Annotated in this window: 50 protein-coding genes (1 of these 50 running past the window's edge); 27 read left to right on the top strand and 23 right to left on the bottom strand. The window is 55.2% G+C overall.

What is annotated here, in order from left to right; genetic code table 11:
* Nucleotides 1-129: 129 nt before the first annotated feature.
* Complete coding sequence (locus tag GJJ30_RS00005; protein WP_154171851.1) at nt 130-1,188, bottom strand: sugar phosphate isomerase/epimerase family protein; 1,059 nt, start codon at nt 1,186-1,188, stop codon at nt 130-132.
* Between the two features lie 46 nt (nt 1,189-1,234).
* A complete protein-coding gene (locus tag GJJ30_RS00010) occupies nt 1,235-3,784 on the bottom strand; it encodes a DUF7133 domain-containing protein (RefSeq protein ID WP_154171853.1) in 2,550 nt (849 codons plus the stop codon).
* Between the two features lie 298 nt (nt 3,785-4,082).
* Here GJJ30_RS00010 and GJJ30_RS00015 point away from each other — a divergent pair, with 298 nt between their 5' ends.
* Entirely contained in the window at nt 4,083-5,000 is a 918-nt protein-coding gene (locus GJJ30_RS00015) for a class I SAM-dependent methyltransferase (RefSeq protein WP_310588181.1), read from the top strand.
* Between the two features lie 99 nt (nt 5,001-5,099).
* Here GJJ30_RS00015 and GJJ30_RS00020 read toward each other — a convergent pair whose 3' ends face one another.
* From GJJ30_RS00020 to ccoS, 9 genes are all read right to left on the bottom strand, one after another.
* Complete coding sequence (locus tag GJJ30_RS00020) at nt 5,100-6,260, bottom strand: lycopene cyclase family protein (protein WP_154171857.1); 1,161 nt, start codon at nt 6,258-6,260, stop codon at nt 5,100-5,102.
* A gap of 111 nt (nt 6,261-6,371) precedes the next feature.
* A complete protein-coding gene (gene lipA / locus GJJ30_RS00025) occupies nt 6,372-7,250 on the bottom strand; it encodes a lipoyl synthase (RefSeq protein WP_154171859.1) in 879 nt (292 codons plus the stop codon).
* Between the two features lie 176 nt (nt 7,251-7,426).
* On the bottom strand, nt 7,427-8,131 hold the full coding sequence (locus GJJ30_RS00030; RefSeq protein ID WP_154171861.1) for a sulfite exporter TauE/SafE family protein: 705 nt from the start codon (nt 8,129-8,131) through the stop codon (nt 7,427-7,429).
* Nucleotides 8,132-8,134: 3 nt separating this feature from the next.
* Nucleotides 8,135-8,557: a FixH family protein gene (locus tag GJJ30_RS00035; RefSeq protein WP_154171863.1), complete on the bottom strand. Its 423-nt coding sequence runs from the start codon at nt 8,555-8,557 to the stop codon at nt 8,135-8,137.
* A gap of 2 nt (nt 8,558-8,559) precedes the next feature.
* The gene (ccoG, locus tag GJJ30_RS00040) at nt 8,560-9,975 is read right to left on the bottom strand and encodes a cytochrome c oxidase accessory protein CcoG (protein WP_154171865.1); all 1,416 of its coding nucleotides are present in this window, start codon (nt 9,973-9,975) and stop codon (nt 8,560-8,562) included.
* 17 nt (nt 9,976-9,992) lie between these two features.
* The gene (locus tag GJJ30_RS00045; RefSeq protein ID WP_154171867.1) at nt 9,993-10,829 is read right to left on the bottom strand and encodes a cbb3-type cytochrome c oxidase N-terminal domain-containing protein; all 837 of its coding nucleotides are present in this window, start codon (nt 10,827-10,829) and stop codon (nt 9,993-9,995) included.
* Nucleotides 10,830-10,843: 14 nt separating this feature from the next.
* Entirely contained in the window at nt 10,844-11,014 is a 171-nt protein-coding gene (locus GJJ30_RS31995) for a hypothetical protein (protein WP_170299076.1), read from the bottom strand.
* Nucleotides 11,015-11,091: 77 nt separating this feature from the next.
* Nucleotides 11,092-13,302: a cytochrome-c oxidase, cbb3-type subunit I gene (ccoN, locus tag GJJ30_RS00050; RefSeq protein ID WP_154171869.1), complete on the bottom strand. Its 2,211-nt coding sequence runs from the start codon at nt 13,300-13,302 to the stop codon at nt 11,092-11,094.
* Nucleotides 13,299-13,523, bottom strand: coding sequence for a cbb3-type cytochrome oxidase assembly protein CcoS (ccoS, locus tag GJJ30_RS32245; protein ID WP_229312876.1), 225 nt, complete (start codon nt 13,521-13,523; stop codon nt 13,299-13,301). The genes ccoN and ccoS overlap by 4 nt, the downstream gene beginning before the upstream one ends.
* A gap of 230 nt (nt 13,524-13,753) precedes the next feature.
* On the opposite strand from ccoS, the gene GJJ30_RS00060 reads away from it, so the two are divergent.
* From GJJ30_RS00060 to GJJ30_RS00070, 3 genes are all read left to right on the top strand, one after another.
* On the top strand, nt 13,754-14,503 hold the full coding sequence (locus GJJ30_RS00060; RefSeq protein WP_154171871.1) for an acyl-CoA desaturase: 750 nt from the start codon (nt 13,754-13,756) through the stop codon (nt 14,501-14,503).
* Between the two features lie 177 nt (nt 14,504-14,680).
* Nucleotides 14,681-15,205 carry a DinB family protein gene (locus tag GJJ30_RS00065; RefSeq protein ID WP_154171873.1) on the top strand — a complete coding sequence of 175 codons (525 nt, stop codon included), beginning with the start codon at nt 14,681-14,683 and terminating at the stop codon, nt 15,203-15,205.
* 375 nt (nt 15,206-15,580) lie between these two features.
* Nucleotides 15,581-16,606 carry a ligand-binding sensor domain-containing protein gene (locus GJJ30_RS00070; protein WP_154171875.1) on the top strand — a complete coding sequence of 342 codons (1,026 nt, stop codon included), beginning with the start codon at nt 15,581-15,583 and terminating at the stop codon, nt 16,604-16,606.
* A 1-nt stretch (nt 16,607) separates the two neighbouring features.
* On the opposite strand, the gene GJJ30_RS00075 is transcribed toward GJJ30_RS00070, so the two are convergent.
* Nucleotides 16,608-19,025: a heavy metal translocating P-type ATPase gene (locus tag GJJ30_RS00075; RefSeq protein WP_154171877.1), complete on the bottom strand. Its 2,418-nt coding sequence runs from the start codon at nt 19,023-19,025 to the stop codon at nt 16,608-16,610.
* A 152-nt stretch (nt 19,026-19,177) separates the two neighbouring features.
* Between GJJ30_RS00075 and hemN the strand changes: the two genes are divergently transcribed.
* Nucleotides 19,178-20,542, top strand: coding sequence for an oxygen-independent coproporphyrinogen III oxidase (hemN, locus tag GJJ30_RS00080; RefSeq protein ID WP_154173429.1), 1,365 nt, complete (start codon nt 19,178-19,180; stop codon nt 20,540-20,542).
* A gap of 198 nt (nt 20,543-20,740) precedes the next feature.
* Nucleotides 20,741-21,379, top strand: a complete 639-nt coding sequence (locus GJJ30_RS00085; RefSeq protein ID WP_154171880.1) for an NAD-dependent epimerase/dehydratase family protein — start codon at nt 20,741-20,743, stop codon at nt 21,377-21,379.
* Between the two features lie 32 nt (nt 21,380-21,411).
* On the opposite strand, the gene GJJ30_RS00090 is transcribed toward GJJ30_RS00085, so the two are convergent.
* Nucleotides 21,412-21,669 carry a hypothetical protein gene (locus GJJ30_RS00090; RefSeq protein WP_229312877.1) on the bottom strand — a complete coding sequence of 86 codons (258 nt, stop codon included), beginning with the start codon at nt 21,667-21,669 and terminating at the stop codon, nt 21,412-21,414.
* Between the two features lie 229 nt (nt 21,670-21,898).
* Here GJJ30_RS00090 and GJJ30_RS00095 point away from each other — a divergent pair, with 229 nt between their 5' ends.
* Nucleotides 21,899-22,807 (top strand): LEA/WHy family protein, encoded by a 909-nt coding sequence (locus GJJ30_RS00095; protein ID WP_154171882.1) that lies wholly within the window; start codon nt 21,899-21,901, stop codon nt 22,805-22,807.
* Between the two features lie 96 nt (nt 22,808-22,903).
* Here the strand turns inward: GJJ30_RS00095 and GJJ30_RS00100 are convergent, their stop codons facing one another.
* A complete protein-coding gene (locus GJJ30_RS00100) occupies nt 22,904-23,371 on the bottom strand; it encodes a hypothetical protein (RefSeq protein WP_154171884.1) in 468 nt (155 codons plus the stop codon).
* Between the two features lie 305 nt (nt 23,372-23,676).
* On the opposite strand from GJJ30_RS00100, the gene GJJ30_RS00105 reads away from it, so the two are divergent.
* From GJJ30_RS00105 to GJJ30_RS00115, 3 genes are all read left to right on the top strand, one after another.
* Nucleotides 23,677-24,471 carry a hypothetical protein gene (locus GJJ30_RS00105; protein WP_154171886.1) on the top strand — a complete coding sequence of 265 codons (795 nt, stop codon included), beginning with the start codon at nt 23,677-23,679 and terminating at the stop codon, nt 24,469-24,471.
* Between the two features lie 80 nt (nt 24,472-24,551).
* The gene (locus GJJ30_RS00110) at nt 24,552-25,040 is read left to right on the top strand and encodes a ferritin-like domain-containing protein (protein ID WP_154171888.1); all 489 of its coding nucleotides are present in this window, start codon (nt 24,552-24,554) and stop codon (nt 25,038-25,040) included.
* Nucleotides 25,041-25,181: 141 nt separating this feature from the next.
* Nucleotides 25,182-27,005 (top strand): glycoside hydrolase family 2 protein, encoded by a 1,824-nt coding sequence (locus GJJ30_RS00115; RefSeq protein WP_154171890.1) that lies wholly within the window; start codon nt 25,182-25,184, stop codon nt 27,003-27,005.
* A gap of 43 nt (nt 27,006-27,048) precedes the next feature.
* Here the strand turns inward: GJJ30_RS00115 and GJJ30_RS00120 are convergent, their stop codons facing one another.
* The 6 genes from GJJ30_RS00120 to GJJ30_RS00145 all read right to left on the bottom strand — a co-directional run bounded on the left by GJJ30_RS00120 (nt 27,049) and on the right by GJJ30_RS00145 (nt 36,752).
* The gene (locus GJJ30_RS00120; RefSeq protein ID WP_154171893.1) at nt 27,049-27,771 is read right to left on the bottom strand and encodes a DUF72 domain-containing protein; all 723 of its coding nucleotides are present in this window, start codon (nt 27,769-27,771) and stop codon (nt 27,049-27,051) included.
* Between the two features lie 309 nt (nt 27,772-28,080).
* Nucleotides 28,081-28,599, bottom strand: coding sequence for a hypothetical protein (locus GJJ30_RS00125; RefSeq protein ID WP_154171895.1), 519 nt, complete (start codon nt 28,597-28,599; stop codon nt 28,081-28,083).
* A 6-nt stretch (nt 28,600-28,605) separates the two neighbouring features.
* Nucleotides 28,606-29,760 carry a zinc-dependent alcohol dehydrogenase gene (locus tag GJJ30_RS00130; RefSeq protein WP_154171897.1) on the bottom strand — a complete coding sequence of 385 codons (1,155 nt, stop codon included), beginning with the start codon at nt 29,758-29,760 and terminating at the stop codon, nt 28,606-28,608.
* A gap of 164 nt (nt 29,761-29,924) precedes the next feature.
* A complete protein-coding gene (locus GJJ30_RS00135) occupies nt 29,925-30,347 on the bottom strand; it encodes a response regulator (protein WP_154171899.1) in 423 nt (140 codons plus the stop codon).
* A gap of 86 nt (nt 30,348-30,433) precedes the next feature.
* Nucleotides 30,434-35,647: a PAS domain S-box protein gene (locus tag GJJ30_RS00140; protein ID WP_154171901.1), complete on the bottom strand. Its 5,214-nt coding sequence runs from the start codon at nt 35,645-35,647 to the stop codon at nt 30,434-30,436.
* Between the two features lie 46 nt (nt 35,648-35,693).
* A complete protein-coding gene (locus GJJ30_RS00145; protein WP_154171903.1) occupies nt 35,694-36,752 on the bottom strand; it encodes a chemotaxis protein CheB in 1,059 nt (352 codons plus the stop codon).
* Nucleotides 36,753-37,179: 427 nt separating this feature from the next.
* Here GJJ30_RS00145 and GJJ30_RS00150 point away from each other — a divergent pair, with 427 nt between their 5' ends.
* The 9 genes from GJJ30_RS00150 to GJJ30_RS00190 all read left to right on the top strand — a co-directional run bounded on the left by GJJ30_RS00150 (nt 37,180) and on the right by GJJ30_RS00190 (nt 45,946).
* On the top strand, nt 37,180-37,587 hold the full coding sequence (locus GJJ30_RS00150) for a response regulator (protein ID WP_170299077.1): 408 nt from the start codon (nt 37,180-37,182) through the stop codon (nt 37,585-37,587).
* Between the two features lie 233 nt (nt 37,588-37,820).
* Nucleotides 37,821-38,426, top strand: a complete 606-nt coding sequence (locus tag GJJ30_RS00155) for a cysteine hydrolase family protein (protein WP_229312878.1) — start codon at nt 37,821-37,823, stop codon at nt 38,424-38,426.
* Nucleotides 38,427-38,460: 34 nt separating this feature from the next.
* A complete protein-coding gene (locus GJJ30_RS00160; RefSeq protein WP_154171910.1) occupies nt 38,461-39,120 on the top strand; it encodes a DUF6766 family protein in 660 nt (219 codons plus the stop codon).
* A 22-nt stretch (nt 39,121-39,142) separates the two neighbouring features.
* The gene (locus GJJ30_RS00165) at nt 39,143-39,856 is read left to right on the top strand and encodes a hypothetical protein (protein ID WP_154171912.1); all 714 of its coding nucleotides are present in this window, start codon (nt 39,143-39,145) and stop codon (nt 39,854-39,856) included.
* A 103-nt stretch (nt 39,857-39,959) separates the two neighbouring features.
* Nucleotides 39,960-42,248 (top strand): glycoside hydrolase family protein, encoded by a 2,289-nt coding sequence (locus GJJ30_RS00170; RefSeq protein WP_154171913.1) that lies wholly within the window; start codon nt 39,960-39,962, stop codon nt 42,246-42,248.
* A gap of 34 nt (nt 42,249-42,282) precedes the next feature.
* Nucleotides 42,283-43,038 carry an SDR family oxidoreductase gene (locus tag GJJ30_RS00175; protein WP_154171915.1) on the top strand — a complete coding sequence of 252 codons (756 nt, stop codon included), beginning with the start codon at nt 42,283-42,285 and terminating at the stop codon, nt 43,036-43,038.
* Between the two features lie 8 nt (nt 43,039-43,046).
* The gene (locus tag GJJ30_RS00180) at nt 43,047-44,195 is read left to right on the top strand and encodes a glycoside hydrolase family 130 protein (protein WP_154171918.1); all 1,149 of its coding nucleotides are present in this window, start codon (nt 43,047-43,049) and stop codon (nt 44,193-44,195) included.
* A gap of 171 nt (nt 44,196-44,366) precedes the next feature.
* A complete protein-coding gene (locus tag GJJ30_RS00185; RefSeq protein ID WP_154171920.1) occupies nt 44,367-45,128 on the top strand; it encodes a ferritin-like domain-containing protein in 762 nt (253 codons plus the stop codon).
* Between the two features lie 11 nt (nt 45,129-45,139).
* Nucleotides 45,140-45,946 carry a ferritin-like domain-containing protein gene (locus GJJ30_RS00190; RefSeq protein WP_154171922.1) on the top strand — a complete coding sequence of 269 codons (807 nt, stop codon included), beginning with the start codon at nt 45,140-45,142 and terminating at the stop codon, nt 45,944-45,946.
* Nucleotides 45,947-46,072: 126 nt separating this feature from the next.
* On the opposite strand, the gene GJJ30_RS00195 is transcribed toward GJJ30_RS00190, so the two are convergent.
* Both GJJ30_RS00195 and GJJ30_RS00200 read right to left on the bottom strand, forming a co-directional pair.
* Complete coding sequence (locus GJJ30_RS00195; RefSeq protein ID WP_154171924.1) at nt 46,073-46,837, bottom strand: OBAP family protein; 765 nt, start codon at nt 46,835-46,837, stop codon at nt 46,073-46,075.
* The gene (locus tag GJJ30_RS00200; protein ID WP_154171926.1) at nt 46,830-47,582 is read right to left on the bottom strand and encodes a succinate dehydrogenase/fumarate reductase iron-sulfur subunit; all 753 of its coding nucleotides are present in this window, start codon (nt 47,580-47,582) and stop codon (nt 46,830-46,832) included. The genes GJJ30_RS00195 and GJJ30_RS00200 overlap by 8 nt, the downstream gene beginning before the upstream one ends.
* A gap of 270 nt (nt 47,583-47,852) precedes the next feature.
* On the opposite strand from GJJ30_RS00200, the gene GJJ30_RS00205 reads away from it, so the two are divergent.
* From GJJ30_RS00205 to GJJ30_RS00240, 8 genes are all read left to right on the top strand, one after another.
* On the top strand, nt 47,853-49,424 hold the full coding sequence (locus GJJ30_RS00205; protein ID WP_154171928.1) for an FAD-dependent oxidoreductase: 1,572 nt from the start codon (nt 47,853-47,855) through the stop codon (nt 49,422-49,424).
* Nucleotides 49,425-49,449: 25 nt separating this feature from the next.
* Complete coding sequence (locus GJJ30_RS00210) at nt 49,450-49,734, top strand: hypothetical protein (protein WP_154171930.1); 285 nt, start codon at nt 49,450-49,452, stop codon at nt 49,732-49,734.
* A gap of 100 nt (nt 49,735-49,834) precedes the next feature.
* Nucleotides 49,835-51,142 (top strand): glycosyltransferase family 4 protein, encoded by a 1,308-nt coding sequence (locus tag GJJ30_RS00215; RefSeq protein ID WP_154171932.1) that lies wholly within the window; start codon nt 49,835-49,837, stop codon nt 51,140-51,142.
* 3 nt (nt 51,143-51,145) lie between these two features.
* Nucleotides 51,146-51,739 (top strand): D-glycero-alpha-D-manno-heptose-1,7-bisphosphate 7-phosphatase, encoded by a 594-nt coding sequence (locus GJJ30_RS00220; RefSeq protein ID WP_154171934.1) that lies wholly within the window; start codon nt 51,146-51,148, stop codon nt 51,737-51,739.
* A gap of 12 nt (nt 51,740-51,751) precedes the next feature.
* Entirely contained in the window at nt 51,752-52,900 is a 1,149-nt protein-coding gene (locus GJJ30_RS00225; protein WP_229312880.1) for a glycosyltransferase family 9 protein, read from the top strand.
* A gap of 21 nt (nt 52,901-52,921) precedes the next feature.
* Entirely contained in the window at nt 52,922-54,721 is a 1,800-nt protein-coding gene (locus GJJ30_RS00230; protein ID WP_154171936.1) for a carbamoyltransferase family protein, read from the top strand.
* Nucleotides 54,718-55,692 carry a glycosyltransferase family 2 protein gene (locus tag GJJ30_RS00235; RefSeq protein ID WP_154171938.1) on the top strand — a complete coding sequence of 325 codons (975 nt, stop codon included), beginning with the start codon at nt 54,718-54,720 and terminating at the stop codon, nt 55,690-55,692. The genes GJJ30_RS00230 and GJJ30_RS00235 overlap by 4 nt, the downstream gene beginning before the upstream one ends.
* A 56-nt stretch (nt 55,693-55,748) precedes the next feature.
* The gene (locus GJJ30_RS00240; RefSeq protein WP_154171940.1) at nt 55,749-56,756 is read left to right on the top strand and encodes a glycosyltransferase family 9 protein; all 1,008 of its coding nucleotides are present in this window, start codon (nt 55,749-55,751) and stop codon (nt 56,754-56,756) included.
* Here GJJ30_RS00240 and GJJ30_RS00245 read toward each other — a convergent pair.
* Nucleotides 56,725-57,671 carry the 3' portion of a glycosyltransferase gene (locus tag GJJ30_RS00245; RefSeq protein WP_154171942.1) on the bottom strand. The gene runs 25 nt beyond the window's last position, so the window shows 947 of its 972 coding nt (coding positions 26-972); its start codon lies off the right edge, out of view; it ends in the stop codon at nt 56,725-56,727. The two genes, GJJ30_RS00240 and GJJ30_RS00245, sit on opposite strands and share 32 nt — an antisense overlap.

Here is a 57,671-nt window from a genome sequence, read left to right on the forward strand (position 1 = left end):
CTTTACTCATAAGTGATTAGTATACGGTTTTCAGTATTCGGTTTACGGTAGCTGACGCGTTCATTAAATGTCAAATAACGAACGCGTCAGCCACCGTAAACCGAATACTGAAAACCGTAAATCTTTAGTTTATTTAATCCCCAACTTCTTGTCACTGTACGAAAGGCAGTCGACAATGTTTTTCTCCTCAATGGCCAGCTTTTCGTCGCCCGATAACTGGGAAACCCGGGGCAGCCCGGCCTTGTACGTCTGGGCCTTGACCATGCGCAGCGTGCGGTCCATGTCCGACTTCGGAATATCACCGAATGTCTCCCAATATTCTTTTTTCTGACACGGTATTTCCAGCGGATCGCGGGTGATCATTTCCAGGTTGAAGGTCACTGCCGGATTGTATTTTTTACAGAGGGCAATCATCTTCGGCAGGTCCAGAATCCCCTTCCCAAGCGGCACTTCCGACAGCAGAAAACCGTCGGCGTATTCGGCCACGCCCATGTCTTTGACGTGCGTCGTAAAAACGTACGGCGACAAGGTTTCCACCACCGTCATCGGCTCTTCGAGCAGAGCGATGCTGTTGCCAAAATCCAGCGTGACGCCAATCCACTCGCTACTCAATTGTTTCAGCACGGCCACCAGTTCCGTGGCCCGCCAGTCTTTGTGGTTTTCGACCGCCAGTTTGACCTTGTGTTTCCGCAGAATGGGCTCCGCTAATTGCAGCGACACCAGCGCGTTTTTCTTCACATTCTGCCATTCTTCGTTGGAATGGTAGGTTTCGTAGCGTCGCCCGCTCGAGCAAACCGTCCGCAGAATGGTCGCTCCGGCTTCTTTGGCGTTGATGACTTCCTGTTCAAAAGCCGCCACCTGTTCCGGTTTTTTGGGCAATCCAATGGACCCTTCCAGGTACAATCCCACTTTTTCGCGCTCGTTGCGGAGCTTTTTGGCAAAATCCGCCGACCAGTCTTTCACGACGGTTTGCACCCCGCCCGCGCCAATTTCCTTGCAATGATCCACCAGTTCGATGGCATTCGTAAAACCGGGGTACTTGCTGCTGTCGATCTTTGAATTCCATCGAAAACCGTAGGAGTGCACCACCACGCCCATCGGCACGTCTTTCAGGAACGCGGGTAATTTAGGCAGCGAGAGCGCAAACGCTCCGGCGGCCGCTTTCTGGATAAATTCACGTCTGTACATGACAACTGCGGGTTTAGGAATAGTCTGATATTCAGTCCGGCCGGTATTATTTCCCGACCGGAGTTTTGGCGTCCAGCATGTAAGTATTCAGTTCTTTAGCCGTCCAGGGCACCACCCGCCCCTGCGAAGTGACGCGCGTCATGGCCACCGTCTGGCGGCCAATCGGACCGGCGTTGTTTCCCCATTCGTTGCGGATGTACATCAAAATAGACGTAATCGACGCGTCGTCCATCGTCGAATGCGAGGGCATCACCGGCAGGATATCCGGCGCATTATATACTTTCTTGGCTACTTCCACCGGTCCTTCCATGCCGTGGAGCAGAATCAACGCCAGGCGTTTTTCATCACCCAGCACCCAGTCGGAGCCCACGAGCGGAGGGCCAAACCGGTTCAGACCGGCACCATCCGTCCCGTGGCAGCCCGAGCAGGTACTCAGGTAAAGCTGTCGTCCGGACGCAAACAACTTCTGCTCGTCGTCACTTAACAGGCTCTTTTTGGTCGCATTCGCTTTGACCGCAGTATGGCCCGGCCATTCGAATAAAGCCGCCAGATTTTCCAAGCGTGAGGGTTCGATTCCGGAACCAGCACGCGCCAGCAGTTTGGGAGCAGCGTCCAGTTTGATCGGTTTTTTCGTCGTACTCCCCTGAATGGCCAGGCTGGTCAAAACCGCCTTTTCCTGCCAGCCCATTGGTTCTTTTTCCAGCAGCGTAAGCAGTGCCGACAGTTCCGCCGGATTCCGTTTCCGCACAATGGAGGTGGTCAGCATTTCCAGGAAAATTTCCTTCGCGGGCTCGTGGGTTTGCCATTGCGGGGCTTTCAACAGCGTTTGCAAAAACGCAAATTCCTGATTCTGAAGGCTGCTCAGGGCCGCATCGCGGATCAACGCGGTGGAGCCGTATGTATTCACAATCCCGGCCAGCAGTTGGTGCGACACCTTTGGATTCAGCAGTTCCGCCGTGAACGACATCTGAAGAATCTGCTCAATGGGCGCTTTTTCCCAACTACTCAGGAGTTGCTGTTCCAGCTTGGCCCGGACGGTTTTATCGGTCTTGGCAATCGGTTCCAGCAGCCGCAGGGCCGTCGTTTTAATCAGCGCATTCTCGTCGGTCAACAAACCCAAAAGCAGTTGAGAGTCGCTCAGTTTCAGGCCGTCGAGCGTCCACAGGGCGTGAAACCGCCCCAGCGGATTTTCGCCTTTCCGGGCCAGTTCCATCAACGGCTGCCGGACGGTTTTGTCGTTTCGCTCGACCAGTAACCGCTGCGCCATGTCCCGGTACCAGCCGTCCGGATTCGACAATTCCCGCACCAGGTCCGCCGACGTCGCTTTCGACAGTTTTACCGGTTTGGCCGGTTTCCAGTTTTCGGGTACAATCCGCCAGATGCGGCCTTTGTTGACCGGCAAAACCAGGTGCCGGTTCAGCGTTTGCTCCCGCAAATACGGCGTGACGTACGCTTTGTGCTGAATCAGCCCGCGATACATGTCGGCGACATACAACGCGCCATCCGGGCCGGTGGCCTGAAAAACCGGTCGAAACCGCTCGTCGGTCGATGCCAGAAATTCGCGACCCGGATGCGGATCTTTCGCGCTGATCAGGATTCCGTTTTCCTCCACCACATTGCGTTTGATCAAATTGCCGGAGGGTTCGCAGACGAATACATTGCCGTAATACTCTCTGGGTAAGGCGGTTCCGCGGTAAAACAGGGGTGAACAGGCCGCCGTAAATTCCAGCAAACGTCCTTCCTTGTCCAGCGTTCCGGGAATATAGCCCCGGTTGACCGCCGGATTGGGCCGGATCGGATACACCCGCCGGTCGATCGTCAGACCGTGGTCGATACCGGTAGTGGGCGTGTGGTTTTTATTCCGCGACAGGTAGTTGGGCGGCACCAGATCGGCGTGGAGCTGCGACCAGTTGTAGTTGTAATAAAGCCGTCCTTCGTCGTCATGACTGATGCCCCATTGCCCCCGGAATTCGGTGCTGTCGCGCTCCCACTTTCCATTGTTCAGCCGGTAACGAAGCCGGGATTTAGCGTTGTAGTACCAGTTGTCCATGCCGCGCCAGAGGCCGTTGCCGGAGTGTTCGGGCAAACCGCTTCCGGCGTACGAGGGATCGATCAGCGTTTTCGAATCCGCTTTCAGATCGCCGTTGGTGTCTTTCGTCAGCCATAACTGGCTGTTTTCGGCCACCAGAGCCCCGCCCGGAATCAACGCGATGGAACGCGGCAGAATCAGGCTGTCCATGTAAACCGTACTGGCGTCCATCTGCCCGTCGCCGTTTGTATCTTCCAGCACCGAAATCCGCCCGACCGGTTTGTCTTCGCCGGTACCGTCGATGTTGGGCATAAAACCGCGCATTTCCACTACCCACAAGCGTCCATCTTCGTCAAAAGTCAGCACGACCGGGTCTTCCACCATGGGTTCGGCAGCCACCAGCTGCACATTCAAACCCGGCTCAATCCGGAACGTTGCCAGTTCTTCGGCGGGCGTTTTGGCCGGTGAAGGGCCCTCATCCCAGGTCGATACGAAGCTGGTTTTAAAACTCAGCAGACCCAGAAGGCCGATTCCGATGAAATAGCTATAGGAAATGCGCTGGCGCATAAGACGCTTTTTGTCATTATTACATAATAAAGATTTTTTAGAAAAATACTACTCATGAACCGCCAACAAATGTGGGGCGGTTCTGTTGGGTCAATCGTGAAACTCCGTGTCAAAACCGGTATCTGTGGCCAATGGCCGAATTCCTGAATACGAAGTAAATACCGCGTAAAAAAGCACGACCGCTCTTCAACGGATTTGAGAAGAAATAGAAATCTGTCGGCGGTCGAAAATTGATTGAAATCTCGTAACTTACTGCTGAAAATCACGGAATTCAGTGACAAGGAAATCACCGAATTCGGTGATTATTCGGGCCGGAACAACGCCTACCTTTGTACCGGATTTACAGCACAGGAAACTTTTTGTAACCAAACCAATCATTCACGCTACTTTTAAGCAACAAATAATGAATCCAAACAAAGCATTGTGGGAAAAAGGCGACTTCACCCGCCTGTCCGAAAACATGCGGGAAAGCGGTGCCGCCCTGATCGACAAAATCGGTGTTACCAAGGGCATGAACGTGCTGGACCTGGGATGCGGAGATGGCACGACGGCGATCCCTTCCGCCAAACTGGGAGCGAATGTTCTCGGCGTTGATATCGCCCGCAACCTGGTCGCAGCCGGTAACAAGCGCGCCCAGAGCGAAGGATTGACCAACTGCACCTTCCAGGAAGGCGATGCCACGAATCTGAGTGAGTTGAAAGATCAGTCTTTTGATCTGGTTGTCAGCATCTTCGGTGCCATGTTTGCCCCTAAACCGTTCGACGTTGCCAAAGAAATGGTGCGGGTGACCAAGCCGGGCGGCCGCATCGTGATGGGTAACTGGATTCCGGGAGATCCCACGCTGGTAGCCCAGATCCTGCGGATCAGCTCCGCCTACACGCCACCGCCACCGGAAGGCTTCATCAGTCCCATGCTGTGGGGCGTTGAGCGTCAGGTGCTGGAACGCTTCGGGCAGGCCGGTATTCCGGAATCGAATATTTCCTTTGAGAAGGATAGCTATACCTTCAAGGCGCCCATTCCACCGGCCGACTTCCTGGCCCTGTTCCGAAACTATTACGGCCCGACCATGAACGCCTTTGAAGCTGCGGAAAAAGAAGGAAAAGCCGAAGATCTGCAACGTGAACTGGAAGCGCTGTTTGCCAGCCAGAATACGAGCACGGACCCGAATTCTACCGCTATTTCGGCTACTTTCTTACGGGTAACCGTGGTCCGTTAAGGGAATTAGATCGCTATTTTGCCAAAAACCAGCCTGATCAGGCTGGTTTTTGGCTTTTCAAGCAATGAGCTTTTGAGCGCAAACAATTCTTCAACAGTCTCAAATCCGGAAAATTCGCTTCCGCATCACGTCCAGCGCTGCGATGGTAAAAGCCCCTAACGGAACCGTCGTCATAATTTTAAGGTCTTCGGCAAAGGTGGTGTCTTCGTCCAGAAACCGGAAAATCTGGGTGGGCGGGTTCCGTTGGTACAGCCGAGTAAACACATCATCGGCGGGGTGACGGCGTTTCTGCAACACGTTCAGCAGAACACTGTCCAGAAACTGCTTGAAAAAGCGTCGCAAGGGCGGTTTGTGACGTTTCGGTTTGCCGCTAGCCACCATGTTCTGGACGATTTCGTGCAAATACCGCTGGGTTCGCTGAAAGGTGTAGCCGGTGGAAGGTTTGGTGTAACCGCCCGCCGTGCCGATCCGAACGACGTGCTTGCCCGGTCGTTCGCTGGTGGGCTCGTCCGACATGGGGATGATGCCGAATTCCGTTTCCTGAATCGCGTATCCTCCCGTATCCAGAAACCGGTCGATGTAGCTCAGCAAGGCGGTTTCGTATTGTTCGTCCGACAGCAACTGGTCGTTGAAAATGGTGTATTCGACCAGAGCCGTCCGCTCATCGAAGGGCAGAATGTACAAAAACCGGCAGTCGCCCTGCTGATCGACCCGGAAATCCATCATTCGCGGTTTCCCGACGTCGAAACACGGCTTTTCGGTCGTAATGGTCCAGCCTTTGAAGTGCTGCCAGAGGTTGTGGTTTTCGGGTTTGTTCAGTTTCAGGGCGTGGGTGCTGTCGAAAACGAAGTCGGCGATGTACGGTTCGTCGTCGGCAATGACAAAACCGCCCTGCGGAGTATCCTTCACGCGATTAACGGTTACCTGTCGAAACTCGATGGACGGAAACCGGGCCAGGTGCGTTTTCATGAATTCGTAGAAATCGATGCCCCGGAGCATTTTGTATTGGTAATCCCCGATGTCGAGCGCCCCGCTGAAGGTGGTTCCGATGAACTCGACGGTGTTCCATTTCCGGAATAAAATCGACTCAAAAGGCCCTTCCTGTTTCTCCCAGAAACACCAGGTCCGGTCGTTGCGCGACTTGGTTTCTTTGTCCAGAATCAGAATGGAGCGGTCGCGCAGGGGCGAAAGACTCAGGTAATACGCCAGACTCAATCCGGCCATTCCTCCCCCCGCGATGATGAAGTCGTATTTTTTCATTCCTAACCAATAAACAGAAAAAGTAGGAAACGAAAAAGGGCGGAGCAGAAAAAGGCTTAAAAACCTATTTCCACTCCGCCCGCTTCTCAAGTACGGCGGTTTTATGCCTTCTCAGACATTCACATGGCGCTCGGCGTGGTACGAAGACCGCACCAAAGGGCCCGATTCGACGTATTTTAACCCGCGCTTCAGGCCTTCTTCGCGGTACATGGCAAATTTTTCGGGGTGAATCCACTCGATCACTTCGTGGTGCATCTTGGTGGGTTGGAGGTATTGACCCAACGTCAGAATGTCCAGTCCGTTTTCGACCAGGTCATCTATGGCTTTCAGCACCTCGTCGGTAGTTTCGCCCAAGCCCAGCATGATGCCCGATTTGGTCCGCTGGCCGTATTCCTTGGTCCGGCGGATCTGTTCCAGACTGCGTTCGTACCGAGCCTGCGGGCGAACCCGGCGGTACAGCCGCTCCACGGTTTCCATGTTGTGCGAAACCACTTCCTGACCGGCTTCAATCATCCGGGTCAGGGCGTCCCAGTTTCCTTTCGTATCCGGAATCAGCGTTTCGATGGTCGTCGTTGGCGACACTTCTTTCACCGCCCGGACGGTCTGGTACCAGATTTCGGCTCCGCGGTCTTTCAGTTCGTCCCGGTTGACGGAGGTAATCACGGCGTGTTTGACTTTCATCAGCAGAATGGCCTCGGCCACCCGGCGGGGTTCGTCGGTATCGTATTCGTTCGGACGGCCGGTTGCCACGGCGCAGAACGTACAACTCCGCGTGCAGACGTTGCCCAGAATCATGAACGTAGCCGTGCCAGCGCCCCAGCATTCGCCCATGTTCGGACAGTTTCCGCTTTCGCAGATGGTATGTAATTGATAGGTATCGACTAACTTACGGACTTTGGCGTATTCCGGGCCAATGGGCAGTTTTACCCGCAGCCAATCAGGGCGTTTCTTACGCTGTTGTTCGGAGGGTATTACGGGAAGTTCAATCATAGCAAACCTCAATCCAGTTTTTTACACAATGGATTTTCGGGAAGTAAAGTTCGGGAAAAAGGGGAAAGAACAAAAACGAAACGACGACCCGGCGATTTCGGGATTTCCGAATCCGCGTTAGGCAACACTTTATCGAAGTAAAGATCAATTTCCGGTCGATAAGCGCTCCTTTGGACTTATTTTCCGGCCGCCGATACGCCGTGGCAAAGCGGAATCGCCGGTTCGGAAGAACTCGTTAGGGGAGTCATGTAAATACCCCGAATCACGAGCACAATTCCCAGGCCGACGGCAAGCAGGGGCATCATTTTCACAAACCGCTGCCGTAAGCGCATGGAAAAAAAAGCCGGAACCAACCGAATTGCCAGCAGGGCGGGCACGGTTCCGATCCCGAAAAGCAGCATGTAAACCGCACTACCCAGGGCATTTCCCATAACCACCGCTCCGGCCAACGCGATATAAACCGAACCACAGGGCAACAAACCGTTCAGAAATCCCATCACCGCAAAAGCGCCCGGTGAAGGCGTTTTCAAAACCGCTGCCAGGGGTCCAACCAGCCAGTGCATGGCTTTCGGAGCGGCCAATCCCCCAAACCGCCCCCGAATTACGACGGTCCACCCGATCAGGAATAAGCCCGCAGCAATCGACAGCGGCCGTTGCATCCCGATAAAAAGCAAGCCCTGACCCAGACTGCCCAGCGCCATCCCCAAACCCGCATACGCCAGAATCCGGCCCAGGTGGTACAATCCCACACCGAGCCAGCGCTGCGCCACGGGCAATCGCCCGACCGGAAGCGCCATCGCCAGCGGTCCGCACATGCCCACGCAGTGCAAACTTCCGACGAGCCCCAGCATCAGGGCGGAAAAGGTCCAGGCGGTGGCCATGACTTATGGTATCTGTAAAGTTTGTTCGTGGTAAAACGTTTGCCCATCCGCCGTCCAGCTCAGCTGCAACCGCCAGAGTCCTTTGGACAAAGCTGCCGTTGAAACGGTTTGCCGACCGGTTTTGAGCCGAATCGTTTGGTCCCGTTGCCGATCGGCGGGGCAGTAGAACGTCAGTTGGCCCTGTTCCCAGCCCGCCGGAAGCTGCAAATAGAGTTCCTGCCGAACCTCATCAAAATGCAGCGGATTCGGCTGATTTAGCCGGGCGGTGCGGGCCCGGCGGTCAATGTGTTGCTGGTAGGCGATTTCGTCCTGGTAGTAATCGTCCCGCACCAGATCAACGTGCTGGCGAGTCATCAGCACGACCATCGTACCGATAAAACCGGCAAACAGAACAAAAACAAGTACAATCGATTTTCCCCAGTTCATGATTATTCGGGATTTACCGGCCCCAGAAAAGTCGTTTCGATCTGATCCACCACGGCATCGCCGACCCGGACGTCAATCGTCAGCGTAGTTTTATTTCCGCGAATGGCTTTTTCGGGCAGTGAGATAAAAAATAAAGTTTTGGTCAGTTCGCCGGGCTGAACCCGGTTCAGGGGTTGGACAAAACGCAAAACCGCATCGGCCTGCTGAGGCACGAACCGGACGGGCAAAGCGCCGTACGTTTTGTTGATTACCTCGACCGAATACAGGTTCGAAATCCGGTTATTGGCTTCCCGCTGAAACAACTGGCCGGGAGCGCGTAATACGGTCACGTCCAGCGCAGGGCGGCCGACCAGCAAAAAAACCAAAAGGCCCACCAAAGACGCCAAAACCGCCGTATAGGCCAGAATCCGGCCCGTTATCCGGAAGGGTTGCCGGGTTTCGATGCCCTGCTGCGAGTCCATCCGGATCAGCCCCAGCGGCCGATTGATTTTGGTCATTATGTCATCGCACGCATCGATACAGGCGGTGCAGTTGATGCATTCCATCTGCGTTCCATTTCGGATGTCGATGCCGGTCGGGCAGACCTGAACACACAGTTTGCAGTCAATGCAATCGCCTTTCCGATCAACGCTATCCTTTTTCAGCTTGCCACGGGGTTCGCCCCGCACGTAATCGTAGGCAACCAGGAGTGAATTTTTATCCAGCAATACGCTTTGCAAACGGCCGTACGGGCAAATGGTCGTGCAGACGATCTCGCGCAGGTAAGCAAAAACCGCATAGAAAACGCCCGTGAACAGCAGGATAGCCGCCAAACTGCCCAGGTGTTTGCCCGGTCCGTCCGTGATCAGCGCCAGCCACTCCTGACGGCCAATGAGATAGGCCAGAAACGTATTGCTTATCAGGAACGAAATCAGGAAAAATACGCTGTATTTGGTCCCTTTTTTAATGATTTTCTCGGTGGTCCAGGGTCCGGCATCCAGCCGTTTTCGGGCGGTATAATCGCCCTCAATCCAGCTTTCAATTTTCCGAAAAACCATCTCCATAAAGATGGTTTGCGGGCAGATCCAGCCACAAAACACCCGCCCGAAAACGACGGTAAAGAGCGCAATAAATACGATAAACGTGATCAACCCGATGGCGACGAGGTAAAAATCCTGCGGCCAGAAGGTGACGCCGAAAAAGATAAACCGGCGCTCCAGCACGTTGAACAGAAACAGCGGATGCCCATTGACCCAGACAAAGGGCCCCGCAAACAGCGCCGTCAGCAACCCGATGGCGACCACCGTCCGCCAGCGCGTAAACCGTCCGGACGTTGCCCTGGGATACAGCCACTGGCGGTTTCCGCCGGTGGTCTGGTTGGGCAGGTGTGATCGGAAATAGTCGTCGACCGGTGTAGACAGGTTGTGGTCGGAGTCCATCGTTTTGTTTACCAATTTTACTGTTTAGTTACCTCTTCCGCGGAAAGACTAGCGGTTTCCCGGACGCCCTGCGGTTCTTTGGCACCATCGGGTTTCGACCCTTGCAGGGACAGAATGTAACTGGCTACCTGCTGAATCTGCAGGGGGTTGAGCTGTTTTTTCCACGCCATCATTCCTTTTTCGGGAACGCCTTCCGTAATGGTGTGAAACACAGCTTTGACCGAGCCTCCGTGCAGCCAGAACTCGTCCGTCAGGTTTGGCCCCACGCCCCCCTGCCCCTGCGGACCGTGACAGGCCACGCAGTTTTGCAGGAATACGGTTTTTCCCGTTTCAAGCATTTTGGCGTCTTTGACGAGGGCGACGGTATTTTCGTTGATCGATCCGGCTACTTTCTGGATGTACATTTCACGCTGCTTTTCGGCAATCGCCACTTCCTGCGTGTATTCGGCGGTTTGCAAATCGCCGACGTTCAGGACGTGAAACAAAAGCAGGTAAACGATCCCAAACGCAATCGTGCCGTAAAATAGCCCCATGAACCAGGGCGGGGTGGGGTTGTCGAGTTCCTGAATCCCGTCGTAGCCGTGCTCCATCATCAGGTCCTTTTCCTGATTAAGGGCGTGCAGCCCGGCCATGCGCTGCCAGAACGAGCGGGAATCGACGGGTTTGCTGATCGAAGCAGGGGCAGGCGCTACCACTTTTCGCAGAATAACGACTAGGTAAAGGGCTACCACACCGATAAAAATCATGACGATCAATAACAGGATGGCCAGCATCAGAATTACAGAGTCCTGGCCCGGATCAGCCGTCCAGAACGTTGACGGATTGCCCGACAGAAGAATAAAAAGCAGATTCATAGGAAGCAGTGGCGTTAATCGGTGGATGAATCCTCAAACGGGAGACGACTCATCTGCCCCATGTGGTTTTTATCGGCCAGCCACAAATACAGGCCAACCAGCACGAAAAAGGCAAAAAAGGTCAGGAACGAACCCACCATATAGAAGTCGGCCCCGGGGATTTTAGAGATGAATTGCTTGAACATGGCTTTTTTAGTTAAGAGTGAAGAGTTAGGAATTAAGAGTTGGCTGACGCACGCTTTTTTAACTCATAACTCTTCACTCATTTAGTAGCGGTTTCCATTTTCTTGATATCGGTACCTAGGCGTTGCAGGTAGGCGATGAGGGCGACGATTTCGCGGTCGGCGTTTACCTTGATGCCGTCTTTGGCGAGCTGGCCGCTCACCTCAGCCGACTGGTTTTTCAGGTCTTCGCCGGCATTCTGAATCGTTGCCTCGTCGTAGGGGACACCCAGCTTTTTCAGGGCGTTCAGCTTATCGGCGGTTTTCGACACGTCGAGTTGTTGCTCAATTAACCAGGGGTACGGCGGCATGATGGAGCCCGGCGACATGGACGTCGGATCGAGCATGTGGTGGTAGTGCCAGGCGTGGGGGTATTTGCCGCCCTCGCGGTGCAGGTCCGGGCCCGTGCGCTTGCTGCCCCAGAGAAACGGATGGTCGTAGACGAACTCGCCCGCTTTGGAATATTCGCCGTAGCGCTCGGTTTCGGAGCGGAATGGCCGCACCATCTGGCTATGGCAGCTGACGCAACCTTCCCGGACGTAAATGTCACGTCCTTCTACTTCGAGGGGCGTATAGGGCTGAACGGCCACAATGGTCGGCACGTTGCTTTGCACCATAAACGTGGGCACCAGTTCGATGAGCGAGCCAATCAGAATGACCACCAGAGAGCCCACCAGCAGCGGTACCGGTTTGCGTTCGAACCAGCGGTGCCAGTACCGGTCGCTTCCGGTAGGAACGTACGCTTTCGTCAGGGCCGGTGCTTCGGCGGGTTCGTTGGCCTGCAAGCTTCCGCTGGCCATCGTTTTAAACAGGTTGTAGGCCATCAGGATTGCTCCGATCAGGTAGAACGTTCCACCAACCGCCCGCATCCGGTGCATCGGCAGCAGTTGCAGCGTGGTTTCCAGAAAATTACCGTATCGCAACGTACTTTCGGGCGTAAATTCCTTCCACATCATGCCCTGTGTAAATCCGGAAATGTACATCGGAACGGCGTAGAACAGGATTCCCAGAGTTCCCAGCCAGAAATGCACATTGAGCAGCCGGTTTGAGTACAGGGGCGTTTTGTACAGGCGCGGAATCAGCCAGTACAGGATTGCGAAGGTCAGAAAACCGTTCCAGCCCAGCGCCCCGACGTGTACGTGGGCCACAATCCAGTCGGTAAAGTGGGCGATGGCGTTGACGTTTTTCAGGGAAAGCATGGGACCTTCGAACGTCGCCATACCGTAAGAAGTTAAGCCCACCACCATAAATTTAAGAATGGCATCTTCCCGGACTTTATCCCAGGCCCCGCGCAGGGTCAGCAGCCCGTTGATCATCCCACCCCAGGAGGGCGCAATAAGCATGATGGAAAAAACCACCCCCAGCGACTGCGCCCAGTCGGGCAGCGAACTGTAGAGCAAATGGTGGGGTCCGGCCCAGATGTAGATAAAAATCAGCGCCCAGAAGTGCAGAATGGAAAGCTTGTAGGAATAAACCGGCCGGTTGGCCATTTTCGGCAGAAAGTAATACATCATCCCCAGGTAGGGCGTCGTCAGGAAAAACGCGACGGCGTTGTGACCATACCACCACTGCACCAGCGCGTCCTGAACCCCGGCGTACAGGGAATAGCTCTTCAGGAAGCTGACGGGAATGGCCATCGAATTCATGATGTGCAAAACCGCTATCGTTACGAAAGTCGCGATGTAAAACCAGATGGCCACATACAGGTGACGCTCCCGTCGTTTGATGATCGTACCGAACATATTAATGCCAAAAACGACCCAGATCAGCGTAATGGCGATGTCGATGGGCCATTCGAGTTCCGCGTATTCCTTGGAGGAGGTCAGCCCCAGCGGCAGGGTGGCAACGGCGGACAGGATAATCAGCTGCCAGCCCCAGAAGTGGATTTTACTCAACAGGTCCGAAAACATCCGGGCTTTGCAAAGCCGTTGCAGGGAGTAGTAGACGCCCATAAAAATGGCGTTCCCCACAAAGGCAAAGATCACCGCATTGGTGTGCAGGGGTCGGATGCGTCCAAAGGTCGTATACTGATTGCCCAGGTTGGCCGCCGGAGCAAACAACTGGCTGGCGGCAATCACCCCGACCAGCATGCCAATGATTCCCCAGATAATGGTCGCGATACCAAAATTGCGGACAATGGTGTTGTCATACGCAAACCGTTCGGCAACGGTTTGCTCGCCAGGCGGCAGGTGTCCCATGGCCGTTTTTGCTGGCGGATTCAGTACGGATGGGGGATTGGTGGTCACGTTCATACGGCAGTAGAAGATGTTTTGGTGGAGGCTGGGACGGTCGGTTTGGGATGGGCGACAAAACCGGACCCGGATTCGTCGGGGGTCGTATCATCGAGTAACATGCGCAGCGATGGCGTGTACAGGTCGTCTTGCTGGCCGGTGCGCATCGACCAGATGAAAGCACCGAGAAATCCCAGGGCCATCAGCAGACTAATTCCGATCATAAAAAAGAGAATGGACATACGCTTTACCATTTGATTCCCAAAATTGGGGGTAAACCGTAGGGTAACGAATGAGGGAAATCAGTCACATAGCTGATAGAATTCAGCTTTGGCAGGGCGATGAGAAAACTCATGTTTTTGGCTGATACGAGTCAGGATGAGGGATTCCGGTGGCGCATAGTTTTAGCCCCAAATGCCGCTGTTATTTTCCCTTTTTCGTTGTCACCATCCGCATTGGTGATTGATCCGTAATGATTATTCTGCTGTTTTTTCTAACCCATTGGTACCTGTCTGTACTGATGCAGACGCTTTTTCTCCACCGGTATGCCGCCCACCAGATGTTTACGATGAGCAAAGGCTGGGAGAAAGTTTTTTACATCCTGACGTTCATCGGGCAGGGTTCTTCGTTTCTCAGTCCGCGGGCGTATGGCATCATGCACCGCCTGCACCACGCACACGCCGATACCGACCAGGACCCGCATTCGCCGGACTTTTCCCGGAACCTGGTCGACATGATGTGGAAGACCCGGACCTATTATAACGACATTCTGAACAACCGGGATTCGATTCCGGCGAAGTACAAAAAAGGCGTGCCCAACTGGGAGTTTATGGAATGGCTGGGCGACCGCTGGCCGGTTCGCATCGCCTGGGGGACGGCTTATACGCTGTTTTACATTCAGTTTGCGACCTCACCCTGGCTGTTTCTGCTCCTGCCGTTTCATTTTTTCATGGGACCGGTTCACGGAGCCATTATCAACTGGTACGCCCACCGCTACGGTTATACGAACTTCAAGGTAAACGATACCGCCAAAAATCTGCTTCCGTTTGATTTCCTGATGATGGGCGAATCGTACCACAACAATCACCACAAGTTCGGAGGTCGGGCGAACTTTGGCGGTTTTCGCTGGCACGAATTTGATCCGGCCTATCCCCTTCTGCGTCTGCTCAACAGACTGAGAATTATCAAGCTCCGGTTCGGCCGCGACGAAGCGTATATGTAAGTTTTATTGACCTGGTTTCCGGCTTGACGGGGAGGTGGTCTGGTGAGAGCGTGTTTCCGGTACCAATTCAAAAATCTGATTTCAAAACGGGAACACGCTTTCTTTTTGGGTTAGTTACAATAACTTAGCCGCCAAGTAGGTAACTGCTTTTCATCCAGCCAAACCCGTCTACTCCCCATGACTGAAACAGAGATATTAATCAATCAAACCGCTAATGCATATCAATGGATTCATAAGCTGGTTGAGCCAGTGCCGCTTGCCAAGTGGAATATCATCCCTGAGACCGTAGAATCAAGTATTGATTGGCAGCTTGGGCACTTGATTATCAGTCACTATTTCCATTCCATTATGGTCATCCGGGGACACCAGATGGATATACTCCAGCAGTTACCAATCCGGGAATATAGTGAGTTATTCACGGCGTCAGTTCCGTCTCAGTCAGTAGGTAAAGTAGATTCAGCCAAGTTATTGGCGGATTTACAATTCATGCAGCAAAAATCGCTGGCTATCCTGGCGACGCTGAAAGCATCGGAACTGGATCATCCGCTGGAGCCTACCTCTACTCCTCACCCCATCGCCACCACAAAACGGGAGGCCATTGATTGGAATATCAAGCACACGATGTACCATTGTGGTCAGCTTGGCCTCATTAAGCGCGTGGTGGATAAACGCCATGATTTCGGTCTGAAATTAGCGCGGTAACCAGAACATCAGCCTAACGATGTAAGCAGCCGACACTTAAGGTTCCTTCGTCCCAAGCGGGAGCGTTTTTATGAGAAAGTTATGTCGGTAACTTTCTCATAAAAAATGGCCGACTCGGGAAGCGGTCTGACCTCTTTTCAAGTTCGGGACGAACGATGGCCTTGTAGACACGTTTCAGAATCATGCGCCCAGAGTTCTCCTACCTGTCTACAAAGACTCCGTCCCATCGGGACGGATTTGGCTAATTCAACTACGTGCTTAGAAAAAAACCGGCCGCCAGCAAAAGCAACGTTAACGTTTCATTAACAAGCTATTAACCAAACCGCAGCACAAAAACCGGTAGGTTTGTTAAAATCCCGGAAAGCAAAAAGAAAAATGGTGAAACGCGCAAACGTATATGCTTTGCTGTTGATGGTTATTTCCTGCACGTTGTGTCAGGGGCAAAACAAAACGGACCAGCTAACAGCCACGATCAAGTCTGAAACCAACGACGAAGTCACGCCCTACGGACCAAACCGGATCACGCGTACGATCAGGCAGGATCGAAAGGGCAACATCTGGATCGCAACCTTTGGGGGGGTATTTCGGTACGACGGAAAATCGTTTACCAATGTCACCGGCAAAGTGAGTTCGGCCCGTTTTTTTTCGGTTTTGGAGGATCGAAAAGGAAATTTCTGGTTCAGTTCGGTGGGTTCAGGGGTTTATTATTACGATGGAAAATCCTTTCAGCATTTCACAACCAAAGACGGTCTGGCCAATGACCAGGTTATTGATATTTACGAAGACAAAACCGGTGCGATCTGGTTCGGCACGCTGAGCGGAGCAAGCCGTTACGATGGAAAATCCTTTCAAAATTACCGGATGAATGAAGAAGCTTTCTCCCCGGATTTTTCATTGAAAGAAGGCTATCCCTCCAAAGATCATAATGATGTCAATTCAATTATTGAAGACAAAACCGGGAAATTCTGGATTGGCACCCGGGGCAATGCCTGCCTGTATGATGGCAAAACCTTTACCGTTTTAACCCACGAGGGTAAGCCCTTTACGAATGTTCGGACGATCATTGAGGATAAAAAAGGCCATGTCTGGCTCGCCGGATCGGATGGTCTTTGGCGCTATGACGGCCGGATATTTACCAATTTTACCCGGAATTTTGTGGGGTATGTTCTCGAAGATCGAAAAGGCAACATCTGGACTACGTCAGAAGGGCCCCAGGGCTGGATACTTTCCCGGTATGACGGGCAGACCCTGTCCGATAAAAAGCCCACGGTAACCGAGATAAATCCAAACGAAGGCAAGATGCTTTTTGGGATCCTGGAAGCGAAGGAGGGGAGTATCTGGTTCGGTGCCGATGGCGTGTATCGGTATGACGGCAAGACCGTTACCAGCTTTAAAAAGTAAATCATTGAACTGCGCCCGGAACCGGTTTAAAAAAACTGCTCCCGGTTCCGGCCTTCATTCGCATGCCGACGGTTGCGATCAGCACCATAGTGGCCGAACTCAGCGGCATCAGAATGGCCGCAACAACCGGCGAAAGATGGCCCGTGGCGGCAAAACAAAGCCCGACCAGATTGTACAGCAACGAGACGCCGAAACTGAAGCGGATCAGCCGCAGGGCAAACCGGCTGTAGCGGAGAAAAGAAGGCAGCGCTTTCAGGGAGCGGTTTTCCAGAATCGCATCGCTGGCGGGCGTAAACCGGAGCGAATCGTTGGTAACCGCAATCCCGACATCCGCCTGCTTTAAGGCCCCGGCATCGTTCAGCCCGTCGCCGACCATCAACACCCGTTTCCCGCTGGTCTGGAGCTGCCGGATGAGCTGAAGTTTATCTTCCGGGCTACACCCAAACCTCATGGCGTCGTCGGCAAAGAAAGGACGCAGGTGCTCCCGGGCGGCCGCCGAATCCCCCGAAAACAAAAAAAGCTGCTTTCCCTGACCGGAAATTTCCTGCAACATACTGGCCAGACCGGGTCGGAGCTGGCTTTCGAACTGAAAGGTAGCCCGAAAAGTGCCGTCGATGCTGACGTGAACCGCCGTTTTTTCCGTCTCTTCCCCCCCGCCAATAAAAGCCGCACTGCCAATTTTTACGATATGATCGTCCACGACCCCGACAATTCCCTGACCGGGCAACTCCACAAAACTTTCGACATTCAGCAGGGGCGAATCGGCCAGGTGCTGGCTCAGCCGATGGCTGAGGGGATGGCTTGACTGACTGACCACCGCCCGAATCAGGGAGCGTTCGAAAAGCGTCAAAAACCGCTCGTTCAGCTCGGTAACGGATTCCGATGCGGGGATCGTCAGGGTACCGGTTTTGTCGAAAACAACGGTGTCGATTTGCGAAAGCTGCTCGATCACCTCCGCATTTTTGAGGTAAAAACCCCACTTGTTCATCAGGCGCAAACCGTGCCCCAGCGCCACCGGATACGACAGCGACAGCACACACGGACAGGCTACAATCAGCAAGGCCGTAAACGCATTCACCGCCGTAGCTGGTTGGTGGGCCATAAAATACCAGTACGCCCCGATTAACGTAGCCAGGCTTAAAACCGTCAGTGTAAAATAGATTCCGACGGCATCGGCGAAGGTTCGGGCTCGGTTGGGCTTCTCTTTCCGGAAAGCGTCATTATTCCAGAGTTGGGTCAGGTAACTCTGCGAAACTTCCCGCGCAATTTCGAGCTCAATCCGGCCGCCCATTTGTCGCCCGCCCGCGTAAAGCAACGCCCCGGGAAGCTTGCGTTCCGGCTCCGATTCGCCCGTTACGAACGAATAATCGATCAATCCTTCCCCGCGATACAACATTCCGTCGGCCGGAATCAGATCGCCGTGCTGCACCCGAATCCGGTCGCCTTTGCGCAGGTCGGCCACGGGCGTCGGCACTTCCCGGTCATCCACAAGTCGCTGGACGGCCAGGGGAAAGTAGGATTTGTAATCACGCTCAAACGACAGAAAGTCGTACGTACGTTGCTGGAACCACTTTCCGCACAGCAAAAAGAAAATCAGGCCGGTTAATGAATCGTAATAACCCGCTCCGCCCTGCGCGAAAACTTCGTAGGTTCCCCGGAAATAGGCGACCAGAATGCCCAGCAGAATGGGAAAATCGATGTTGATCATGCCCCTCCGCAGGCTTTTCCAGACCGACTGAAAATAACCCGAGCCAGAATAAAACACCACGGGCGTTGCCAGCACCAGGTTTATGAGCCCGAACCAGTGTTTAAAAACCGCATCGTCCAGGCCCAGGTATTCGGGAAAACTGAGGAGCATGATGTTTCCCGCGCAAAAACCGGCCACCGCCAGCCGGTAAAGCAGCGGCCGATACGTCGGTTTCTGGTGCTCTTTCATCACGTCGTTGAGACTGATGAGCGGCTCGTAGCCCAGCGACGTCAGCAATTCAGTCACCTGCCGCAACGACGACTGGGCCGGATTAAAAACCACATGCACCTGCTTTTTGAGAAAATCAACCCGCGACTGGGTTATGGCCGGATCGATGCGGTACAGGTGTTCGAGCAGCCACAAACACGACGAGCAGTGAATGGCGGGAACGTAAAACGTCACGTGCGCGCAGGTTTCATTTTGAAAATCAATAAGTTGACTGACAATTTCGGGATGATCCAGAAAAGCAAACCGCTCCACTTTCGGAGTTTGCCCCGGCGTTGCGTTCAGGTCGTAATACTGGCAAAGCTGGTGATCGTTCAAGACCTGATAAACCGTCTGACAGCCCGAACAACAAAACGGTTTATTGTCAAAAAACAAGGGATTGGTATGGGTGGAGCAGTCGCTTCCGCAGTGGAAGCAGACGGTTTTCGGCGTCGTTTCGGTCAACATACAAGCGGGTATTTCCCCAAAGGTGGCCGTTTCCCGGTTGCGAAAAACTGATATAAATCAGGCCGATACCTGATTTTGGTGCGGGTTTCAGACGAAAGGAAGCAGGAATTTTGGCAAACCTGACCGGCGCTGAACCCGGTGAGAGTATCCGGATGACTGATTCGCTCATTACCAAATACAATGTGGCCGGGCCGCGCTACACCAGTTACCCAACGGTTCCGTTCTGGGACACGGCCACTTTCAACCCGCCGGAATGGCGCCAACGCCTGACGAACGCCTTTGGCCGGAACAATGACGCCAACGGCATTAGCCTGTACATTCACCTGCCCTATTGCGAAAGCCTGTGTACGTTTTGCGGCTGCAACAAACGGATTACCCGAAACCACGCCGTCGAAAAACCGTATATCGATACGCTCCTGGCCGAGTGGGCGCTGTATTGCGACCAGTTTCCGCAGCGGCCCCGCATCGCCGAACTTCACCTCGGCGGAGGAACGCCCAGTTTTTTTTCACCTCAGCAGCTTCGGCGGCTCTTAACCGGCATTTTTCGGTGGGCCGATCCAACGGACGAACCGGATTACGGCTGGGAAGGACACCCCGGTAACACCACTCGTGAGCACCTGCAAACCCTGTATGAGTTTGGTTTTCGGCGGATTAGCTTCGGCGTCCAGGATTACGATCCGCAGGTCCAGCTAGCCATCCACCGGTTTCAACCGGCCGCCCAGGTCCGGCTGGTGACCGAGCTGGCCCGAACCGTTGGCTATACGTCCATCAGCCACGACCTGGTTTTTGGGCTGCCTTTTCAGTGCCCCGAAACGATTCGGGAGACGGTTTTGAAAACATTGACCATGCGGCCCGACCGGATTTCGTTTTATTCCTACGCCCACGTACCCTGGATCAAAGGCAACGGACAACGCGGATTTCGGGACGAAGACCTGCCCTCGGGTGACTCCAAACGAAAACTGTACGAGATCGGCTGTGATCTGTTGCAGACCGGAGGCTACCGGGAAATTGGGATGGACCATTTCTCGCTCCCGCACGATCCTCTGTATAAAGCACAGGAAACCGGGCAGTTACACCGGAATTTCATGGGGTATACGCTTACCCAAACCAGCCTGTTGATTGGCCTCGGCGTTTCGGCCATTGGCGACGCAGGCACCGCTTTTATGCAGAACGAAAAGGACCTTGAGTCGTACCGGCAACGGGTTCTCGCGGGCGAATTTCCGGTTTTGCGCGGGCATTTGCTGACCCGGAAAGACGCCCAAATCCGCCGGATGATTCTGGAAATCATGTGCCGCTCCCAAACCGCCTGGGAACGAGCCGACTGGACGAATGAAGAATGGGGCCGGATCCGCCCGCAACTGGCGGATTTTCAGGCAGACGGTTTGATCCGTTTTGATGATACTTCCCTGCGGGTGCTTCCGGCGGGGCGTCCCTTTCTGCGCAACATCTGCATGGTGTTTGACCACTACCTGACGCAAAACCGGCAAACCGGGCCGCTGTTTTCCCAAACTGTGTGAAGGAGCTGCTCTAAGCGCTCCTTTCAAAAATTTTTACCGCACGAAGTCTCCGACCTGCTACTTCAAATCGGACGGACGAATCCGGTCGTGCCGTGAGGAAATAATGTAAAACTGGCCAATTGGATCGAAATTGGCCGGTTTTTAATTAGGTGGTTATCAAAGCTTTTCTCATTTTGTGCCGTCAATCAAATCGAAAATATGAAGGCACTAATCATTGGCGCAACCGGGGCGACGGGGAAGGATCTGGTGAACGTCCTGCTGCGGGACCCGGACTATTCGGAAGTGGTAACGTTTGTGCGCCGAGCCAGCGGCACGGTTCATCCCAAATTGCGCGAGATTGTAACTGATTTTGATAAGCTGGAAGCAGTGTCGGAATTTATCAAAGGCGATGTCTTTTTCAACTGCCTGGGAACCACCCTGAAAGCGGCAGGCTCCCAGGAGAAACAATGGCAGATCGACTACGAAATTCCAGCAAGATTTGCCGAAATCGCCCGAAAAAATGGGGTTCGCAAAGCCGTGTCCGTTTCCGCGTACGACGCTTCTTCCAAAAGTAAACTGTTTTACTCCCGAATGAAGGGGCAGCTCGAAGACCAAATTGCCAGCCTTGCCTTCGAGCAGGATATCGTTTTCAAACCCGGCATGCTGCTCCGGAAAGACACCGACCGACCGGCCGAGCGGATCATCGCGGGCACCTTGAAATTCCTGAACAGCCTGGGATTAATTCGAAAATTCCGGCCACTGTCGACCGAACTCCTGGCCGAAAAAATGGCCAAGGCACCCAAAACGCTATCGGCTGGCCGACACGTTATCGAGCTGGATAAAATCTTTGGGTTTTAGAAAGCAGGACGTAGCTGCACCGGGAAAACGGGTCACACTTTCCCTTTGTGATCCCAGTGGTCTTTGATGATAGCGCCGGTTGCGTCCCGGACCAGGCGTCGCGTGAACTGATCACCCCGGATAATGCCCCGATCGTTGGCTTTGCCGATGTACATCAAAACCGGGTTTCCGTCTTCATCGGTTTTTAAGGCCACGTCGTAGCGGCTGAATTTAAAGGTAATCAGCTGCGAGGGAGCGTATTTCTTGTTGAGCTCTTTCATCAAGCTCTCCCCAATTTTCATCGGTCGCATTGGTTTTATACCCGTTAATTACCGGAGTTTATTCCGCCGGAACTCCTGCTACATAAGGCGAGCCGGGTATGAATGTTTTTTCAGCAGTTGCCGAAATGAGCGAGCGGCCAGCCGACCAGGCTCTACAGAAGATTTAAAAGGCGCAAAACCGGGCCGGAAACGTATTGTTAAAGCCCGGCTAAAACAACTGCATCGCACGGCGGTTCATTCTCTTTACAAACATAAGGTTATGAAAAAAGGATGGATCATTGCGCTTTCGATTCTGCTGATCGGAGCCATCGGCGCGTTTATCTGGTACAGTCGGCTCAAAAACCGGGCGGAGAACGAAGGGGGCGCTTTCAATGACACGCTTAAACCCCGGCTGGAAATGAGCACGCTCGAAATTACCAGCATCGACGACGACCGGATCAAGATGAATGTCAAAATGCTGATTGACAACCCCTTGCCCGTCGGCTTTAAGGCCAATCGACTTCGCTACACCATTTTGATCGCGAATACGCCCGTCATTGAAGATTCGTACGAAAAACCGATCGAGGTCAAGTCCGGCGACAGCACACTCGTGACCCTGCCGATGGAAGTAATGAGTAAAAAGCTCCTGACGGTATTGAAAACGCTGGATCGGAAAGACATCGACAGCACGACGTACACGGTTCGCAGCACGTTTGATCTGGACGTACCGGTCTTGGGCGATCGCACTTTCCACCAGACCATCACCCGCCGGTTGCCCACAATTTACCTGCCCGAAATCAAGATAGAAGACCTGGATTTTGGGAAACTGGGATTGAAACGAACGGACGTAAACGCCAAAGTAGCCATTACGAACAAAAACCGCTTTCCGTTTCAATTTACCGATACCCATTATAAGGTTACAATTGACGGCAAAGAAATTGCCGAAGGCCACCAGCCCGAACCGATTCTGATCAAAAAACAGGCGACCACGCCGGTGGTGTATCCACTGACGATGCGGCCCGGAAATACCCTGGAGCTCCTGCCGAAGATGTTGTTCGATAAAAAAGACACCCCGTTTCTGGTGACGATCCAGTGCAAAATGATTGACAAAGACAACAATTCGATGTTTCAACACAGTCAAATGAATACGATCATCCGGGGCACGCTGGCCGATTTCAAGAAAGATTAACGAGCGGGTAAAAGAATGACCGCAACTACCAGGAGTCGCGGTCATTGCCATCACCAATCAATACACCTCAAATTATTGTTAAAAATCCGTCTACAACTATTGTCCCGAACGGGGGTCGGCGGAGCTGCGGCTCTGTTTCTGCGCTGGTTTCGTCTTTTTGTCATTGCGTGATCCCGTTTCCGAACCCGTATTCAGCTCAGAAGACGACGGTTTTCCGGAGCGCCGGTTTCGGCTCTGCGGCCCGGTTGTCGAGGACGTTCCTGCGCCGGACGGGTCGTTCGTGCTGGCGGCTCCTGTTGTACCTTTCGTACCCAGGCGGGTGCCTTCGCCGGTTCGTCCGCTTGATCCCGTGGTTTGGCCGTTGGCTCCGGGAACCTGCTTGTCGGAGTGGTTGGTTTGCGGTTTGGTACCAGGGTTTAATCCGGTCGACCCACTTGTTTGTCCGCTTCCGCTGGAGCCGGTTCGTTGCTGGCTGGGCGAACTATTGGCGGACGTTGACTGCGCTTGCGTCTGAATTGTAGTCAGTACAACCAGCATCGCTGCTACCATTATTCCCTTTTTCATCGCTGTGTTTTGACTACTACGTTTTCAGTTAATTACCCTAACAACTGGTATTCGTCGAAAGAACGTACCCGAAAAAGCAAAAGAATGAGGATTCGGTCTGTGCTTGTCAGCAAGCCGTGATACGGGCGTTCGTCCAGTAGCTGACAATAAGCCGCCAGCCTTTAGTTGCCGGGCCAAAACCTCATTTTAACAAAAGAATTTCGTCAATCTCTTCCCGACGCAGTTCCACTAAAGCCGGGGCGGCACCGAATGCCCTGGGAAATCCCGGCGATGGTGGAAGGATTTTTTACGTAAACAAAGGATCAATGAAAGGGTATTGGATGTCCATTTTCGTGCTGGGGCTGCTGGCCTGCGAAGGAGGTAGTTCCGGAACAAAAGATATCGATAGTGGTGGCGGAGCGCGCCATACTGGGCATGCATTGGGTCGTCAGGTAAGTGGCTCCCGGTTGTTGAGCGAATATTACAAGTACAACATGCCGTGCTATTACGTTACCGAATCGACCGTTAAAACCCTGTTCAATTTGGATGAAGGCGCTCCCTTTACCATGACAGAAAGCGAGCACACCTGCGAAGTCGTCCTGAACAATAAAAAGCTGGTGGTTCTTTCCACCACCGCCGACCGGCCGTTTGAGTCGGTTTTTCATGCCGAATATTATTTCGACCGACTTTATCAGCCCGAGGCATTGAAAAACCGGGGCCGGAAACGCCCCTATACGGGTCCGGAACCCGAAGGAACCGGCGCGGAAAGTCCGACCGAAGGAGTTGGCAAAACCGCTTCGACGGGAAACGGGGCCGTAACGGGCGTTCCGAACGACTCGATTCAGGCTCACGCGGCACCCGGCAAGCTCTCCACGGCGCAGTTGAAGGACAGCGACGAACAGAAAGCAGGCCCGCAGCCGGTTCCGGGTGTTTGGGAAAAAGCCGTCTGGGATGCGAAAAGCCGAACGCTGCACATTCTGAATCTGCAACACGTCTTCCACATCACGGTCAGCCACGGCCCGACGGCGGCAATGGACAGCCTGAATGCGGCAAAACTGGGCGCATTGCTGACCAAGCAGGTGGACGACGAAACAAACCAGGGGGAAAACACCATCTATTGACCCCATCACTCGTCCGGCCCCGGGCGGTCTTTTACCTGAGAATAACTTACCAACATAATCAATTAACCGATTCCATTTCAATGAAAACCATGCAGGAATTTATGGAGCACACGATCCAGGATCTGTACTCCGCCGAAACGCAGGCGCTGGAAGCCATGCCCCAATTGATGCAACTGGCCCAGAGCGACCAGCTCCGCCAGGCGATTGAGGTTCACCAGCGCGAAACCGAGCAGCACGTAAAACGGCTGGAGGTGATTGCCCAGCAAATGGGAATTGAGCCGGAGGGCGAAACGTGCCTGGCCATGCAGGGGCTGATTGAGGAAGCTCAGGATTTGCTGAGTCAGTTCGAAGACGCTGAACTGGCCGATGCCGCCATTATCGGAGCAGCCCAGAAAATGGAGCACTACGAAATTGCTTCCTACGGAACGGCCCGAACCCTGGCGCAGCAGGCTGGCCAGGACCGAATTGCGGATTTGTTGCAAACGACCCTCAAAGAAGAAAAAGCAACCAATGAAAAACTGACCTACATAGCTACCAGTAACGTCAATCAGAAGGCGGTCCAGTCGTAACAAAGCGTCCGGGGTAGACGTATTTAGCTGCTTTTGGTGAGCGGTTAAGGTCGGTCCCGGACTCATAACCCGCCCCCCTATGTCACGCAGTAAAACCGTCGCTGCCAGCGCCGGGGCGGTTTTTACCGTTTCTCATTTTATATGGAGTTAAAGAATCCGAATACCGGTTTTTCGGCCAGCCGGTCCGAAAGCGCCGAACCGGTTAATCAACTGCCCCGGGCGGTTTTACGACCCAACGATTATGTCTTACTGGACGGCGAATGGCGGTTTTCACTCGATCCGGACGATCGGGGAATGGAAGAACGGTGGTTTTTAGGCCATTCGTTTGAAGGCACGGCCCATTGGCCCGGTTCCATTGAAGCGCATCTGGCGCAGGCCAAAGGTCAATCGGAAGCCTCCGCCTGGAAGGACAAGGTGATGGCCTGGTATGAACGGGAATTTACCGTGCCCACCCGCAGCGAATCAACCGCGCGCTCAATGCTGCAACTCACCTTCGGGGCCTGCGGCTACGAAACCCGGATCTGGCTCAACGGCCACCCGCTCCGAACCATTGAAGGCGAAGAGGTGCATTTTGGGGAATATACCTCGTTCTCCTACGAGCTGCCTGAAGAATACCTGCGGCCGGTCAACCGGCTCACGGTCCGCATTGCCGATACGATGGATGCCGAGATTCCGCGGGGCAAACAGGAATCCCACGTTTACAAGCGCGGGGGAATCTGGTACCAGACCTACACCGGGGCGGTTCGGAGTGTGTGGCTGGAAACCGTGGAACGAAACCGGCTCCGGACCCGCGTCGGGGTGGTCAGTATTGTCGAAGACCGGCTCGTCCGATTCAGCGTGACGACCCGCATTCACGATCCGGACCACTATGTATTGCGGCTGCAGGCTTTTGCGCCCGGAGCCACCGAGCCCATCGCTTCCTCCGATTATCCCTTACGGCTTGACGCCGGCCAGAAACAGCAGCGGGTCGTGCTGGACCTGGGCGATGCGCAACTCTGGTCGCCCGAAACCCCCATTCGGTATAAATTAGTCGCTCAATTGATTGATTCCGAAGGCTATGCGGCCCAGATCGAGACGCATTTCGGCCTGCGGAAAATTGAAGCCCGCGGGCGTTCGGTTTACCTCAACAACGAACCCATTTACCTGGACGGCATTCTGTATCAGCCCGGAACCGCTACGTACGAGGAAATGCAGCTCCACATGCGGGCAATGAAGGAATTGGGTTGTAACCTGGTGCGGGTACATATCGCCGGGGTCGATCCGCGCATCTATAACCTGGCGGACGAACTCGGTTTGCTGTTGTGGGTGGAAGTGCCCAGCCCCCACGTTTCCACCCCGATCAGCCGCCAAAACCACCAGGCCGAACTGCTGCGCATGGTGGCCCTGATCGGTACGCATCCGTCGGTGGTTATCTGGAGTCTGTACAACGAAGACTGGGGCGCTCAGGACATTGCCACCAACCCGGAAACCCGGAAATACATTACGGATATGTACCATTACATGCAACTGGCTTATCCCCAGTTTCTGGTGGTGGACAACGACGGTTGGCAGCATATTTCTTTTGAAGGCCGGCTGAAGTCGGATCTGCTCACCGCCCATTTGTATACGCCGGATCTGACCCGCTGGCAGACGTTGCTGGATCGATTGACCTCGGGCGATCTCGAAGGCGTGGCCGCGTTCTCCCTCGTGGTGGGCGATCCGTTTTTTTACCGCAAACAGGTGCCGCTGGTCATCAGCGAATGGGGCGGTTTTGGCTTTGCCGATTACGGCGGTCCCAACGAAGCCAGCGAGCGAGCGGAACGCATTCGTCTGTTTAAGCACGAGTTACGGCAACGGGCCATTGCCGGAGATATTTACACCCAGGCGACCAATATCGAAGACGAACGCAACGGGTTGATTGATCCGAAAACCGGTGAACTGAGTGTGCCCGCCGGATTGCTCAATTCGCGGAATTCATCTCCGTAGGTACTGATGATGCGGTTTTCGGAAACCGCCCGGATGAGGTAAACTACCGGTTTTCAAGCAGTTTTTTGAAGAGCAGGGCATCCTCCAGCATGTGGATATTGTTGAAAAAAACGTACGATGGGCGGTTTTCGGGCAACAGTTCCAGCAAGTCGGAGAGTTCCTGCTCTTCGTATTGGTACCGCCAGCCCTGGCGGCCATGAAGCCGGAAGTAACAGTGGTCCGGCGTAACGGTCTGGGTTGTAAACGGATCGACCGCGTGCCAGAGTTGAAGGTTTTCGCAGAGGTCTTTCACCAGCTCAGGCTCCCACGCGCCCCGGGGTTCCCAGGCCAGGTTTAGGCCCTGGCGGTCGATGCCGGAAAAGAAGCGGTCGAGATTGGCGACATTTTCGCGGGTCGGTTTGAAACTGGCTGGGCATTGAAACAGGACGGTTTTTGCCGCCAGCGCCTTGGCACAGGCCAGCGTATATTCCCAGGCTTGCTGAACCACTTCCGTGGGTTTAAACGAACCTGCCTGCGACCGTTCTTCCTCCGAAAGCGGTTTTTTCAACCGTTTGAAAGTCGGACTCCGGGCTTCGTGCGTGATCAGTTGCCAGGCTTTCAGGGTAAATTCAAATTCGGGCGGTAGTTGGCGACGCCAGTTTTCCAGGGTCGGCAGGCGGGGTGGCTGGTAAAACGTCTGCTGCACTTCCACGCACGACAGCCAGTTGGCGTACTCGGTTTTGGGCCGGGGAAAACCGCAGGTACCAACCATAACCCTGTTTGCCATTGCACATTGAAAAAACAAATGGACGGTTTTCTAAAAGCCGGGAAAAGGTAATTTAAGTTAAACCTGGTTTAGAGTTTATAGTTTTCAAGTCAACACATTGATCTAGAAACCGTTGGGCTAAACAGTGAAGCTGTCTAATAATGAAATTACAACTGTTCTCAGATCGCCCCCAACCCCCTAAAGGCCGAATCAAAATTTTAGACAGTCTCAGTAAACGAATGATATACTGATTAAAAAAGCCGATAAGAACCCGGTCGTTTCTGCCGGTATTCTTATCGACCCTTTGGTTAGTAAAGGGAACCGGACTTCCTACTTCTTTCGGCGGAGCAGCATAAAAACCGCAGCGGTAACCGCGGCTCCGATGAGTACTTTTTTCGTTAGTCCCTGCGGATCATGTTTCCATTCCGCTTTCCAGCCTCTTTCGGCAAAAATATTGGGAACATACCCCCGTTTGAAATCGTCGATGATGCCTTCCACCATATTGACCCGGTCGGCCAGCAGCAGCGGGAGCCAGTGACCGTATTCGGATTCGCTGTATTTGAAGGCAAACCGGCGGATGGCCCCGCTCCATCCGGAAGGTGGAGTCGATGTGCCAAAAACCGCACTGACCGTCGGGCGTTCGATGGAACGCAGCACTTCCACGTCGACCGGTTGCTGCGTGGGGCGCTCCCAGGTATAGCCCCGTTGTTCATCCTGCCCGTCGAAGCCGTCGGGCCGGTTTCGAATGGGGTAGGTCGGATCGTTTTTCGGATCGGCATCGATGCCCCAGCCGTTGATGTGGGAATAATCCCGGGCGAGCGTCGCTAAATCGTTGGTTGTATTTTCCATAGGATTTTAGAATCTGGCGGATGGTGGAATGAGAACGGGTTTGATGCAGTTGTCGAGCTTACTTGAAAACATCCGGTAGGCGTCGGCGGCTTCTTCCAGCGGCACGCGGTGCGTGATGAGCGCCTTGGGATTTAAAACCCCATTCTGGACGTGCTCGATAAGCCTCGGCAGCAGGCGTTTAACCGACGCCTGATTGGCCCGCAGCGTCAGTCCCTTGTTGACGACATTGCCGATCGGAACGAGGTTATCCGTCGGGCCGTAGACGCCCACGATGGAAACAACTCCACCTTTCCGAACCGAGTTAATCGCCCAGTGCAGTGCCGTTGCCGAACCCGCCTGCAACAGGGTTTTGCGCCCCGTAATGGTTTGGAGTGCGCTTCCGGCCGCTTCGGCACCGACCGCATCGATCACGACGTCGGCCCCCATCCAGTCGGTGATTCGCTTGATGAACACGACCGGATCATCCATTTCTTTGAAATTATAGACTTCGCAGTTGGCGTAATTCTTAACAAACTCCAGCCGGTATTCGTACTGATCAAGGACAATTACCCGCCCCGCCCCAAACAGCCAGGAACACCGGGCGGCCATGATTCCCACCGGACCCGCGCCAAACACGACGACCGTATCACCGGGTTGAATACCGCCCATCTCGGCGGCCTGGTAACCCGTCGGAACAACGTCGGTCAGCATCACGGCATCATCGGGGTCCATCCCGGGCGGAATAACCGTAGGGCCGACATTGGCGTAAGGAACCCGCACATACTCGGCCTGACCGCCGTCGTAGCCGCCCGCCGTGTGTGAATACCCAAAAATACCGCCCACCGCCGTTGCCTGCGGGTTGGATTCGTGGCAGTTTCCAAATAAGCCCTGTCGGCAGAAGTGGCACTTACCGCAGGCAATATTGAACGGAACCAGCACATGGTCACCGACTTTCACTTTGTGCACCTCCGATCCAACTTCCTCAACAACTCCGATAAATTCATGTCCGAACGTCATCCCGACCCGCGTATCCGGCACGTTGCCGTTGTAGAGGTGCAAATCGGAACCGCAGATACAGGAGCGGGTAACGCGAACGATCGCATCTTCGGGATGCTTTATTTCGGGCATGGGTTTGTGGCTGACGCGAACCCGTTGCGGTCCGCGGTAATTCATGGCTAGCATAGAACTTTCGGTTTGGTATATGTTTGCCGGAATCGGCTACTCATAACCAACCGCCAGCCCGAACCTGCTGTTCGCGCGAATGAGGATTTGGCCCGGCTACTTTTGTTGCCGGAGTCCCTTTTCAGAATTCAATAAAATGCAGTTGAGTCTTTGGCGAACGTCGCTTAAGCCGCGGGCTGGTTCAGCCGGGGCAGCGACGCAAAGTCTCCCGAGCGTTCGCAGAGTTGCGTCATGACGGTTTTGATGCCCAGCAAATCCATCGGTTTGGGCACAAACGCACTGGCTCCCAGCCGAAAGCTCTCCTGCTGGTAATCGCGATCCGTCCGGTTGGTCATCATTACCACCGGCACCGATTGCCAGTCGGAATGCTGTTTCAGGTGTACCAACGTTTGAAAGCCATCCAGTCGGGGCATATCGACATCCAGCACAATCACCTCGGGCCACACATCCCTGGTCAACGAGTTGAGCGCGTCCACCAAATTCGCACCATCGGCAAAAAACCGGACCGGGTGCTGCGGCAGAAATAGCGTAAAAACCTGCTGGACCAAAAACCGGTAATCCGCCCCATCATCAACAATGTAGACCATATAAACTGTGGCTCTAAGCGTAACAGGCAAGCCTGATGGATTAATAACGCGTGGAGGGCTTCAACAGGATGAAGCCCGGTATTATGTTAGGCAATGGCCACTGTAAATCGGATGGTAAACCGCGTTCCGGCTTCCGGCTGGCTTTCCACGGTAAACTCCGCTTCCAGCAACTCACAAAGCCGTTTGACAATCGAAAGTCCAATTCCTTCGCCACCGGGGCGGATTAGGGTCAGCGATGATTGATTTTCCACGGGCGAAGGCGATTCGCCCCGCAGGCGACTCAGTACCTGAGCCGATAGCCCCGGCTCCGTGTCGGCAACGCTGAATTGCCAGCCCGACGGATTTGGCTGCCAACTGACCGTTACGCCCCCGGTTTGGGTATATTTCAACGCATTCAGCAACAGATTCTGGGCAATCCGGCGCACCTTGACCAAATCGTTTTCTACTTCCAGCCCGGCTTCGCCTACAGCTTTGAGCCATAGGCCCTGCTCAGCCGCCAGGGGTTGCGCCCCATTTACCAGTTCTTCCAGCAGGGAATCCACGCTGAACCGACTGGTCTGAACCACTTCCTGACCGGCTTCCAGACGGGCAAAGTCCAGCAAACTACTCATTAACTGGGTCATTTGCTGAATATTCCGCTGAATCATCTGGATCATCTGATTCCGATCGGCCTCACTACCCGCCATTCCCAGTAACTGGGCGGCCGAGGCAATGACGCCCACCTGCCCCCGCAGATCGTGCGAAGCAGTTCGGAGCAGTTCGCCCCGCTCCCGCAGGGAATCGCGGAGCTGCGCCAGAGTCTGGGCGCTTTCACTGGCCTGCTCGAGTTCCGTCAGCCAGTACTGCTGCTGCGACTGGGCCTGTTTTAATTCGGTGATGTCGAGCCCTGTCAGCACCAGCCCGTCGTCCTGCCGGGAAACCGCCACGCCCAGCCAGCGTTCGCCCGGAGGGTCGGCCCGTTGCCGCTCGCTGTACCGGGCCTGACCGGAATGATAAACTTCCAGCAGTAACTCCAGCGTCTGGCTGTCCCAGAGCAGGCCACTAAAGCGTTCGGCCGACTGACCCAGCAGCTCCTCCAGCGGCTGATCAAAGAACTCGGCCAGTTTCTGGTTGCCCACGGCCAGCCTGAAGTCGAGAACGATGGCGGGGTTATTGGCATCATGAACCGCTTTCAGAAGGCCAATCGAGGCTGGTGAAGCATCCAGAACGGCCTGGAGGTTATCGGCACTTTGCAGGATTTGCGCCTGGGCCGCCCGCAGGTCCGTAATATCGCGGGCAATCGCCAGGACACTCTGTACCGAACCCGTCAGACCCAGCTCCGGCACCATCTGCGAGTAAAATTCGAGTTCGCCCTTAGGGGTCGGAAAGGAATTGTAATGCACCTGCGGCTGACCGGTTTCGATAGTTTGCCACAATTTAGCCATGTATGGCCCGGCGATTTCCGCCGGTTGACCCATTTCCGTGTTGGTTTTACCCAACAGGCTTTCCAGCGATTGCCCGGTTTTGGCCACGAATGCACTGTTGGCGAAGAGCAGCCGCAAGGCGGTGTCCCAGCGCGTAATGGCATCGGGGGTGTTCTCCACCAGCGTCCGCAACTGGGCTTCGCTCTGCTGGAGTTGCTCCTGCGCGCGCATCTGGTCGGTAATGTCCCAATCGATACCCAGCACCCGCCGGGGAACGTTTTCATCTCGCATCACCACACCTTTAATTTTGAGGGTTTTGACGATCTGATCTGAATGAATCCGCAACACTTCCTCAAAGGAATCCGCCCCCTGTTTCAGGTGATCGATCAGCCTCCGGGCAATGGGCTGGTCGGCATCCACGGCAAAAGCATTGTAAATGTCGGCGTTGACCGGCGTGCCCAGTTCCAGTCCAAACAACTGGTACATGCCTTCCGACCAGGTAAACTGGCCGGTTTCCCGGTCATACTCCCAGCTGCCGGTGCGGGCCAGGGATTCGGTTTGTTGCTGCAGGGTCAGGTTCTTCAGCGCTTCGGCCTGTTCCGCCCGTTTCCGCTGGGTGATGTCCCGCGCGAGTGTCGAGACGCCCATCACCCGTCCGGCCGCATCCTTCACTGGCGACATCACCACTTCCAGCGAAATCTCCCGGCCGTCTTTGTTGAGCCGGACCGTATCAAAAAGTTCAACCTGCTGCGATCCTTTGATGCGCTCGGTATTTGCCAGTACCTTCGACAGATCTTCCGGCAGGGTCAGCAGGGTCAGCGGCTGACCAATGGCTTCCTGGGCAGGATACCCGTACAGTTCTTCGGCGGCCCGGTTCCAACTGGTGATGATGCCGTCAAAATTGGTCGTCATGACCGAGTCCTGCGACGATTCAACGATCGAAGCCAGGAAGGATCTGGCTTCTTCAGCGGCCCGTCGCTCGGTCAGATCCCGCATGATTTTGACGAAACCGATCAGGCTGCCGGTATTGTCGCGCAGCGGTGAAACGGAACCGGAGCCCCAAAAGCGCGTACCATTCTTCCGAACGTGCCAGCGCTCGTTCTGGGCGCGGCCCTGCTGCCGGGTAATCCGCTCTTCGCGCTCGGGCTCACCCCGCTCCCGGTCTTCCGGCGTAAAAATAATGTCAGCGGGTTGTCCGACGATTTCGGCTTCGGTGTACCCCACCAACACCTGAGCGCCCGGGCTCCAACTGGTGACCAGCCGACTGGTATCGAGCGTAAAAATGGCGTAATCCTGGGCGCTCTCGAACACCAGCCGCATGCGCTCTTCCGACTGCCGCACGGCTTCTTCCGCCGTCTTCCGCCCGGAGATGTCCACAAATGTGAGCACAATCCCGTTGATGCGGTCTTCGGCCGTGCGGTACGGCAGGATACGCATCATAAAGACCCGCCCATCCGTCGTCCGCACTTCCCGCTCGACGGGTTGCAGAGTCGTTAGAACGGCTTCGGCATCCTCCTGCAAGGGGGGATAATCCAGCCGGTTGGTGATGTCGCTCAGGGGGCGGCCAAAATCCGCCGGGATCAGATTGAAGATCGTGCGGGAGGCCGGGGTAAAGAGGTTCACCCGGAAACTGCGATCCAGAAACAGCGTAGCAATGTCGGTGGAGTTGATCAGGTTCTGGAAGTTGTTGCTCGTCAATGAGATCTCTTCCACTTTCACCTTTAATTCCTGGTTGACGGTGGTCAACTCTTCGTTGATCGACTGCAATTCTTCCTTGCTGGTTTCCAGTTCTTCGGCCGCCGAGCGCAATTCCTCGTTCATGGCCTGCAGCTCTTCGTTGGACGCTTTAAGCTCTTCGGCCTGGGTTTCATACTGCTCACTGGACGACCGCAACTGCGCTTTGGCCCGGATCAGTTCTTCTTCCAGATGGCGCGCCATGGGCTCTTCCGACGTCAGGACGCTGTCCTGCTGGTTGCCTCCGTCGCCGACCGCTTCAAAAAGCACCAGCATGAAGCCCCGGGCCGGATCGCTTTCCCGCAAAACCGGTCGGACGTGGATGGTGATGGTCTGGGTCTGGTCATCCAGCCGCACCTTCAGGTTGCGGGCTTCCACGTTGGTCTGCCGCTGGGTAGCCTGGTAAAAAGCGCTGCGGAGTTCCAGCCGCAGTTCGGGCCGGATGAGTTTGAGCAGATTTTTGGAAGGTTCGCCCCCGGCAATGTGCAGGTAGCGGCCGGCGCGCTCGGAAATGTGCAGAATGTCGTATTCTTCATTGACCACAATCGACGGAGGAGCATACTGCTCCAGCAACTGCTGGTGTAAATCCCCGTAGTTCATCCGCCCGCTGGGCCGGGATTCGGATTCGGTTGCCGGTTCAGGCAGTCGTTTCTTTTCCGAGGCTAAAGGCGGGATGGATTCAGGCACCGGATACGGGCGCGACGACACCTGTCGGCTTTGGTACAGGTGGTGTTCGCGGCTGATGGTCGCAAACAAATCACCGGCTCCGTCCGTGGTTTCGGACAGACCCAGCATCAGATAGCCGCCCGGTTTCAGGGCAAAGTGGAACGTCTCCAGCACCCGTTCCTGGGCCGTCTGGTTGAGGTAGATCAGCAGATTCCGGCAACTGATCAGGTCCAGCCGGGAAAATGGCGGGTCTTTGAGAACATTGTGGTGAGCAAACAGCACCATTTCGCGGATTTCCCGGCGAATGCGGTATTCGTCGCCCTCCTGCGTAAAAAACCGGCGCAATCGTTCGGGCGACACATCGGCCGCATCGTTGAGGGTATACCGACCTTCGCGGGCAATCGCAATGGCGTTCTCGTCGATATCCGTCGCGAAAATCTGCACCTTCGGCGCATCGATCACACCGATCGTTCGTTCGGCAAGCAGCATGGCCAGCGAATACGCTTCTTCGCCCGTCGCACAACCCGCGACCCAGATGCGCAGCGTATCCTCCGCTTTTTTATCCTGAATCACCAGCGGCAGCATGTTTTCCTCCAGGGCGGTGAAGGGTTTTGTATCCCGGAAAAAGTTCGTCACCGAGATCAGCAGGTCTTTGAGCAGCGACTGGGTTTCGTCGGGATGCTCGCGCAGAAAAGCCGCATAGGCGGGCAGGCTCGGCAGGTTTCGGACATTGATCCGCCGTTCGAGTCGGCGCATCAGGGTAGGCCGCTTGTAATTGGAAAAGTCGTGCCCAGTGCGCAGGCGCAGTTGGGTAAACACCTCCCGCAGCGCCTGCTGCTGGTCTTCGGGGCGCGTTTCCGTCTCAATCGGAATCGATACTTTACCCAGGCTTTGCTGGTAGGCCAGCAGCCGGGCCGGAATCTGGGCGACCGGCAGAATGTCATCGACCAAATCCGTAGCAATCGCATTGCGGGGCATTTCATTGTAGGCAGCCTCCCGGGGGTTCTGCACAAAAACCGCTCCGCCGTTTTCCTTGATCCGTTTTAGCCCCATCGAGCCGTTGGCCCCCGTTCCCGACAGAATCACGGCGATGGCCCGTGGCCCGTGGGATTCGGCCAGCGTCCGAAAGAAAATATCCACCGGAGCGCGCCGTTCTTCTATGCGTTCGGTGGGCAGCACAACAATTTGACCGTCCTGCATCTGCAGGTGTTTATTGGGCGGCACAATGTAGATATGGTTGGGCTGAACCTGAACGTTTTCCAGCACCTGACGGGCCGGAATTTGGGATACCCCCTGCAGAATCTGAGTCAGTCGGCTGTCGTAATCAGGCGACAAGTGCAGAATAACGACATAGGCCATTCCGGAATCGGCTGGCACCTGTTCAAAAAATTCGGTGAGTGCCTCTACGCCACCCGCCGAGGCACCCACCCCCACAATCAGCACCGGATCGCCCGCGACCGGCTGGGATTCAATACCTTTTGATTTTTTCTTGCTCACCTGGAAATGGAATTCGGTTTACGGTTACTTACTTAAAAGCAATCAGTTAAGGTAATTTAATCATTTGATTATCAGAAACGGAAGCCTGCTGCTCCAGGCTTTCCTGGCTCAGGAGTTCATGCAAAACCGTCGCCTTTCGCACCAGCTCGGACCGATGATGAGCTTCTTTCGCTTTCTGAAAATACGAAGCCGCCAACTTGGGCTGGTTCGCTTCCGCGAAATGATCGCCCAGGTGGTTGAGCAGCAAAATGCTCTCATCCATGCCGCGGATGACGCTGTAAAGGCTGTCCTCGATTTTTTCCGTAATCGCTGCCAGCAAGGTGTCGGCCGAGTAGGCATGACCGGTATGGCACCGGAAACGGCCCAGCTTCCCATCTTTCAGGTAGGTCAGGACGCCCTGACATTCCGGACACGTATAAGGGCTCAACTGACCGAACTGGAGGATGTTGATTGCAAAAGCGTCTTCTTCGGACGCAATGCGAATTTCCGCGTTTATTTTTTCATTTTCTTCCACGGATACCGGCGTTTTTACAGGTGCTTCTTCCCCCGCCAGCCGAACCAGCAGCGGTGCAATTTCGGCCAGCGGAATAATATAATCGACATCTACTTCACGAATGGCATTCTCGGGCATGGAGGGCACCTCGGCATCCAGCGGGTCCTGCACCATCGCCAGCCCGCCATACTTCTTCACAGCCCATAAACCGGCCGTGCCATCATCGAGCGCACCGGATAAGATCACCCCGATCACCCGGTTTCCGTAATTAAAAGCGGCCGATCGGAAAAGCGGGTCCACCGCGGGTCGGAAGCGGTTTTCCTTCGGTCCGTGGGTAATGCGAATGTGCCCGTCTTCCAGCAGCATGTGGTGATCCGGTGGAGCAATGTAAATGCGGTTGGTCACAATTGGCTCGCCGTTGTAGGCGTGAGCGGCCGGGATCGGCGTAATCTTACTCAATACCTGCGGCAAAACGCCCCGGATGGAAGGCGCCATGTGCCAGACGATAAAGACGGACGCGTCCAGATCGGGCGGTAAGTCGGCGACGATTTTTTTGAACGACTCAAAACCGCCCGCCGATGCACCCATGACAATGATGTTTCGTTTTTCCATGTAGTTTGATAAGCTTCATTTGTCCTGCTGACTATTGATAGCCTATCTACTGGTCGAAACCCGTAGGGAAACCAGTCCGTTTCGGTTTAGGCAAATGGATTCAGTCAAAATCCATTGGTTAATTCAGTGATCGGGCTTGTCGTCAACGCTGGCTACCGGGAACTGCCGGCTAAGGTTACGCAATGATCTCTTCCCGTTGCTGGTGACTTGCTGCAAGTAACAATCTATTTCTTAAAAGGATTAAAGAATTCGTAGTTAATCGTTTTGCAGCGTACAATAGAGACCGTTAGCTAACTATGTGAAACAGTTTTCCGCATTTCATGCTTTTATGGAGGTGCCCAAAATCCCAATTTCCCGGACTAGAAACGGTGGGAGAATCCATCCAAATCAGCCTGTAACCTCTACGAATGGTCACTCACTACGAATCATGGGGCAAAAACCAAAAATATTAATCGCGGATGATAATCCGGAATACCGCCAGCTAATTACGTATCACTTAACCCGCAGTGGCTACGAGGTATTGATTGCCCGTCACGGTCAGCAGGTGCTGGAATGGCTCGGTGACGAAAAACTCCGGCCCGATCTGCTCGTGCTGGATTTACTGATGCCGCAACTAAGTGGTATTGAGGTACTTCAGCATGTCAAGACCCTGCCGTATAAACTCCCCGTTATTCTGGTTTCGGGTGCCGACTGGCTGATTGCCCGTCAGGGTATCAGCCAGTCTGATCCGGATGCTTTTTTAACCAAACCGTTTTCAATGCACCAGTTGGTCGATACCATTCAGGCGTTATTACAACAAAACTCGACCGAAATTCGGCCGCACGACAAAGAATGACGGCGGTTTTACCAAAACCGGTCGGGAATGCTGGTTAACCATTCCGCCGAAAATCCAACCAAATTGCTTTTTATTGGTTACACCGGTATCAGGTCCATTCCGGCGAACAACATCCGGTCACCGGGCCCTTTTTTCCACGAACAGGTACGGTTGATCCGGCCGGGTAGCCCGTGTTGCGTAACCCCGTGGACCTGATGAGCAGAAGTAATTCACTGGCCCGAAAATCGAAAACAATGAGTGAGAATTTGCATGGAAATGTCCCCGACACGTTTCCGGTTGTGCTGTTGATTATTGACATGATCAATGACCTGGAATTTCCAAACGGGGATAAGCTGCTGCCCGCGGCTCTGGAGGCCGCCCAACACATTGCCACCCTCAAACGAAAAGCCCGCCGGTTGAACATTCCCGTCGTTTACGTCAACGACAATTTTGGCCGCTGGCGCTCGGATTTCAACGAAGTCGTCGACCATTGCCTTAACGATGGCGTGCGGGGTCAACCGCTGGCTGAGTTGCTACGCCCCGACCCGGACGATTATTTTGTGCTGAAGCCCAAGCATTCGGCCTTTTACATGACCACGCTCGACACGCTGCTGGAACACCTGAAAGCTGAAAAGCTGATCCTGACCGGCATCAGTGCCGACGTCTGCGTGCTGCTATCGGCCAGCGATGCCTACATGCGCGAATACGACCTCCACGTTCCCGCCAACTGCGTTGCCACGGATGCGCCCACGCACACGCAAACGGCGCTGACCTACGTCAGACGCGTGCTGAGTGCCGACACTACGCCCTCAGAACAGCTTGATCTTCAGGATCTGTGCCAGTCGGTGCGGGCTTCTTAACCTTTCGTTTTTGACTTTGAACTGATGAAACGGTATGAAAACGTTTTGGCGTGATAATGGCTTGTCAATCACCCTGCTGCTGATTACCCTGCTGACGCTGGCGGGCAACTTATGGACGGGCTGGCACGATTTCAACGATGAACTGGAAGAATTTCACCGGGCGCCCGTCGCGTTCGGGCCGTATCTGACGAGCGGCCACTGCATCGAGTCGGTTTTTGAGAACTGGGAAAGCGAGTTTCTGCAAATGGCGCTGTACGTGCTCTTTACGGTTTTTCTCTACCAGAAAGGCTCGTCCGAATCCAAAGATCCCGAGCAGAAAGAGGAAGTGGACCGCGAACCCTCGCCCAGCCGTCCCGAAGCGCCCTGGCCCGTCCGGCGGGGTGGCTGGTGGCTCCGGATTTACCAGAACTCCCTCAGCCTCGGCTTTTTTCTGCTTTTTGGCATTTCCTTTTTTCTGCACGGCCTCGGTGGCGTCAAGCAGTACAATACCGAACAACTGCTCAAGGGAAAAAGCGAGCAGCTGACGCTCTGGGAGTTTCTGGGAACCAGCGAATTCTGGTTCCAGTCGCTGCAAAACTGGCAGAGTGAATTTTTATCGGTTTTGTCGATCGTCGTGCTGTCGATTTTTCTGCGGCAGAAAGGCTCGCCCGAGTCGAAACCGGTCGATGCGCCCGACTCGCAAACTGGTGAATGACACCAAAATACAACGTTCGCGAATGAAAAACTTTTCAATGCTGGCCGGTTTGCTGCTGTGCAGCCTGGCCGCCGACGCCCAGCAGACCATTTTCAACGTTCCTTCTTCGGACATCACGCCCGCGCACCGCATCATGGCGCAGGTGCAGCTCGACATCAACCGGGACGAAGTACGGTCGATGTCGACGCTGGATTACGGCCTGAACCACAACTGGGAAATCGGGCTGAACCTGTATCATTTCGATTACGAGCGACCCGACCACGCCTGGCTGCGAAACGACACCACCATCCGGATTCCGTACGCGCCCCTGTTGCTGTTCAACGCCCAGAAAACCTTTGATCTGACCGACAACCTGCACCTCGGTCTGGGCGGACAAACCGGTCTGAACGTGGCCGCCCAGCACAAAACCGCCTGGGTGGGCTGGGCCTATGGGAATCTGGGGTATGAGTTTAAGGAGAAACACTACAAAACCGTCGCGGGGGTGTTTGCGGGAAACCGCCGGTACCTGGCCGACGGTCCCACAATGGGGGTTCACCTGGGAATCGACGCGGGCATCTGGTACGAAAAGGTCCACGTTCTGGCCGACTGGGCATCCGGCACCCACGACTACGGTCAGCTGATCCTGGGCGCGGAAGTTTACCTGGGGAAACACCTGCCGCTCGCACTGGGCTGGCGCCGGTCCAACCAGGACGGCGAGCAGGCGCTGGTGCTGCAACTGACCTATTCGCCCGAGTAAGAATCCCCAACGGACCTGCCCCGTTGCCTTACTTTTATGCCCCAAAACCGGTACGTATACCAATAATCGGAGGTTGTACGATCATTCAGAAACCGATTTCGTTATGCCTGAAACATCCTATAACAGCCCCACCTACTGGCAAGCATCCACCGAACTTAAGGAAACCTCTCAATGGGTGAAGGGCCTCGATGAACAACTCAAACAATCCAAAGAACGGGCGAACGCTCCCCTGAAACTTTCGCCAGGCAAGTTGCAAACCGCCCGGACGACGAACTCGTTCTGGTTTATTTACCAATTTGATTCCGGCTGCCAACTGGCCATCCGCACCTGCTACGATCCCCAGTTTATTGAAAAACCCCGGGTGGTCCGGAAACAGAAAACCGCCGTTGAATACGAGATTCCGGGCGCCCTGGGCGTGTTTCGGGTCCGGGTCGAATGCCCCGAAGGAGCGGGTTCGCTGCTGCGGTATACCACTTCGCTGAAACCGGAAAATCCGTTCAGCGTTCAGGCGTTTCCCCGCGATATTTACCTGCTGGATAAAAACCACAATCCGGAACCAACGCGGGGCATGGTCTACGTGACCCAAAGCGGCCCCACCGCCGGACTGGCGTATCTTTCGGTTACCCAGCCGCAGCCGGGAACCCTGTTTTATCTCCAGAATTTCACCGCGCTGAATGACTACTTTCAGGCCACCCAGACCGATCCCTGCGACACGGTCAGCGCCCAGTGGCCGGAAGTCGGTTTTGCGCTGCCGGGTTCGGAGAATCCGTTACCGGCCGGGAAAGAGATCGTGTTGTCGGATGCGTATGTGTACCTGAACGATCAGGTGCCCCGGAGTGAGTTTGAAGCCGCCGATCAGTTTCTGGAAGCGATTGCCTGCGTTTACAAAAACCTGCCAAAGCCCGAAACCGCTTATTACGACTGGCCGAAAGCGGCAGAAAAAACCATTGAAGCGTTATCGACATCCACCCACTGCGGCCGGACCATCAACCGGAATTATTACCTCAATGCCTACGTCGATGCCACCGGCAAACCACCCGAAAGCATGGTGCAACTGGCCATTCTGGTGCCGCTCTGGGAGTACCAGGAATGGCTGGGAGAACCGGTCAATCTGGTGGAGCGGTTAAAGAAAAACCTGCCTTCCTTTTACAACGACACCCACGAAACCATCATGCGCTGGTTACCGGGTGGAGAGTTTAAAGAAGACAAGGAAAGCCGGAGCGAAGAACAGGACCCGAACAAAATCGATTCCTGGTACCTGTTGCATACCCTGATGAACCTGGGTCGGCTGGCGGACAAAGGCGATACGGATGCCAAAGAACTGCTGTTTCGGTCGCTGGAATTTGTGATCAAAACCGCCCACGAATTTAAGTATGACTGGCCGGTTTTCTACGATGTGCGGACGCTGGCCGTCGTGAAAGCCGAAACCGAGGAAGGTATGGGCGGTGAGCTGGATGTGGCCGGTTTGTACACGCACGTCATGCTGCAGGCCTACGAACTGACGAAAGAACCGCGCTACCTGCAGGAAGCCGAAGCGTCGGCCACGCTCCTGCAGGGCAAGGGATTCGAACTGCTTTACCAGAGCAACATCACCATCATGAGCGCCTTAACGCTGGCGAAGCTCTGGAAAACTACCGGCAACCGATTGTATTTCGACCAGAGCCGCCTGAGTGTCGCCAATGTGCTCGCCAAGTTATGGATCTGGGAAGGCGGTTTTGGTGCCGGAGCAACCCGCAGCACCTTTCTAGGGATGGCTCCGCTCAAAAACGCGCCCTACCTGGCCGCGTACGAAGAAGCCGAAATTTACGCCACCGTGCTCAACTACCTGAAGGAAGTGGGGCCGGACGTGCCCGATCCGATCCGGTTGTTGTTTGCGGAATACATGAAATACCTGCTGCATCGGGGTAAGTTTTATTTCCCCTCCGAATTGCCAGCTGATACAATTTGCCAGGAACCGCGCGAAGGCCGCACCATCCGCGAGTTGCCGATCCCGCTGGAAGACATTCCGACGGGCTGGAAGCAGGCCGGGGAAGTGGGCCAGGAAGTGTACGGGGGCGCACTGGCGGCCATCCTGACGACTTATACTTACAAGCGGTTTGAGAAAATCCCGGTGGTGATCTATTCCGATTATCCAATTTACCATTCCGAATACGAAATGACGGATAAAAAGCAGGGCTATGTGGTCATCCGGCTGGCGGGTACGGCTGATTTTCAGTGCCGAATTCGCCTGTTGCCGAAAAACCGCTCGTTGCCCTCCGTTCAGTTGTTTGATGAAACTGCGCCCGGCAGCTCCCCATTGAAACCGGTCGAAAGCACGAAGCAATACCAGGAATACCGCGTTCGGGGGAATCAGCAGCTCCGAATCGAATGGAACTCAGAAGCCCATAAGTGACTCCGGCCCAATTTGCACTATTCATCCCAACGTTATGGAACAACCCAACATCCACACCCCGTTCGAGTCGCTCGACGGCAAACGAATCATCATTACAGGCGGCACCACCGGCATTGGCCGGGCCATTGCCAACTTACTGGCCGCAGAGGGCGCCCACATCTTCACGTTCGGCCGTCATCCGGAACCGCTGGACGAAACCCTGAACGCCATTCGGAACGCAGGCGGAAAAGCCGACGGCACAACCGCCGACAGCGCCAGTCCCGACGACATCCGGCGGGTTTTTCAGGAAGCAGATGCGAAACTGGGCGGTTTGGATATCCTCATCAACTGCGCGGCTCTGGGCGCGGGATCGCTGAGCGAAATGGGCGATGCTGACTGGCGGTACGTCATCGATACCAACCTGGTGGGGTACCTGGCCACCACCAAAGAAGCCCTCAGCCGCCTGGAACCGCAACAAAAGGGTCACATCGTGCTGGTGGGATCGATGAGCGCCAATGTCCGGGAGGAAGGCAGTTCGGTGTATGTGGCCACCAAAGCCGCCATTCAGGGACTGGCCGAAAGCCTGCGCAAGGAGGTTAACCCGAAGGGGATCAAAATCAGTCTGGTGGAACCGGGGGCGGTCGGGTCCGACATGCAGGCCACCACGCCCGAAGAAGAACGGCAGAAACAGGAAACCGGTGAAATGCTGCAGGCCGAAGACATTGCGGTCTGCGTGCAGTACATCCTGACCCAGCCGCAGCGCTGCGACGTGGTTTCGGTCCAGATTCGTCCTCATTTGCAACTCATTTGATCGGCAACATGGCTTTTGCAACGGATTTGCTCGTTTTTTCACCCCAGGACATTGACCTCTCGCATTCGCCCCTGCGCGCGTCAATTCGGGCCGAAACCTACGTTTTGGGGGCTTTTAATCCCGGTTTGGCGCGTTTGCCCAACGGTAACCTGCTGATTATGATCCGGGTAGCCGAAGCACTCAACCAGCCCATCGTCGGGGAACAGATTCACACCATTCGCTGGGAAGAAAACCAGGGGTACGTGCTGGATGCTTACCCCCTTTCGGGTGTCAATGCGGCCGACCCGCGTAAGTTTCAGGTGTTGGGATATCCGTACAAAGTGATGGCGCTGACGTCGCTGTCGTGGCTGCTGCCGGTCGAACTGACGCCCGACGGCACGCAGGTCGTCACGATTCACTACGACAAAATCATTGCGCCCCAGCGGACGTACCAGGAATACGGCGTGGAAGATGCCCGGATCACGAAAATTGAGGAGACGTATTACATGACGACCTGCTCGGTCAGTTCGGAACGTCATTCGACCACCCTGTATACCTCCACCGACGGGTTGAATTATGCGTTGCAGGGCATCATTCTGGATCATCAGAACAAGGACATGGTGCTGTTTGAGGGCAGGATAAACGGCAAATTTTACGCCCTGACCCGCCCGCTTGGCGATCTGTATTTTGCCGCCCGACCCGGCAGCGATCACTTTCCCGGTCCGGCGATCCACCTGGCGTCCTCCCCAGATGCGCTGCACTGGAAACCGGCGGATGTCCCGATGATCCAGGCCCGCAAAGGCTCGGCTTCTACCATGAAAATCGGCGGAGGAACCCAGCCCATTCGGACCGATCAGGGCTGGCTGCTGCTCTACCACGGCGTTGAATTGCGCGGGCTCGTCGGTATTTACCGAACCTTCTGGGCGCTGCTGGATGCCGACGACCCGACGAAAATTCTGAAACTGGAAGACACCCAACCGATTCTGGAAGCGAACCCGGACCTGGTCGAACCGATCAAAGATCAGTTGTACCTCTCGGATGTGGTCTTCACAACCGGTATTGTCGATGCGGGCGATCATTACATCGTGGCCTCGGGCGAAGACGATCTGGCGTGCCGGATCACGCACATTCCCAAAAATTTGTTCAGGTTGAGCCCGGCTGAGTCTACGACCAATTAAGTACCGGTTTACTATTCAATAGCGGTTTTTCTGAGTGAATTTACCGATAGGGGCCATTTCCTCACTTGATGCGCAATAACGCAAGCGGATAACAACCGAAACACAGGTACCCAGTTTATTTACAAATCTTCATCTGAAGATAATTTGTATTGATTAAATCTAAAAAACTCAATGGAAAAACTCAACAAGCTAACCGCGAAGAAAACGGGGCCGACCATACCGGCTATTCCCTCGGTAGAACGGCGGATGTTTCTGCGTAGTTTCGGAATCGCTTCGGCGACGACCCTGGCCTTATTATCATCCTGCTCGCAGGACAATCTCGTCGCGCCCGGTAAAACGCTGGGTCGGTCGGGCGCCCGAACCGGTGCGTCGGTTTTGCCGGATGGCTCGATTGACCTGGGCTCCGGCGACATCGGTATTTCAAACCTGGCCTACACGCTCGACCAGCTCGAAGTGGCCTTCTATATGACGGCGGTTGAAAAAACGTCGGGGCTGAGCGAACTGGACCGTAAGGTGCTGGTGGAACTGCACGACCACGAGGTGGTTCACCGGGAATTTTTCAAGACCCTGCTGGGCGACAACGCCATTCCGATGCTGGACTTCGACTTCAGCGGGATCGATTTCAACCAGCGCAATGCGGTGTTCGATGCGGCCCAGAAATTCGAAGACGTAGGCGTAGGCGCTTTCAACGGAACCGGTCCGCTGATTCAGGATGCCGAAATTCTGAAAATCGCGGGAAAAATGGTTTCCGTGGAAGCTCGTCATGCCACCCTGGCGCGCCATATGCTGCAGCCACGCACCTATTTTTCACTGGGCCACGAACTGATTGACGACAAGGGTCTCGACCATCATTTGACGCCGGAGCAGGTGCTGGCCAAGGCCCAACGCTACATCAAACAGAAAATCAGTGCGGTTAATCTTCCCAAAATGTAAATCCGAATCCGATGAACTTATTCAATATCCTGTCTGACCTGGAAGGGGTTAACGCCGAGGCCAGCGAACGCTTTTTATTTTCCCGACGGAAACTGCTCAGAACAACGTCGGTGGCGGCTCTGGCAACGCCGGCCTTTTTCGCAGCCACGGTCAACAAAGCGTTTGCGGCCGACGCCGATGTCGTGGAAGTACTGAATTTTGCGTTGATGCTGGAATACCTGGAAGCCGAATTCTATAAAAAAGGCACCATGATGTCCAACCTGATTCCTCAAAGTGACAAACAGGTGTTTATGAAAATTGCCGAGCACGAAAAACAGCACGTTGAGTTTCTTAAATCACAACTGGGGGATAAGGCAAAACCGATGCCGGAATTCGATTTTACCGCGAAAGGCATGTTCCCCGATCCATTTACGAACTACCCGATTTTCCTGACCCTGTCGCAGTCTTTCGAAGACCTGGGCGTACGGGCGTACAAAGGGCAGGCACCCAAACTGAAGGATGACAAGGCGGTTTTACTCGCGGCTTTGAAAATCCATTCCGTGGAGGCCCGCCATGCGGCCGAAATCCGCCTGGTGCGCCAGTTGCGGGTGTGGGCTTCGGAACAGGAAACCGGCGGGGTTCCGGCAGTCGTTTACAAAGGCGAAAATAACATCCGGCACCACGACGCGATTGACCTGGTATCGCTGTCAGACAGCCACCTTTATCAAATGAGCGGCAGTGACGTCGAGATGGTGGTGCGGGAGTCGTTCGATGAGCCGTTGACCAAAGAGGAAGTTCTGTCCATTGCGGGCCCTTTCATAAAGACCATGATGCCTTAATTTGGCACGTTGATTCGTTGTTGAAGCCGGGTTGGTTCCCCGGCTTCTTTTTTGCTTCAATAAAAAACCACACTTGAAAGGGTCCGTTGAGCCTCATCGGTCGAATCCGTTGCAGGATGAGCGGTTTTAATGACTGTGCCCCGGAATAGGCTGTTTGGCATCCGTGACGGTCAACTGACGGATTTCGCCCCGCTCCCAGGCGTTGGCGCCGGGCTGAACGGTCGGTGTCGGAATGTCGGCACGGTTCTGGCGTTTTTCTGCCGTTAAAACCCGAAACCGCTGGTCGCGCCGGGCCAGGAGGCTGTCCGATAGTTGTCCTTCTTTGGTGAAACCCATCATGATCATCGGCGGCCCCAGCGGCAACGTCAGGTCCCGGTCGGTATGCCAGGTATGAAACGTTTTGCCGTAGGTCGAAACCAGTTTTTCCATCAGCTCGTGTTCGGCCAGTTGCGGCAGCCCAGGCGCAATAAGGCTCCCGCTTTTGACTTCGTGGTGGTGGCTGTGCCAGAGCTTTCGTTCCTCGTCGGGCAGGGTTTTGAACAGACGCTCGGAAACGATATACTCCACGCCCATGATTTTGGCATCCGAACCGTTTCCGTCAAAAATCAGGCACTGGACGAGGTCTTCATTCAGCTGGGTGCAGTAATGATGGGCTTCCATCTGGCCCTTCAGGTTGCCGTTGTAGAAATGAAAACCGTCGAGGTACATGCTCATGGCCCGCAGCGGAGCCTTGTTCTGCAACACATCCGCCCCGGCTTCGAGCACTTCGGTTTTGGCGGTTTTCTCTCCGCCCGGCGAGTCCACGTTGGACGACGTATTTTTACCTCCGCAACCGGCAAGCAGCAGCAGAAAAACTCCCCGGACGAAGGCGGTTTTTCGCAGATCAAACATTATTCGACGTCAGTTTGGCGCTCAGATACTCCCGATTCAGGCGCGTGATGTGGTCGAGGGAGATGGACGCCGGGCACTCCACCGAGCAGGCTCCAATGAACGAACAGGCTCCGAACCCTTCGGCATCCATCTGCGCCACCATTCGCTCCACCCGAACCTGACGTTCGGGCTCGCCCTGCGGCAATACTGCGAATTTGGACACCTGAGCCGCCGTAAACAGCATCGCCGACGCATTCTTGCAGGCTGCCACGCAGGCTCCGCAGGCAATGCAGGTGGCCGCATCCATCGACTGCTCCTGTTTTTCGCGGGCAATCAGGATTTCGTTGGCGTCCGGAGCGGCTCCGGTGTTGACGGAGATGTAACCTCCGGCCTGCACGATCCGATCGAACGCCGAGCGATCGACCACCAGATCTTTGATGATCGGAAACGCTTTTGCCCGCCAGGGCTCGACCACGATCGTGCTGCCATCCTCAAAGCTGCGCATGTGCAGCAGACAGGTCGCTCCACCCGTTTGGGGGCCGTGCGCCCGCCCGTTGATGAACATGCAGCACGAGCCACAGATGCCCTCCCGGCAATCGTGGTCGAACACGACCGGTTCTTCTCCGCGCAGGGCCAGCTCCTGGTTCAGGACGTCGAACATTTCCAGAAACGACATATCCGGCGAGATGTCACGGACGGCGTAGTCAACCAGTTTGCCGCGCGCCTGGCTGTTTTTCTGCCGCCAGACTTTCAGGTTAAAATTCATGGTAGATTTTGGTTAAATGTCCCGACCCCTTCGGGTGGGAATCCGTTCTGAGCGGATAAAGAAAGAAGTCCGGCGAAGGTTAGGCGGGACCGGTTTTAATAAGGGAATGGTCCCGGTTCCACCCGTTGCCTCACTAGGCCCGACCGGTTGCAAACAAACGCCCGGACAGGCCGTTGCCCTGCTGACCGGTTTTTGCGCCTTTGCAGGCAAGCCCGGCCGCGTGTTAAAACCGTTCAGTTTCATTTTTCGACCGTTATCTGGAGATCATTTATGACTACCAATCAGCATCCGGGTGCCCTGACGTCCGGTTTTCACCTGAGTTTCTGGACCGATTCCGTTGGCCCCATTTCGTATACTCCGCTGAACGCGGATCGGCAAACCGATGTGGTCATTGTCGGGGCTGGCATTTCCGGTTTGTCTATCGCCTACAACCTGCTCAAAGCCGGTAAAAAAGTGATTGTGCTGGACGACGGGCTGGTCGGCAGCGGAGAAACCGGTCGGACAACCGCCCACCTGTCGAACGCACTGGATGATGGCTATTCAGAAATAGAACGCTACCACGGAGCGGAAGGCGCTCAGATAGCCGCCGAAAGCCACACGGCCGCCATTGATTTTATTGAACGAACGATTCGGGAGGAAGGCATTTCCTGCGATTTCGAGCGGCTGGATGGCTATTTGTTTCTTCACCCGACCGATCAGCCGAAAACGCTGAACGAGGAATTGGCCGCCGGTCAGAAAGCCGGTTTGACCATCCATCGGCTGGCGCGGGTGCCCGGTCTGGCGGTCGACGTTGGTCAATGTCTTCAGTTTCCCGATCAGGCGCAGTTTCATCCCCTGAAATACCTCAAAGGGCTGGCCGAAGCCGTTGTTCGGCTCGGTGGTGAAATTTTCACCGAAACCCGGGTCACATCCGTGCAGGAAGGTTCCGTAAAAACCGCCGACCATACCGTGAAAGCGACGGACGTGGTGGTAGCGACCAATACGCCCATCAACGACCTGTTCACGATGCACACCAAACAGTGGCCCTACCGGACCTACGTCGTCGGTTTGAAAATCCCGAGAGGCAGCGTTCCGACGGCTTTGTGGTGGGACACGGGCAATCAGGAGTCCATGTGGCTCAGTGCACCATATACCTATGTGCGGTTACAACACCTGGATGACCAGCACGATCTGTTGATTGCCGGGGGCAACGACCACAAAACCGGTCAGGCGGATGAAGAAAGGATCGACGAGGAAAACCGGTATCAGGGCCTGATTGAATGGGTGAAACAGCATTTTCCGGCGGCCAAGGAGGTGATTTACCGCTGGTCCGGACAGGTGATGGAACCGCTGGACGCCATGGCTTTTATCGGCCGAAATCCGGGGGATCAGCACGTCTACATCGTTACCGGTGATTCGGGCAATGGCATGACGCACGGCACGATTGCCGGTCTGTTAATTCCGGATTTAATTCAGGGGCGGGAAAACCGCTGGGCCAAACTTTACGATCCCGCCCGCGTCAACCTGGTTGTTACCGGCGACTACCTGAAGGAAGCGGGGAATTTTGCGGCTCAGTTGACCGACTATTTTGCGGGAAGTGAAGTAGCCGACGCCAGCCAGCTCGTCAACGGGCAGGGGGCCATTCTGACGGTCGGGCTGCGAAAAGTAGCCGCTTACCGGGACGAACGGGGCGAACTCCACGCGCACTCGGCGATTTGCCCGCACCTGGGCTGCGTGGTGCAGTGGAATGCGGACGAAAAATCGTTCGACTGCCCCTGCCACGGATCACGGTTTACCGGAACAGGAGAGGTTGTGAACGGCCCGGCCCTGAGCGACCTGAAAAAAGTGGATCTGAAAAGCTGATGCTGCCCCCCAATCAACCCGCAAAATGAGCAAGGAAATAAGTTACCAAATCGAGCAGTTATTACTGGCAATCAGCTCATTGGATACCGGCATCGACTTCTACTGCGCTACGATTCCGAAGCTGGAAAAAATTCACCGGGAAATCCGCGAATCCCAGGCTGATCAACGGCGGATACTGGCGGCCGACCACGCCTTTTACGGCCTGCAAAGCCAGTTGGAATGGATGGAAAAACGCCGGTCGGACTACCTCGACGAGCTGGTGGAGCTGGCAAAAAAAGCCGGGTCCGAATCCTCACTTACCGGAACATAAACCCCTCGTCAGGTAACCTTTGACCGGGCCGCCTGTTCAGACAGCATCCGGCAACGGCACTCCGAACAGTCTCGGACGCGAGTTGCGGACCAATGACCCAATGAACCAAAAACTAGCTTTAATCAGTGAGCATGCTTCGCCATTGGCGGTGGTCGGGGGAGTCGATGCCGGGGGACAGAACATTGCCGTCGCTGAACTGGCGCAGCACCTGGCTCAACTGGGGTACGAAATCGACCTTTTTACCCGCTGGGAATCCACCGATCTGCCCCAGATTGTTTCGTGGAAAACCGGTATCCGCGTGATTCACCTCCCGGCCGGGCCCATCCGGAGTATGCCCAAGGAAGAATTGCTGCCACACATGGCCGAATTTACGGAAAACTTCCTGCGGTTTGCCCGCCAGGAAAACCAGCCGTACGGCCTGATTCACGCGCACTTCTTTATGTCGGCACTGGTGGCGGCTGAGGCCAAAAAAATCCTGAACATTCCGTTCGTCATCACCTTCCACGCCCTGGGAAAAGTCCGGCGGCTCTGTCAGGGCGATTCCGACAAATTTCCGGTAGAGCGTTTTGCCATTGAAGAACGGGTGATTCGGGAGGCCGACCATTTGGTAGCGCTTTGCCCGCAGGACCGCGACGACCTGATTTCCCTGTACGACGCGAATCCCGGCAAGATCACGGTGATCCCGAACGGTTTTAACCCGAACGAGTTTTACGCCGTCGGCAAAGCCCTGGCCCGCACGCTGCTCAAGCTCGATCCCGATGCGTTCACGATTCTGCAACTGGGCCGGATCGTTCCCCGGAAAGGGATCGATACCGTCGTTCGGGCCGTCAGTTGTCTGCAAAAAAAATACGGAACGAAGGTTCAGCTTCTGGTGGTCGGGGGCGAATCGGATTTACCCGATCCGTCGCGAACGCCCGAAGTCGGTGTGTTGCAGGAGCTGGCGGTTTCCGAAGGGATTGCCGACCGGGTGGTGTTTGTGGGCCGCCGGGACCGGAACCTGCTGCGGTATTATTACAGTGCTGCCGATGTGTTTGTAACCACGCCCTGGTACGAACCGTTCGGCATCACTCCCCTGGAAGCTATGGCCTGCGGCACGCCGGTAGTCGGTTCCCGCGTGGGCGGTATTCAGTATACCATCATCGACGGGCAGACCGGCTTGCTGGTGCCGCCCCGCGATCCCGACATTTTAGCCGAAAAACTGAACCTGCTGATCCGGTTTCCCCGCCTGAGCAACAGCATTCGCTCCCGGGCCCTTCGGCGCGTACATCATGAGTTTACCTGGCTGAACGTTGCCCAAAAAACCGCCAGGCTCTATAATTCCCTCGGGCTGCCCCAACCGGTTCAACTGGGCGTGGGAAAAAGTTTGCCAAACACTCGGTCGGCGACCTTCTGGAGCCGGTCGGCCTGACGCATGAAAGCGGTTTTCATCGATAAAGACGGTACGCTGATTTATGACCGGCCCTACAATGTCGATCCGGAACAAATCACGCTTTACCCGGATGCGGGTAAAGTTTTGCAGCGGCTGCAACGGGCGGGTTACCGGATTCTGATCATTTCGAATCAGGCCGGAGTCGCATACGGTTATTTTCCGGAAGAAGCACTGACTGCCGTCAAGATCCGGCTTCAGGAACTGCTCGCCCCTTTCGGCGTTGTTCCCGACGGTTTTTACTACTGTCCGCATCATCCGGAGGGAACCGTTCCGGTGTATACGCGCTCCTGTTCCTGCCGAAAACCGCAACCGGGTTTGCTGCAACGGGCCGCCCGCGATCACGGCATTGACCTGGCCGCATCCTGGATGATCGGCGATATTTTGAATGATACAGAAGCGGGAAACCGGGCGGGTTGCCGAACCATTCTGCTCGACAACGGCCACGAAACCGAGTGGGTGCCGGGTCCGTTTCGAACGCCGACGCAAACGGTTCATCACTGGAACGGGATCGCGGAGGTGATTCTGGATGCCCGGCATTCGCCGATTGACGAGCAGGCCCGGGAAATCTTTCACTAAACGAATACGCGTATGGATAGCAGTGCCGTAATGAATCACTTGCCGGTTGAAAAAACCGGCAACGGCTCGGATTGGCAGCAGTGTAAAAATGTGCTGTGTTTCCGACCCGACAACATGGGTGACATCCTGATGACCACCCCGGCGTTCCGGGCGTTAAAAGCTTCGGTGCCCGGTCGGAAGCTGACGTTGCTGACCTCCTCGGCAGGGGCAGCTATTGCGCCTTTTATCCCCGAAATCGACGCGATCATACCGTTTGATTTGCCCTGGGTACAAACCGCTTCCCGGCAAAAACGGGATGAATTACCCCAGTTGATTCGTCGGCTGAAGGAAGAAGCTTTCGATGCCGCCATTATTTTCAATGTGCAGAGTCAGAATCCGCTGCCTTCGGCTCTGATTTGTTACGTCGCCGAGATACCGCGGACGTTGGGTTACTGCCGCGAAAATCCGTACGAACTCCTGACAAACTGGGTGCCGGACCCGGAGGTAATCGTAGCCAGCCGGCACGAAGTCGAACGTCAGCTCGCGTTGGTAACCAGTGTAGGAAGCACCACAACCGACAAGCGTTTATCACTGACCGTTACCGATTTAGCCAGAAAAGAAGCACTGGAAAATCTGGCGCGGGCGGGGCTTCGCCTGACGGATCCGTGGCTGGTTTTGCACGCGGGAGTCAGCGAAGTAAAACGGCGATTCGGGGCCGAGCAATACATCCGGGCCGCCCGGCAACTCCGAACGGAAACCGGTTTTCAGATCGTTCTGACCTGCAGCCAGTCGGAGTGGCAGTACGTCGAAACCATTCGGCAGGGCATTGGCGAAAAAGCCTATAATCTGGCCGGTCGTCTTTCCCTGGAAACCTTCATCGGCCTGATTGCGCAGGCCCCGGTTCTGATTGCCAACAATACCGGTCCGGTTCACATGGCGGCTGCCCTCGGCACGCCGGTGGTGGTGCTCTACGCGATGACCAACCCTCAACACACGCCCTGGATGGTGCCCAACCGCGTGCTGTATTTTGAAGTACCAAAGCAGCTTCGTTCCCGCAACCGGCTGCTACAGCACTTTCCCGAACCGGCCGAACCCCGGGCGTCTGCGGAAGGAATTGTGCAGGCCGTTTACGATTTACTCGGCCAGCAACAAACCGTTCCCAGTGCCGCACTAACTGAGTAATCACCCAAGAACCCCAAACGCATGTATACTTTAGGGATTAATGCCGCCTTTCACGATCCGGCGGCCGTGCTGGTCAAAGACGGCGTCGTGCTGGCGGCCGCCGAAGAAGAGCGGTTTACGCACGTCAAGCACGGCAAACGACCTATTCCTTTTTCCACCTACGAATTACCGTACCACGCCATCGATTTTTGCCTGAAAACCGCCGGTATTCACCTGACGGATGTCGATCACATCGCCTATTCCTTCGATCCGACGATCCTCCCCGGTGCTCCCTGCGACGCCCAAACCGTGGAAATCCCCCTCCGACCGGGTGTAACGACACTCGGCAACTGGCTGAATCCCTACGATGGCCTGTTTTTGTCGTCCATTCTAAACGCGCCGGGGCATCTGGTCGACGGCGTTCCGCTGCACCTGGCAAAACGGTTTCGGGGTGCCCGGTCCGACGGTCCATACCAGTGGCACTTCGTCAACCATCATCTGTCGCACGCAGCCAGCGCTTTTTTGCCCAGTCCGCACGAAAAAGCGGCCGTATTGGTGCTGGATGGCCGGGGTGAAGCCGTTTCCACGAGTTACTGGCGGGGCGAAGTCAACCAGTTAGAACTGCTTGGTGAAGTGTCACTGCCGCATTCGCTGGGGTTATTGTACGAACAGATGACAACCTACCTCGGTTTTCTGCATTCGTCGGACGAGTACAAGGTAATGGCGCTGGCATCGTTCGGAAAACCGGTTTACGCCGATTATTTCCGCAAGCTGATCACGGTTTTGGATGATGGCGGTTATACAATTGCCCCGCTGGAACTGGAAGCAAAATTTGGACCAGCCCGCGACAAAGGCGAACCGCTGGAACCGTTGCATTTCAACATCGCCTGTTCGGTTCAGCAGGTTTTGGAAGAAACCGTCTTAAAACTGATCGACTGGTTGTACCGGAAAACCGGTGCCGATACGCTTTGCCTGGCCGGGGGTGTGGCCCTGAACTGCGTCATGAACGCCCGGCTGCGCGATCGGGGGCCGTTCAAACACATCTGGGTGCAGCCCGCGGCCGGTGATGCCGGAACCGCCCTCGGGGCCGCGCTCTGGGTCGACGCCCGGGAGCGGAAAACCGACGAACGCGCTTACGTCATGGACCATGTTTACCTCGGCCCGGCCTTTACGGACTTCGAAATTGAATCGTTCCTGAAATGGTCGAAACTCGATTACCAGCGGCTGGAGAACGTAGCGGAGGAAGTAGCCGATTACCTAGCCGCGGGCAATGTGATCGGCTGGTACCAGTTGGGGACCGAATTTGGGCCACGGGCGCTGGGAGCCCGCTCGTTGCTGGCCGCTCCTTTTCCGGCCGAAATGCAGAGCCGACTGAACGACCTGAAAGACCGCGAAGATTTTCGCCCGGTGGCGCCGGTGGTGCTGGAGGAATGCGCTGACGACTTTTTTGTGGACGCCCGAAAATCCCCTTTTATGCTGTTTGTGAACGAAATCCGGCCCGAAAAAGCCGAACTGATTCCGGCCGTCCGGCACACCGATGGAACGGCCCGGATTCAGACGATCAACCGATCGCAACATGCGGTTTATTACGATTTACTCAAGGCGTTTTACGAAAAAACCGGGGTTCCGGTTTTGATCAACACCTCGTTCAACACCCGGGGTGAACCCATTGTCTGCACTCCCCGTGATGCCATCGAATCCTTTTGGACCTCGCCCCTCGATGGGCTGGTCATTGGGTCATTTTTGTTGACAAAACCGGATTCCGGCGTCAGCAGGGCGGATTGGCAGGGTCGAAGTGTTCAACAGGAAAGCCAGGAATGGACTGGCGTCGTCATCCAATGAAGCGATTTATTTCGGTGGTCATTCCCACCTACCAACGCCCCCGCTTGCTCGAACGCTGTTTGCAGGCACTGATGCGGCAGCGTTTTCCGGCCAACCAGTTTGAGGTGATCGTTGTCGACGACGGGGCCGATCCGGAAACACGCCGGGTGGTGGACGGAGCCGCCCGGCAGAGCGCCGTGCCGTTTACGTATTTAGCACAGACGGAACGCCGGGGTCCGGCAGCCGCCCGCAACCGGGGCTGGCGGGCGGCTAATGGAACAGTCATTGCGTTCACCGACGACGACTGCATTCCCGATGAAGATTGGCTGGCAGTGGCCGCGAAGGATTTCCTGAATGGTGCAAAAGCGGTTTCCGGGCAGGTGCGGGTGCCCCGGCACGATCCGCCCACCGAAGCGGAAAAAACCGTCGCCCTGCTCGAAACCGCCGAATTTGTGACCGCCAACTGCTTCTGCCGCCGGTCGGTGCTGGAGCAGATCGGCGGGCTGGACGAGCGGTTCGACATTGCCTGGCGGGAAGACAGCGACCTGCAATTTCGGCTACTTAAGCTTGGGGTCACAATCGTCAAAAACCGGAATGCCATCATTGTGCATCCGTGCCGGACGTCGCCCTGGTGGGCCAGCCTGAAGGACGAGCGCAGGAATGCTTACGACGCCCTGCTCTACAAGCAGCACACGCGCCTGTTTCGCGACCGAATTCCGATGTACCGGCGACTGGTGACCCTCTATTACATCTTTGTTTTCAGCTTTTTGCTGGGAATTCTGTGCTGGCTGAGCTATCACCAGCAAGCTTCCGCTATTTGCCTGATTATCTGGACAATATGCCTGTCGGCATTGATCCAAAGGCGATTGCGGGGCACAGCCTGGTCGGTTCGGCAAATTGGGCAAACGCTCCTGAAGGCGCTGCTAACGCCTTTTTTGTCGGTGTACTGGCGGCTGTACGGCGCGGTGAAATACCGGACGCTGTTCTGGTAAACCGGTCGGTTTTGGATAAATCAACTAGAAATTTTGAATGAGAAAACCGCATGGCTATGGATAAAATTACGCGCACGCTGGGCCGCTCCCCCGAGACAATTGCTGTTTTTCGGGCACTCAAACTGGGCGATTTACTGGTTGCCGTTCCGGCGTTCCGGGCGCTGCGCCGGGCTTACCCGACCGCCCACATTGCGCTGATCGGCCTGCCGTGGGCCGCCGATTTTGTCGACCGGTTTTCGGTCTATTTTGATGAGTTCATCCCGTTCCCCGGCTGGCCCGGTTTACCCGAGCAAACCGTTGATCCGGCCGAAACGACCCGGTTTTTGACCCGAATGCAGGAACGCCCATTCGATCTGGCGGTGCAGTTACAGGGCAACGGCACCTGCGTCAACCCCATGATGGCACTGCTGGGTGCCCGGCTAACGGCGGGGTATTACCCGGAATCGCTGCCGCAATATTGCCTGGATACCGCGCTGTACATGCCGTACCTGGAAGGGCAACACGAAATCCGGCGGCACGTGCAACTCATGGAGTTTCTGGGCTTGCCGTCGCAGGGCTACGAACTGGAGTTTCCGCTCACCGACACCGACTGCCTCAGGGCCGAAAACATTCCGGAGGTACAGACGCTGGAACCGAATCGGTACGTTTGCATCCACGCCGGAGGAATTTCGGCCCGTCGCTGGCCCGAATACCGGTTTGCGGAGGTCGCCGACGCGCTGGCCGCTGGCGGTTACCAGATTGTGCTGACCGGCACGGCCAGCGAAACCGCCATCGTTGAGAAAGTAAAAACCGCTATGAAATTCCCGGCGATCAGCCTCGCCGGTAAAACCGATCTGGGTGTCATAGGCTGCGTGTTGAGCCAGGCCGCCCTGCTGGTCAGCAACGACACCGGCGTTTCGCACATTGCAGCCGCCCTGAAAACACCCAGTGTCATCCTGTATTCTACCTCGCGGCCGGAAGAATGGGCGCCCCTGAATCACCAGCTCCACCGGGCCGTCCTTGAGTCCCAAGCTACGAACAGTCAGCGGGTTATTAGCGAAGCGTGGACAGTACTTGGACATTGACCACGTCGTTGAAAACCCGGTTCCAGTCCTGCACAAACCGCCCGATTCCGAAGCGACTCAGGGCCAGTTGCCGCGCCTGTTCTCCCATTCGGTGGGCTTCGTCGGGCTTGTCGAGCAGCCAGTGCATTTGATCGATGAGTTCGTGGATATTGCACGAAACAAACCCGTGGACGTTGTTTTCAATCACCGTTGGCAGTTCCGTGGTGGCCAGCGCCACGATGGGCATTCCGATCGTCATAGCTTCAATCACGGCCAGCGGCAGACTGCTGTACCGCATCGGACTGAACAAAAACCGGTATTCGGCCAGATGCCGGTGCAAATACCGGTAGTGAATGTCGCCCAGACCGCCAATGCTTTCCGACTGCATACCGACAGTGGTGATCGGTAGCCGCTGCCGAACCTGCTCGAAAATATCGAACCCGGCCATGCGTCCCCGGCGCTGCATCTCGTTGACGACCACGATACCTTCGGCGCGGTGGCCCCGGTAGCGAACCGACGGATCAATCGCGACGCTGTGTTCAATGACACAGGTCGGAACCGTTCCGTTATCCCACATGAGCTGGTTGTAGTGGGTGACGTGAACGAGGGTCACGCCGGGATCATCGGCTGCGGGATGCCGCGAAAATGCGGGGTGCGGCTCCGGCGTGTTGTGTTCCAGGTAGATTTTGGGCAACTGCTGCTGTTCGGGCGACAGAATTTCAAACTGATCGACCCGGTAATTTTGCGGAGTCTGGAAAATAATCAGATCCAGATCGAGGTTCCGGACTTCCCCGGCGGGCACTTCCTGAACGTATTCGGGCATGGTCGATGATTCACCCCGGCCAATATACCCTTCCGGTTTTCCGGGTTTTACCGGCAAAAACCAGTTGTGTTCCGCCTGGGTCAGCGCCGTCAGATACGCGCCGTGGATGTGCC

Source organism: Larkinella terrae (assembly GCF_009668025.1).
In the GTDB taxonomy this organism is placed as follows: domain Bacteria; phylum Bacteroidota; class Bacteroidia; order Cytophagales; family Spirosomataceae; genus Larkinella; species Larkinella terrae.

What these genes read in the sequence shown, in the direction of transcription:
- GJJ30_RS00005 (WP_154171851.1), bottom strand. Translation starts at nt 1,188, where the DNA reads ATGTACAGACGTGAATTTATCCAGAAAGCGGCCGCCGGAGCGTTTGCG.
- GJJ30_RS00010 (WP_154171853.1), bottom strand. Translation starts at nt 3,784, where the DNA reads ATGCGCCAGCGCATTTCCTATAGCTATTTCATCGGAATCGGCCTTCTG.
- GJJ30_RS00020 (WP_154171857.1), bottom strand. Translation starts at nt 6,260, where the DNA reads ATGAAAAAATACGACTTCATCATCGCGGGGGGAGGAATGGCCGGATTG.
- lipA (WP_154171859.1), bottom strand. Translation starts at nt 7,250, where the DNA reads ATGATTGAACTTCCCGTAATACCCTCCGAACAACAGCGTAAGAAACGC.
- GJJ30_RS00030 (WP_154171861.1), bottom strand. Translation starts at nt 8,131, where the DNA reads ATGGCCACCGCCTGGACCTTTTCCGCCCTGATGCTGGGGCTCGTCGGA.
- GJJ30_RS00035 (WP_154171863.1), bottom strand. Translation starts at nt 8,557, where the DNA reads ATGAACTGGGGAAAATCGATTGTACTTGTTTTTGTTCTGTTTGCCGGT.
- ccoG (WP_154171865.1), bottom strand. Translation starts at nt 9,975, where the DNA reads ATGGACTCCGACCACAACCTGTCTACACCGGTCGACGACTATTTCCGA.
- GJJ30_RS00045 (WP_154171867.1), bottom strand. Translation starts at nt 10,829, where the DNA reads ATGAATCTGCTTTTTATTCTTCTGTCGGGCAATCCGTCAACGTTCTGG.
- GJJ30_RS31995 (WP_170299076.1), bottom strand. Translation starts at nt 11,014, where the DNA reads ATGTTCAAGCAATTCATCTCTAAAATCCCCGGGGCCGACTTCTATATG.
- ccoN (WP_154171869.1), bottom strand. Translation starts at nt 13,302, where the DNA reads ATGAACGTGACCACCAATCCCCCATCCGTACTGAATCCGCCAGCAAAA.
- ccoS (WP_229312876.1), bottom strand. Translation starts at nt 13,523, where the DNA reads ATGTCCATTCTCTTTTTTATGATCGGAATTAGTCTGCTGATGGCCCTG.
- GJJ30_RS00060 (WP_154171871.1), top strand. Translation starts at nt 13,754, where the DNA reads ATGATTATTCTGCTGTTTTTTCTAACCCATTGGTACCTGTCTGTACTG.
- GJJ30_RS00065 (WP_154171873.1), top strand. Translation starts at nt 14,681, where the DNA reads ATGACTGAAACAGAGATATTAATCAATCAAACCGCTAATGCATATCAA.
- GJJ30_RS00070 (WP_154171875.1), top strand. Translation starts at nt 15,581, where the DNA reads ATGGTGAAACGCGCAAACGTATATGCTTTGCTGTTGATGGTTATTTCC.
- GJJ30_RS00075 (WP_154171877.1), bottom strand. Translation starts at nt 19,025, where the DNA reads ATGTTGACCGAAACGACGCCGAAAACCGTCTGCTTCCACTGCGGAAGC.
- hemN (WP_154173429.1), top strand. Translation starts at nt 19,178, where the DNA reads ATGACTGATTCGCTCATTACCAAATACAATGTGGCCGGGCCGCGCTAC.
- GJJ30_RS00085 (WP_154171880.1), top strand. Translation starts at nt 20,741, where the DNA reads ATGAAGGCACTAATCATTGGCGCAACCGGGGCGACGGGGAAGGATCTG.
- GJJ30_RS00090 (WP_229312877.1), bottom strand. Translation starts at nt 21,669, where the DNA reads ATGCGACCGATGAAAATTGGGGAGAGCTTGATGAAAGAGCTCAACAAG.
- GJJ30_RS00095 (WP_154171882.1), top strand. Translation starts at nt 21,899, where the DNA reads ATGAAAAAAGGATGGATCATTGCGCTTTCGATTCTGCTGATCGGAGCC.
- GJJ30_RS00100 (WP_154171884.1), bottom strand. Translation starts at nt 23,371, where the DNA reads ATGAAAAAGGGAATAATGGTAGCAGCGATGCTGGTTGTACTGACTACA.
- GJJ30_RS00105 (WP_154171886.1), top strand. Translation starts at nt 23,677, where the DNA reads ATGAAAGGGTATTGGATGTCCATTTTCGTGCTGGGGCTGCTGGCCTGC.
- GJJ30_RS00110 (WP_154171888.1), top strand. Translation starts at nt 24,552, where the DNA reads ATGAAAACCATGCAGGAATTTATGGAGCACACGATCCAGGATCTGTAC.
- GJJ30_RS00115 (WP_154171890.1), top strand. Translation starts at nt 25,182, where the DNA reads ATGGAGTTAAAGAATCCGAATACCGGTTTTTCGGCCAGCCGGTCCGAA.
- GJJ30_RS00120 (WP_154171893.1), bottom strand. Translation starts at nt 27,771, where the DNA reads ATGGCAAACAGGGTTATGGTTGGTACCTGCGGTTTTCCCCGGCCCAAA.
- GJJ30_RS00125 (WP_154171895.1), bottom strand. Translation starts at nt 28,599, where the DNA reads ATGGAAAATACAACCAACGATTTAGCGACGCTCGCCCGGGATTATTCC.
- GJJ30_RS00130 (WP_154171897.1), bottom strand. Translation starts at nt 29,760, where the DNA reads ATGCTAGCCATGAATTACCGCGGACCGCAACGGGTTCGCGTCAGCCAC.
- GJJ30_RS00135 (WP_154171899.1), bottom strand. Translation starts at nt 30,347, where the DNA reads ATGGTCTACATTGTTGATGATGGGGCGGATTACCGGTTTTTGGTCCAG.
- GJJ30_RS00145 (WP_154171903.1), bottom strand. Translation starts at nt 36,752, where the DNA reads ATGGAAAAACGAAACATCATTGTCATGGGTGCATCGGCGGGCGGTTTT.
- GJJ30_RS00150 (WP_170299077.1), top strand. Translation starts at nt 37,180, where the DNA reads ATGGGGCAAAAACCAAAAATATTAATCGCGGATGATAATCCGGAATAC.
- GJJ30_RS00155 (WP_229312878.1), top strand. Translation starts at nt 37,821, where the DNA reads ATGAGTGAGAATTTGCATGGAAATGTCCCCGACACGTTTCCGGTTGTG.
- GJJ30_RS00160 (WP_154171910.1), top strand. Translation starts at nt 38,461, where the DNA reads ATGAAAACGTTTTGGCGTGATAATGGCTTGTCAATCACCCTGCTGCTG.
- GJJ30_RS00165 (WP_154171912.1), top strand. Translation starts at nt 39,143, where the DNA reads ATGAAAAACTTTTCAATGCTGGCCGGTTTGCTGCTGTGCAGCCTGGCC.
- GJJ30_RS00170 (WP_154171913.1), top strand. Translation starts at nt 39,960, where the DNA reads ATGCCTGAAACATCCTATAACAGCCCCACCTACTGGCAAGCATCCACC.
- GJJ30_RS00175 (WP_154171915.1), top strand. Translation starts at nt 42,283, where the DNA reads ATGGAACAACCCAACATCCACACCCCGTTCGAGTCGCTCGACGGCAAA.
- GJJ30_RS00180 (WP_154171918.1), top strand. Translation starts at nt 43,047, where the DNA reads ATGGCTTTTGCAACGGATTTGCTCGTTTTTTCACCCCAGGACATTGAC.
- GJJ30_RS00185 (WP_154171920.1), top strand. Translation starts at nt 44,367, where the DNA reads ATGGAAAAACTCAACAAGCTAACCGCGAAGAAAACGGGGCCGACCATA.
- GJJ30_RS00190 (WP_154171922.1), top strand. Translation starts at nt 45,140, where the DNA reads ATGAACTTATTCAATATCCTGTCTGACCTGGAAGGGGTTAACGCCGAG.
- GJJ30_RS00195 (WP_154171924.1), bottom strand. Translation starts at nt 46,837, where the DNA reads ATGTTTGATCTGCGAAAAACCGCCTTCGTCCGGGGAGTTTTTCTGCTG.
- GJJ30_RS00200 (WP_154171926.1), bottom strand. Translation starts at nt 47,582, where the DNA reads ATGAATTTTAACCTGAAAGTCTGGCGGCAGAAAAACAGCCAGGCGCGC.
- GJJ30_RS00205 (WP_154171928.1), top strand. Translation starts at nt 47,853, where the DNA reads ATGACTACCAATCAGCATCCGGGTGCCCTGACGTCCGGTTTTCACCTG.
- GJJ30_RS00210 (WP_154171930.1), top strand. Translation starts at nt 49,450, where the DNA reads ATGAGCAAGGAAATAAGTTACCAAATCGAGCAGTTATTACTGGCAATC.
- GJJ30_RS00215 (WP_154171932.1), top strand. Translation starts at nt 49,835, where the DNA reads ATGAACCAAAAACTAGCTTTAATCAGTGAGCATGCTTCGCCATTGGCG.
- GJJ30_RS00220 (WP_154171934.1), top strand. Translation starts at nt 51,146, where the DNA reads ATGAAAGCGGTTTTCATCGATAAAGACGGTACGCTGATTTATGACCGG.
- GJJ30_RS00225 (WP_229312880.1), top strand. Translation starts at nt 51,752, where the DNA reads ATGGATAGCAGTGCCGTAATGAATCACTTGCCGGTTGAAAAAACCGGC.
- GJJ30_RS00230 (WP_154171936.1), top strand. Translation starts at nt 52,922, where the DNA reads ATGTATACTTTAGGGATTAATGCCGCCTTTCACGATCCGGCGGCCGTG.
- GJJ30_RS00235 (WP_154171938.1), top strand. Translation starts at nt 54,718, where the DNA reads ATGAAGCGATTTATTTCGGTGGTCATTCCCACCTACCAACGCCCCCGC.
- GJJ30_RS00240 (WP_154171940.1), top strand. Translation starts at nt 55,749, where the DNA reads ATGGATAAAATTACGCGCACGCTGGGCCGCTCCCCCGAGACAATTGCT.